We start from the raw sequence: 57,671 nt of genomic DNA on the forward strand, positions 1-57,671 counted from the left end.
CCAGCAAAGACATAGCTCCTTTAAGCCCCTTTAGGTAACTGGACCCGTAGGTTCCTAGGGCATACACTTTCTCCGACACCTCCATCACCTTTGACTGAAGGCGCAGCATGGTCTCCCTGTCGTTTGCCTTGGCTGCATGATAAAGGTCCACATACAACCTCGGGAACATATTTGCCCCGCCACTGACACCCCCATGTGCTCCCATAAGCACGGAGGAGGCCATCATCTCCTCGGGTCCCACGAAAATCGAAAACTCCGGCTGATCCCTGAAAGCATAGATCAGCGCATGCAAGTACCCAGCGTTCGCCGAACTGTCCTTAAAGCCCACCACGTTGGAGTGCTTGGCCAGTTGCACCACGGTATCCAGGCTAATCATGGTCTTGGTGTGCGAAGGCATATTATACAGAAAGAGCGGTAACGAAAGCCTGTCTGCCAGGCGCTCAAAGTAGGTCACCAATTCTGGTTGGGATAGACCAAAATAATACGGCGGCGCAGCGACTACGGCCGCGGCACCCGCCTGCTTGGCAAAATCGGTCAAAGCGACGCTTTCATCCGGAGCCGTATCGGTGATCCCAACCAATACGGGCACCTGCCCAGACACCAAGGTACAGACAGCCGATATAAGCTGACGCCGGAGTTCATAGGAGAGACTGGTGCATTCCCCGGTAGTACCCAACACAAATAGACCGTGAACACCCGCGTCCAACATCCTATTGACGAGTTTCTTCAGCGCAACTAGGTCAAGGGTTTGATCGTCCAGAAGTGGGGTCGCCAAGGGAGGCACAATCCCTTCCAAAGGCATGGTAAATGATTTTTCAGACATGAATATGTAGTAGAATAATGATGGATAGATTCATTTAAATCGCCGTAAATTTCTCCGGACAACTAAAGCTTTGTGGGGTCTATGACCACGTACTTGACTCCCTCCCTATTGTAGGTGTAGGTGATATGGACCAACCCATCCGATGATTGGATGATGGCGGGGTAGGCGTATCCCGCCCGTATAGGCTCGTTTTCCAGGGTCATGACGGGTTGCCATTCTTCCCCGTCAGACGACAAGGCCAGGTTTAGAATATTCCGTGCTTTTGGCTCCTCACCTTCTCTTGTACTGTGGTTATAAATGAGCAAATGACGCCCATCCGCCAAAGTGACGGCATCCGTTCCGGAGCTCGGGTTTGGCAGGGAAGTCGCGGCCATCTCGGACCAAGTACGTCCCTGATCTTTGGAATAACTGGTGGAGATCACCCCCTGCCGCGTGCGGCACAAGATTTGAAGGGTGCCGTCCCGGTGCGTCAGAATACTGGCTTGAATGGCGTCGAATACCTCCCCGTCATTGATCGGTCCAATGACTTCCCAAGTAGCCCCATTGTCTCTGCTGACCTCAAAATGGGTCATCCATTTCACATCCTCTCCATCCACCAGCTCTACGCTGGAAGGGTTGATAATCGTACCGTCTTCCAGTTGAATTGGCTTGTTTTTGATGGGGCCCAGCAGGTGCCCGATTTTGGGATCTTCGCCCAACTTGGTCGGGCTGGACCACGTCTTCCCGTCGTCCTCCGAAGTCATCAGCATTCCCCACCAATCCATGGGACTAGGACCTACTTTGTAAAACAACATCAGTGGACCCTCTTTGGGCAAAAATAGCACGGGATTCCAGCAGGGATACCGAAGCGTATCGTTTTCTATGCCGTTCGCCACTTCTTCCGGCCAAGTCCACGCACCGTCCTCCAGCCTGGAAACACGTATACCTACGTCGGGGTGTTTTTCGTGCGTACCGGCAAAAAAGGCTGTCACCATTCCAGATGGCGTTTCTACGATGGTAGAGGCATGTACCTGCGGTGTAGGCTTATTATCAAGCCTGTAAATCAATTCTCCACTAAGGTAGCCCGATTCACCCGGGGTTACGAGGGGGGGAAGGTAAAAATTGCCCGTAATGTCATTGGCAGCAGGCGATTCCAAACGTTCATCGCCAGCCTGCTGACCTGAACCGCAGGAAAACTGCAGCGAAACCGCTGCCAGCATCCAGCCTATGGTTAAATTCTTCATATACATATAGTCTTCGATTTAGGTCAAGGTCTCTTCTTTAACAAAGCGAAACGGCAATGAACACGTGGTTCCTAATCAATCCAGCGGATGATGGGAAGGCACTTACCCATATACAGTGTACCCGTGGAGCTAGATGCCGCAAAGGGATACCCGGATTCCGAGCTCTTGAAGTGCGGCGGCCTTCACCTGACAAGCTTCCAATGCTTTCTCTTTGGTGTCAGCATAAACCACATGGATGTGATTGGCTTTGTGTTGTGCCATCATTTGATTTTGGGAAACTCCTTCCAAACGGCCATGCATGATAGGCCATTGCGGCGTAGTCATGTTCCAACGGCGCTGTGTTTCTTCTTCCGGTAATGCCACCACCTCGCCAACTCCCAAGTCAGCATGAAGTGCATCGTCCATTACGTACACCCGGCTCCAAACAATATGTCCGGGACGGCTTATGCCCTTGAGGCTTCCACCACCCAGTCTGAAATACATGGCTGGCTGCCGCTCGCTTGAAGCCCCTTGGTAACCACCTACAAAATGGGAAGGCGGCGCAGCGCCGGATATTAAAAACACCCAGATAAAGTCATCTACGCCATCTCCCGAAAAATACTCCCCCCAGCGGAGATCGTGCAGGGTATTGTCTCCCACCATTCCCAATTCATCCCAAAGCTTGTAGGTTATCAGGCTGTCAAGTCCCGCACACTCGTCTACCTCGTTGAAATGGGGCAAGGCTTTGCCCGGGAAAAGCTCTCTTCCTGTAGGATCAAACGCCGGTGGCCGATGCGTATTATTCAACAATCCCTCGGTCAGATCACTGGCCGGCACTAGGTCCTTAAGGCCCTGTTGGTATTGGATGCCAATGGTGTCGCAGCCAAATTCATCGGCTAGCCGGAGGGCAGCGATATACATCTTGCACTGCTCCAGGGTTTGTTCCTTGGTAAATTCGGCATCTCCCTGTCCCCATTGAAACGTCATACCCTCCCGCAGTAACCAAGCCAACACCTGTTCAGCTTCCTCATCCTTCACCTCCCGCATGGCTGCAAACAACGTGGACTGGCTTAACCGCTCTTTAAATATCCCGGTAGGGTGTAACAAATGATCTGGAATGATGGCATTGAACATGCCCATACAGCCCTCGTCGAAAACACCCATGATCGCCTTGTTCTGCCTAAACCGCCGGGCAAACTCTGCCCCTTTCTTCGCTATTTCCGGAGAAATGGAAGCTGCATCAAATGCCCGGACATGGCTCACATCGTGTGTGATCTCACCCGTTTCGAGCCATTGCGACAGCTTTTCCATGAAGAAGGCATCGTCAAAGTCCTTGCTCCAAAGCGTAGAATATTTGACGCCAGCCTTGGTCAGCGAGCCGTTCAAATTGAGCATGCCTACTAAACCCGGCCATTGCCCGCTCCAGTTGGCCAAGGTAAGTATGGGTCCCTGATGGGTCGTCAAGCCCGGCAGGACATGATGTGAATATTGCCATACGCTTTCGGCCACGATCAACGGTTTGGTAGGGTCTAGCTTTTTGAAAACCTCGATGCCCATTCGCTGAGAATCGATGAAACCGTGACCCTTGTCTTCGTCAAAGGCATGACCTCTAACCACGGAAAAGCCCATGGATGTCAGTACCTTTCCCAATCTGCTTTCCATGTCCGCCTGTGCTTGCCAACAGGTACGATTGGCCGCTAGTCTCAAATCCCCGCTCGCTACCAGGTATATCTCTTTTGTTATGCTCATTGGTTGGTTAATTTCCTTTTGTATGCCGATTCGTTTAGGTAGTAATACGCTTCAAACTGTAAAAAGTACCCCCCGGAGGAACAAGGATTTTTTGTCTGATCTGGCCTTAACGAAGTGGGTTTTCGTACCAGATGATACCCAGACCCTGCTTGCTGCCATCGCCTCCAGTTTCCTCACAGGTCAGTACATCCAAGTCTCCATCGCCGTCCATATCCAACAAGACCACAAAATCGTACTTGATGCCTTCCGTTCCACTAATATCCACAAAGGCTGGCTGATCGCTCAGAAATGCGGTAACCGCCAGTACACCGGACCGATCCCGAGCCCCTTCAAAGGAAGCCACAAAATCGCTGACTCCGTCCTCATTGATATCTGCGACCGCCACTGATTTGCCCCTGCTTCCACTGAAGGTGGGATAGGACATAAACTCCCGGTGCCAGGTTCCATCCTCCCGGTAAAAAAACTCCCAACCGTTGGTCAGGTCCGGAACAATGATTCCTGGAATTCCATCTTTAACCCATTCGTCCACAGCCGCAAATCCCAAAAACATGGGCTCACCATCCCGCAAGCCTATGTAGTGGTTTTCCCATTCTGTGGTGTGATCTCCAGGATTCCCTGGATTTTTGAGCCAACGAAGGCCCCTCATTGCCCCGTATCGATCAGTGATCAGTAGATCCCAGGTCCCGTCACCGTCCATATCTAGGGTTTCGATAGACATGATCCAGCCCGCATCACTGATGGGATGGTACTTCCATTGCGCCATGTCTCGTGGATTTTCTGGAGCTTCTAACCAACCAATGCGGCCGTTTGGGTCCTTCGACCCTACGATCAGGTCAAGCCCAAAGTTGCCGTCCACATCGATGGCGCGACCAAACATCCATCGGGTCATCCCCACAGTGACGGGAATATCCTGACTAATCCATTGGTCGCTTTGGTAATAGGCATCCCAGTCTGCTGGAGCCCAGTGTATCGTGATCCGTTGATGGGCTCCTTCCGATAGGGTAACCAGATCCATAAAGCCGTCGCCATCCAAATCAACCGCAAATGCATCTTCCACATCCGGGGAAGGGACTTCTACATAAGTCCAATCGGCTCCTGATCGACCAGGGTTGATGTATAACCTGCTTACACCTCCTTCCTCCCAGCCAGAGACCAGATCGGGGAATCCATCTCCGTTGACATCCGCCAACTTAGCCCCGTCGGCTCCCAGCGAAGTGTCGTCGATAACATGCATTTTCCAAGGTTGGCCGTCTGAAAAAGCCTTCGATTGGGCAAAAATACCACCATAAGGTAGCACTAGCAGCAGGAAAAAAAGGGGGATCATCATGGGTTTATCTCTTTAGACTCGTTTCAAAGTTAAGCCAATAGATTGACAATAGCCACCATCCAACTTCTTACATACACTCACGACCCGTAATCCCCCTAAGCCGGGACTCTGATACACCGGCTTGGAATACAAAAAAAAAGCAGAGAACGACATTTGTTGCCGTGCCTCTGCTGCTGTTTGTACGTAATTTGGACGTGGGGGCTTCGTTATTACTCCGCGTCCTCCTCCCACTCCTCTTCGTCTTCCTCAACAATAATGTCCATGGCTTCTTCAGCCCAATCGATAATCGCTATGCGCTGCTCATCGCTGAGCTTCGCAGAGGGGTGCATCCAAGTATAAATACCCATGGGCATGGTACCTTCTTGCACCTCTATCACCACGTCATCGAGTAAAGCGAGCTTATCAAGCATCTCCAGACTTTCCCAATCGGAAAAATTGAGTGCTTCACGCCCCTCCCGCACATCTTTAGCCACTAGCCAAGAGGACGGAGCAACATAGGAATACCAAGGGTACTCCGTCTCATTGCTATGACAACTGTAACAGGATCTACGGATAAGTTTGCCGACGCTCTCGCTAATCAGGTCACTCTTTAGCAAATCCTGTGGATTCTCAGCCTTCACTGGAGGCAACTCATTTGGGATCAACTGAATGACTACAAATACCAGCAAGATCCCGCTGATGATAATGGTGCCAATCTTCATGGACGCTATTTCTTCTTTCCGGAGCTCCAAGTGGTAAGGGTTGCCACATCCGCATCGCTAAGCTTACCTTCGGGGCGGTTTTCCAAGTATTTCTTGGGCGGCATGTCCCCATTTACCACAACTTCGTTGATTTTCTTCATGACAGCCATTTGCTTGGACTTCTTGGATGCCTCGAAGGCATCCCAATCCAACTTGGCTTTGCCTTTGTCGTTTTTAGATTCGGCGTTATGGCAGCCATAACATTTTTGGTCCACTACTGCCTTTACATTGGCAGGCATATCCGGCATGAGAGCCATGGGTGCCGTTTCGACACCGACGGTGGTCTTGGGAGTGCCCTGAAAGAAAAGAAGGCCCAACATGGCCAAAGCTGGTACTAGGAATACTTTCTTCATTAGGTGTGTTTTTTGGTTATTACTCGGAATTTCCACATTTTTTTCGGTTTGCGCAATGGAAGCGGGTAGAAAAAATTGCTTTTTAAACAGATGATCCATGCAGTATAACCGACCGCGATCTGACCCAACCCTAGATATTGGAAAATACTGCACAAAAATACCCGTAATCATGCCTACTTTTAGCCTAGGACCCTTTGCCCGCCTTCCATTTCATCCTTTAGGAAAAAACCAATCGGTGCCGAAAGGGTGTATGCCCCGTGAGATATACATGGGTTCCCCGGGTCCGCAACGTACCGAAATGCACGCTGTATTGCTCCCCCTCCAGCCGATGTATACGCCCGTGTTCCCTGATACCTGGCCCAAAGGTAATCCGATCCCCTGCACACTGATACTCGGCTTCGCCACTGGGCAAGAAAAAATTCTCTCCCGAACCGTCAGCCGGCTCCAGTCCCACAAAATAGCCACTTTCATCAAAATTCATCTCCAAGGTAACCGGCACTCCCTCTAGGCCGGTTACCTCAAACTCCAAGGTCACCTTCCCATCATCCTCGGTCATCGTCACGGTACTCTCCAGCGTTTTCACATTGCTCACTGGGCGATCCGCAAACGCCATCTTGCTCCAAAATCTTCCGTCCACACTGGGGCTGAGCTCATAGTCGCCCGCTGCATTTTTCAGGTTGTCGGGGAGGGGTTGGTAATAAGGAGCCTCTAGCTTTTGATAGAGCAGGTATTTGTTGCCCTCGTGGCGGAGTCCCTCGCTCCTGAAGTATCCCATACTGAAAAACGCCGGCGACATGCGTAGGTATTTGAGAATAGCTCTCCCCTTACGATAACTGAAAAAATTGGGGCTCACTGACCGGCCCGAAGCAATGATCAAGGGCCAATCTACCCCACCAAATAGGGTTACTGCGGTATTCCCCCTTCTGATCCGGACCAGGGAGCTACTGGCAAACACACGCTCAAAATCAGTGGGCACTGACTCTGCAGGAGGAAGTGGTTTTCGAAGCTGCGGGTTTTCCATAAAATAGAAGAGCGCCTCCCCGATGATGATCCGATCGAAGCCCGGAAACCCCTCAATCTGTCGGGCGATGGTAGCAAAGCGGCCATTTCCCTCCTCAAGAGAGAGAAATCGGTAATGCAGGTATTGCACCACGATGCTCCTATTGGCGTACTGATCTTGGCGCCTAGAGTCAAAGGTCACCAAGTCGCCATTTGGCTCCATATAGTAATAGATCATCTCCAGACTTTTTCGGGGGGAATCGAAAAGTCCCGGTCTGCCAAGCAACCGACCCATTGTTAGAAAGGCATTGTTTTCCACATCGGAATAATTCATGCTTCGCTCCGGATAGTGACCATCCTCGTCGATAAATATTCCCTCGCTCAGCCATTCATCTATCCGTCGCACATAGACCGGATTTGGATACAATTGATTCAGCCGGGCCAAGGCATGACATACCACCCAGCGGTGATTGGGGGTGTGCACTCCACCTGTCACCAAGGCCTCACCCACTTTCAGCACAAAGGCTTTGACCGATGCCAGGATTGAATCAAGCGCATCATCCCCCAAGGCCATTAAGATAAAAATCCCCGCACAAAGTGGCTCCATGATAAAAGCCGTATCCGGTGGCGATTCCAAATTACCGGCATTGATCGTCCCGTCGGGCTGCTGACTGCGCTTTAATTGTACAATGGTGGTCTCCAGCAGGCCCAAAAGCCTTCGATCCTGGTGATACTGGGAATCTTGGCACGCATACGAACTGGCAATCATCGCAAAATTATACCCTCCACTCCTGCCCCCGTGCCGATTGGCCTCCTCCCCTTGGTCCATCAGAGCGGTTACATGTCGGTCATTGGCGGCTACCATCTCCTTCCAATAGGGCACCCCGGCTTCCTGATGGCTGCTTCCCGAGTGCCGGGCATGCAGCCGATAAGGGGTAAATACAAGCGCAGCTCCCACAGCCAGGGAGGTTCGGAGAAATTGGTGTCGGTTCATAGGCTTCAGGCTGGTTCAATGAAAAATTCAGTGTCCCCAAAAATAACGAAATAACCCAAAGCACCTCATAGAAGCTACCCGAATTTACGCGCCTTTTATCCGCCAGCAAGCCTCGTAAAAGGTGCAAAATGCAATCTTATCCCATTTCCAGTAAGGACTGCGTGTATTTTTTCCTATATTGACTACCTGTTTAACCCAATTTCTCCAGACAAAACCAATTCGCAAAATCGATGAGTAACACTCCCATTAACCGAAGAAATTTCATCAAAGGCAGCAGTGCTTTGCTTGCTTTAACAACCCTTGGTGCCCAGGCAATGGACTTTAGCCCCCGAAAAAACCCCTACCGGGTAGCCCTGATCGGGACAGGATGGTATGGTAAAAGTGACCTTTTTCGACTTATTCAAGTAGCCCCCGTAGAGGTCGTGGCCGTTGCTGATCCGGATAAAAATATGCGTGACCAAGCGGCAGACCTGATTGCCACCCGCCAAGCCTCCGGCAAAAAGCCTCAAACCTACAACGATCACCAACAGCTACTTCGCGAACACAAACCGGAAATCGTACTCGTAGGAAGCCCTGATCACTGGCACGCCCTACACGCGATTGATGCCATCAAAGCAGGTGCCCACGTTTACCTGCAAAAACCCATTTCGGTGGATGTGATCGAAGGAGAAGCTATCCTGGCTGCCGCACGCAAATATCGACGGGTAGTCCAGATAGGCACCCAACGCCGAAGTACTCCACACCTGGTAGAGGCCAAGAAAAACATCATTGATACTGGCATGCTTGGAAAAATATCCCATGCCGAAATGTGTTGCTACTACCACATGCGGGCAAACGGTAATCCGGAAATCGAGTCCGTACCAGACTTCTTTGATTACGATCGCTGGGTAGGTCCAGCCCCCAAACTTCCCTATCGGGGTCTGCCCCACCGGCGTTGGTGGCGCACCATGATGGAGTATTCCAACGGTATACCGGGAGATATGTGCGTGCACATGTTTGACGCAGTGCGCTGGATGCTTGACCTGGGCTGGCCAAAACAGGTCTACGCTACCGGCGGCATCTACGTACAAAAAGGGGGAATATCCACCACCCCAGACACACAGACGGCCACCTTCTCCTACGACGAACTGGATTGCGTTTGGAACCACCGCTCGTGGGGCACACCTCAAGATCCCGAATACCCATGGGCCTACAAGATCTACGGCGAAAAGGGTACATTTAAAGCGTCGGTAATGAAGTATGAGTTTATCCCGCAGGGGCAAGGGGAAACTATCACCGGAACGGCCCTCTACGAGCGCGAAGAATACCCTGAAGACCTAACCGAAGACGGCATGGAACTGCATGCGGCACCGGCCACCCGCAGGCAGATGATCAACTTCCTGGAGGCGATCGAAAAAGGAGGCCTGCCAGTAGCAGATGTGGAGCAAGGCCATATTTCCACCGCAAGCTGCATTCTAGCCAACCTGTCCATGGAACTGGGCAGGCCACTGGTCTATGATCCCAAGGCCATGGTAGTAGTGGGCGATGAGGAGGCCACCAAGCGTCTTCGCCGACCTTACAGAGCACCCTACCAGCACCCAGACCCTAAGACCGTGTAAAAATTCCTCTCCGGCCTGTGCCGTACCTAGCAAAGGCCGGAGTATTTTCCATTCATGAACCCAAAACCCATTTCAACCATGATACGATCCCTGCTGGGACTAGTGCTGCTCTATTTCTTCGTCCTATCTCCAACCGAGGCACAGCAAACCCGCCACACCACCGTAGAGATACGGGGCGAAAAATTCTTTATCAACGGCAAGCCCACCTACGAAAAACGAAAATGGAAAAAACACCAAATCGAAGGCTTGCTGATGAACTCCCGCATGGTTCAGGGTATATTTGACGACATGAACACCCGCACGGTCAGCCGCTGGAAATACCCAGATACCGGACACTGGGATGCGAACCGCAACACGGATGAGTTTATCCAGCACATGGAAACCTGGAGAAATCATGGACTGCTCTCCTTCACCATCAACCTGCAGGGAGGAAGCCCGGAGGGATACTCCCGGGAGCAACCTTGGCACAATTCGGCCTTTACCCGCCACGGAGAACTGATCCCCGCCTACATGAAACGACTGGAGCGTATCCTTGACCGGGCAGACGAACTGGGTATGGTTCCCATGGTAGGCTTTTTCTATTTTGGGCAGGACGAGCGCCTCGAAGATGAGATTGCGGTCAAACGGGCCGTCCGCAATGCAACCCAGTGGCTACATGCCAAAGGGTACCGAAATGTACTGATCGAAATCAACAACGAATCCAACGTCCGCTACGATCACGAAATCCTGCAGCCCGGCCGGGTTCACGAACTGATCGAGCTGGCACAGTCCATCGAAAAAGACGGATACCGTTTTTATGTAAGCACCAGCTACGGGGGCGGCTTTATCCCGCTGCCCAATGTGGTCCAATCGGCCGACTACCTCCTGCTGCATGGTAACGGTGTTTCCGACCCCAACCGAATCGTCTCCATGGTGAAGGAAACCCGTGCGGTAGAAGGCTACACCCCAAAACCAATCGTGTTTAACGAGGACGACCATTTTGACTTTGACAAGGAGTGGAACAACTTTATTGCGGCCGTATCCGCCTATGCCTCCTGGGGGTATTTTGATTTTCGGATGAAAGACGAGGGGTTCGAAGAGGGGTATCAGAGTGTCCCCGTAGACTGGAGCATCGGATCTGAGCGAAAAAAAGGCTTCTTCGACCTTTTAAAAACCATCACTGGAAGAGAGTAAGGGCCGGTAACCCCAAGGACCCATGCTCCCAAATAGATAGTTAAGAGGAGAATATATCAGCAGTATTCTCCAAGTTAACCGAGAGGATGCTGTTGATGCCGGCAACATGTCCTATTTCGTTTACCATTCCGTGATTCTGGCCAATGCCGGAAATACGTTGGTAACGTTTGACTATAGCGGATTTGGAAAAAGCCAGGATTTTGAGATTCAACGGAAATAAATAAACTTGATTAACTTAATAAAATCTAATAGTCATGCGGAGGAGGAAAGGCAAGATCTACGAAATTTCAAAAGAAGTAAGTAATGACCGCTTCTTTGATGTTCAGATTGTACAGCAGCGACTAGGCAAAAGTATTCAATCTTACACCAAAGGGAAAACGGTGAAACTGTCCCCTGAGCGACTTAAAGATTTTTTCGGTGTGTAGGGTTTGGGATTAACATATAAATAGTTCCCTATAATTTGAGTGACTAACCAATTGATAGTGACGAATGATCCCCAAAAAGTCAGCCAGTGGCTGACTTTTTGGGGATATGCGAAGAACGGTCGACTCACTTCTAACCTAAAACCCCATCTTTGCAAAATTCCTCCAAACACACTATCTTTCAAAGCAAACTGTAACTAAACCATTCGAACCCATTTGCCATGATTTTTTCCGACATTGCACTCGCCAGATCGCTTGTCTTCCTCTTTGTCTGCTCCCTATGGGCCTGCAATACAACCGAGGAAGGGCTACCCTCCTACGCCGAAAATGCCCGCCTCAAGCAAACTGTCCTGTATAACATCAACGACAACTCCAAGCCAGTTGCCATCACCGCACAATACGAGTACGATTCCCAAGGAAGGGTCAGTAAGGTTAGCTCTCCTTTGTACAACGAGGGCAAGATTACCGGAGTAGGCTCTTACGATCTATATGAGTACGATGGGGAAGGCCAACTGGAAAAAATTGAGCATTTCGTAGCAAACCTGCACTCGGGCTTTATTAACCTGCAAACAAAATCCTATACCTACTCAGACCAAGGCCTGAAAATGATGGAGCAAAGGTACCACCCCCAGATCGGATCCATGGAATACACCAAGTATACCTATAACGGAGAAAAACTATCCAAAGCCGAAGACTTTAACAACCGGGATCAGCTGGAAACCTACACCGAATATACCTATCAGGGCGACCTCCTGGAAAAGGAAGAACTTTACAGCGCCGATGGGTCATTGCTTCGGTCTACCCGCTTTGCCTACGAACGTGGACTAAACACCAAGGAAGAGGTTTTCTTGGGAAGCACCAATGAGCGTTTCAGGGAAATAAACCGAGCCTATGACAGCAACCGGAATCTGGTCCAAATGACCTCTAGGGAGCTTTCAATGCTAAGCTCGGCGATGAGCTTTCGCCTTAATTACGAATACTTCTAAAAAGTTGAGCCGATTCACTAACGGAATCGGCTCATTTATTTCTCTATTCCCGCAATCTGGCCTTAGTAGCTCAAGCCCTCCTGGTAGTCAAACAGGGCGTATCCATCGCCCTCCAAGTATCCTGGCACATCTTCCAGGTTATTTTCCACCGCTTCGTCAGAGACGGGCGTGGAGAATGGCATCTTGCCCTGTGGGTTAAACTTTCCGGTAAGTACATCGAGCAAGGCCTCCGGTGTGGTGCCAAAGGTTGCCAAAACTGCCTGTACACTTCCCTTTGCATCATCGTCATATACCTCGTTGATCACCCATGGATTGGTATAATCTACGACCAATATGGTAGGAACTGCCGAGGTAATCTGGTTGATTTGCCCCACGTTGATGGCTGACTTGGAAAGGGACAGCGATATGGGATCGCCGTTGGAGTTGAACAGGGAACTGGAAGGGACGGCCCACACCACTGCCAAGTCCGCCTCTTCGGGTGAGGAGACAAACTCCAGGTCATAATTGGCATCGTTTTCGACCAGTACCTTTCGCTGTGCACCCCGATCGCCCCGTCCGGGCGCCTTAAAGGTTTCAAAATACACCTTGGTTTTGGGCTTTATAGGAAGTGCCCCATCCTCATTGCGCAAGAGGACGATGGATTTCCGAAGTGCCAGTGCAGCCTTTTCCTTAAACTTTTCACTACCCACTACTTGCTCAGAGGTATCCGGATCGGTATAGGGATTTTCGAAGATCCCCAAGTCAAACTTTTCCTTTAGCAGCAGGTATACCGATTGGTCGATATGCTCCATGGCGAGCATGCCATCGTTCACCACCTCAATAAGCACCGAGGGATCGGATACGCCCGAAATGATATTAGAGCCAGCCTCGATGGCCTTCTTGTAGCGCTCCTCCAAGGTAAGCTCCTCTACGCCCCAAACCATGCGCGTGAGTGGCCCGGTATCGGTATTGATGATGCCGGTAAAGCCCAACTCTCCTCGGAGCAATCCGGTAAGCACTCCCTTGTTAAAGGCATACCCGACCTCTTCAAACTCCGTACCTACCGGCATGGAATAATAGGGCATTATAGCAGATGTACCTGCATCGATCGCTGCCCGAAACGGCAACAGGTTATCGTAAAATCGCCCCCCAGGAAAAACTTGCTCCTTGCCCCACTCAAAGTGTGAGTCCTGCCCGCCTTTGCCGGAACCCCCGCCCGGAAAATGCTTCATGGTCAACGCAATCGAGGTATCGCCCAGCTTTTCACCCTGAAAACCCAGTACCACTTCCTTGATGATCTGTGCTACCCATTCAGGGTCCTCGCCAAAGGTGCCGTTTACCCGCGACCAGCGGGGCTCTGTGGCCAAATCCGCCATGTACATGTACCCTTTTCGAATACCCGCAGCATGCCATTCCTGACGCGAAAACTCAGCGAAATCCCGAATCAAAGACAAATCCCGCGTGGCCGAAAGACCAAGTTCCCCTGGCCAAGCCGTAAAGACCGTCGCATCAAGTGCTGTGCCCACGGATGCGTTGGAAGTAATGTGGTTTCGGGGATTGGAGGTGATAATGGCCGGAATACCAAGAGGCTCGCTTTCACACAATTCCTGTAACTTGTTGTTCCATTCGGAAATCACCCTGGCAGACTCATTTGCCCGCAAAATAAAATGCCGGTTGTGAAATTCCCTTACCATCTGTGTGGAACTGGTGACGGTATTCATGCCGCCTATAAAGTTCGGACGATTCGCCTGGGCTGCGGGATCTTCCGCCACTTGTCCCCCTTCGAGGTCACTGGCAACATATTTGCCATCCGATGCCTCAGCCTTTCTGGTACCCAGCATACTGAGTGAGTTGATCATCATAAAGCCGGCCTTCTGCTCCAGGGACATCTTGGACAGCAGGTCTTTGGCCCTTTCTTCGGAACCCAGCCGCCAGTCTTCGTATACATCCAGTGTACCATTTTTATTCAAATCCTTAAACTGTAAACCATCAATCTCCAAAATGACGGCGGAGCGATAGCCCAAAACAGGTTGCTCATAGGAGGGTTTCTCTTGGCAGCTTTGATGAAAGCCTAGTAACAGGGCAGCTGCAATCAGTGCCAACAAGGTTCGCCTTGGGTACGTCATCCGGCTGGATAAAGGTGAGGGAATAATCCATCTCATAGGTTGTATTCGTTTTGGGTGGAATAAAATAACATGGCTACAAAAACCGCCGTAACGGCAGTCTGTTTATGTTTCTAACGCCAAAAATAGGGTTCCAATAGCCCGCAATCGTCCCAACGGATACGTTGGGACCCCTTTATGGATCAACTGGTACGTTTAAATTCGCTGGGCGTAAGTCCTGTTTCCTCTTTAAAAATCCTGTTGAAGGCTGACTTTGAGTTAAAACCGCATTCGAAAGCAATCCCCAAAACCGAAAAATGGCTGTACGACGGGTCCAGGAGTCTTTCCTTGACTTCACGGATCCGGTACTCGTTGATGAGTCGGTGGAAATTTTTGTTTTGACCGGAATTGATCACCTGTGAGAGTTTGTTACGCGGGATATCCAAATCTGCCGCCATCAACTCCAAATTGAATTCTGGATTGAGGTAAGCCTTTTGAGTACATAAATACCGGATAACCTGCTGATTCAGTTCCATGAGTTCCTCGGCTTGAATGTCTGAACGGGCGGCCGTGGATAATGCCTCCCCATTAATTTCGCCGAGCTGTGCAGGATTCGTCTGCCGCTTGATAGGTTGGTAAACGACCGTTTGATTGATCCCGAAAAAAATCACGATAAATACAAAAGCAGTTAAGTTTAGCGGTAGCAAAAAGAACCCACCAAACTCCACATCCCAGGCTATACGAATAAACTGTCTCACAAAATCGACCATAAAAAACATCAGAAAAAAAGTCAATACAAAGACCGTCCAAGTAAGTGAGTTGTTTCGGGTGTAATTGGAAAAGTGCAAGGGGATGCTTTTTCGGTACCGAAAAATTAAGCCAACGCTCAGTAGCCAATAAAGCAATAGCGAAAGGATTAGTAAAAAATAATACACTTTGTTATAGAGATACAGAGGATCTTCTGCCCTGGTCATGATGGGAACCACCGGAATCGTAGAGCGATGCACAGAAACTGCCCATAAAGGCACCAGGTGAAAAAGGTGCTTGTAGGCGGGAACAAAATTTTCGACGGTAAGAGATCGAACATAGAAATACAGCAAAGGCCCCAACAAGAACAGAATAGGAAATATGCCCGGTTTGAAGTATTCCACTACCTGGAAGGGCAGCAAAAAAGATCCAAGGAAGATTGCGATTACAGCGAACCACCCGGCCAAAAACAGAAAACTCACGTGACGGGGCCTTTTGGTTAGAAACAGAACCATCCCGAAAAGTGCCTGAACGACCCCGATAATGATAATTACTTCATACACGTTTTCTTCGGTTTAACGGATGCGACGAGGCCTTCACCTCTGCTTCACCTGATTGATCATCCGGCTTCGACCTCTTCTACGTCCTCCACGAACACATCCCTGGTGATCTGCTCAAATAGGTAGTAAATGGCAAAATAGGTCACTGGCATGGTAATGGCCAATCCTACCAAAAACAACATGGCACCTGCAATATTTACTACCACAGCGACCACACCGAAAAGGAAAAATTTAAACCACTGCACCTGAATCAGCTTACGGCTATACTCCAGCGCCGGCCAAAACTCAAATCCTCCAAACAGCACCATCAGTGAGGAGAACATATAGGCAACCAACAGGTAAATTCCGGGAACTACCAGCGCAAAAAAGCCCAACGCAGTAAGCACCTGCCCCACCAAATTAACCAATACCAACGGTACATAGTACTGAAATCCTTTGAAGAAGTCCGAATTAATGAGTAGGTGCCCTTGGGTGATCTTATTTGCAGCGAGGAAATAGCCCGCAGTAAGCGGCCCAGCCAGAAACACGCCAAACAACAAGGCATAATCTGGGATGTACAACACAAACAGCAATTGTACGGAGATAATGAAAAATGAAAAGCCGGCACAATAAGCCGGGTATTTCCTAAACATCGCCCAAGCATGCTCGAAGGCCTCCCGAATATCGAAATCGTAGCCTCTTTCAATCAATTGATCTAATTTCTGATGATTCATTTGTTCGAAAACTGATAAGGTGGGCATGGTAAAATCCCTACTTGGAGAGACGATTAACTACCATGCTGCCTGATTGCCTCAGGCTGGGATTCTTTTTGACTAGCTAAGCACAAATCTACTACCTTTTACCCCGTAATCGCAGCCAGCAAGTCGTGTTTGGTAATGATATGAATCTGGTGCTGTTCATCGCGCACCAAAACGGCCTTTTCTTTGTCTACCATACTGGACAGCACATCCAAGGTACTGTCCATAGCCACAAATTTCATCGGTGGCTCCATGACTTCGTAGACGGACGCGTCCTTTAGGTCAGGGTTATCGATGATTTTACTCAATAGCTTGGAATCAGTGATCGACCCCACTACTTGACCCTCGTCCATGACAGGTATTTGAGATACACTGGTTTGGTTCATTTGGGCGATGGCATCTCTGACAGTGGCCGCTTTCCCTACCACTACCAGTTCATATGCCCTCGGTCTACCCTTGATAATGTCTCTGGCGGTTGTAAAGCTTTTATCCTCCAAAAATCCGTGGTTCCGCATCCAGTCATCGTTATAAATTTTCCCTAGGTAACGGGTCCCATGGTCCGGAAGCAGCACCACCATCAAATCACCCTTCTTGAGGTGGTCTTTCGCATATTCCAAGGCACCGTGTACGGCCGAACCGCAAGACCATCCCACAAAAAGTCCCTCTTCCCTAGCCAACCTTCGAGTCATCACGGCCGCGTCTTTGTCAGTCACCTTCACAAAGAGGTCTATAAGGGAAAAATCTACGTTTTTGGGAAGAATATCCTCCCCGATTCCTTCGGTCAGGTACGGATAGATTTCGTCTTCGTCAAAAACGCCGGTTTCCTTGTATTTCTTGAAAACGGAACCATAGGTGTCTATCCCGACAGAAACCACGCTGGAATTCTGCTCTTTGAGGTATTTGGCAGTACCTGACATGGAACCACCCGTGCCGACTCCCGCCGCAAAATGGGTAATCTTACCCTCCGTGTCCTTCCAGATTTCCGGACCGGTGGTTTCGTAATGGGCGTTCCAATTGGATAGATTATCGTATTGATTGGGGTAAAATGAATTCGGAATGTCGGCGTTCAGCTTCCTGGCCACCGAGTAATAAGATCTGGGGTCCTCCGGAGACACGTTGGTAGGACATACCACCACCTCAGCCCCTACGGCCTTTAGAATGTCTATTTTTTCCTTGGACTGCTTGTCCGCCATGGTAAAAATGCATTTGTATCCTTTGGCGATAGCCGCTAAGGCCAATCCCATGCCGGTATTTCCGCTGGTCCCTTCGATGATGGTACCTCCGGGCCGTAGAATCCCCTCCTTTTCGGCATCTTCTACCATCTTGATCGCCATTCGGTCTTTCATGGAATTTCCGGGGTTGAAATACTCCACTTTCACGACAATCTCTCCCTCTATGCCTGCATTGAGCTTATTCAGCCGCACAAGAGGCGTATTTCCAATAGTATCTATAATGGAATCGTATATCATCGGTCTGGGGTTAGTTGGCAATTTACAAAATTTATCAACGGAATGATAGCTATCCCGGTTGAGTAACAAAGGGAAAAAAATGGCCTCCACGTTGGTGTCTGCGCGACGATTACTTTACACCGGCCAAAAGATACAGGACCGCCATCCGTATGGCTACGCCATTTTCCACCTGCTGCAGTATGATGGAATGCTCGGAATCAGCCACATCTGAGTTTAATTCCACACCCCGATTAATGGGTCCCGGATGCATAATGACAATCTCCCGGTCCACTTGGCTCAACAACTTCTTGTTGATACCGTAGTAGAGCGAATACTCACGTAAGGAAGGGAAATACTTAATCTGCTGACGTTCGAGCTGAATCCGAAGCACATTGGCCACATCGCACCATTCCAGTGCCTTCTTCACATCCAGTTCGACCTTCACACCCAGACTTTCGATGTACTTGGGCAGCAGGGTGATCGGTCCACAGACCATGACCTCTGCTCCGAGCTTTTTGAGGCAAAAGATATTGGACAGGGCCACCCTGGAATGCAGTATATCTCCGATAATGGCCACCTTCTTGCCTGCCACATCGCCCAGTTTCTCCCGGATTGAAAAAGCATCGAGCAATGCCTGAGTGGGATGTTCGTGTGTTCCATCCCCGGCATTGATAATATTTGCTTTGATATTTCTCGACAAAAAGTGGGGAGCTCCCGGACTGCTGTGCCGCATCACCACCATGTCCACTTTCATGGCCAAAATGTTATTTACCGTATCGATCAGCGTTTCGCCCTTCTTTACAGAAGAACTACTGGATGCGAAATTGATCACATCGGCCGAAAGCCGCTTTTCCGCTAGCTCAAAGGAAAGCTTGGTTCGGGTGGAATTTTCAAAAAACACATTGGCGATGGTAATATCTCGAAGCGAAGGCACCTTCTTAATAGGCCGGTTCAACACATCCTTGAAATTATCCGCCGTCTCAAAAATCAACTGGATATCGGATTCTGTGATGTTTTTTATACCCAATAAGTGCTTTGTGCTGAGTGTTTGCATGATTATTTCTTCGGTGCTTTTTCGGTGATCCAAATAGCGTCTTCTTCAAAACCCTGACTCTTCCATTCCACGCTCACGTACTGACTCTCCAAGGTGTTCACCTGCCTGCCGAAATAGTCCGGCTTGATGGGGAAATCACGGGTGTATTTGCGGTCTATCAAAACCATTAACTCGACCTTTTGTGGCCTGCCAAATGCAATCATGGCATCCATGGCCGCCCGCACCGAGCGTCCCTTGTATAGCACATCGTCCACCAGAACCACTTTCTTGTTTTCTATCAAAAAATCTATCCGGGTTTCGTTGGCCCTTAGGGGCATCTCCCTGCGCCGGAAATCGTCCCGGTGAAAGGTAGCATCCAAGTAGCCAAACGGGATGGATGCCGGCGAAATCTCCTTCATCCTATCAATGATTCTATCCAATACCAGCGACCCCCGAGGCTGCAGGCCCAATAACACCGTATTGTCAAAATCATCGTGATTCTCTATCAACTGATAACAAAATCTGCTGATGGTGATGTTTATTTGGGTCTGATCAAGGACAAGTCGTTTCTGCATAGCCAAAATTTGCCTACAAATATATTAAAAATAATTTCCCTACTCGGGAGCGGCTCAGATTAAATCCTCCACTTTCACTTTGGTGAAGAAATTCACTTCCTTAAGTTCTTCCTTTCCCTCCCTATTTTGAAAACGTATGCGCTGTTTTCCACTTAGCAGGTAGTAATTTTCATACCACCAGATGAGTTGTAGGCTGCTTTCACGGGTATCCCGGATTCGCTCGTTTTCATTGACCAACTCAATCTCGAAGGGCTCATGCTCCCTGACCAGCTCCCCACTTCTAAACTGGCTAAGCATCAACTGTTGTCCATCCAAATACATATAAAACAGGTTGCTGCCATCAAAGCTGACCTCCCCAAACTTCGCCGGGCTGGACCTGCTCATGTTATTTAGGGGCAACATATTGTCCCAGACGATCTTTCCATCGTTGTCTAAAATGATAAACTGCGAAGCCAAAAACTTGTACTGCTGTACCACCTGATTGGTCCGCCACCTAGGGTCCATCCAAAGGGGATTGGCAAAGGTATTCAGTCCCCCCATCATCGGGTTCATCCGGTAAAAACTACTGGCATACATCCCATCCCGGGGCATATACCTCGTGGATGAAGATACAAACAGGTCATTATATACCAAAAAAGCGCCCCCCAGATCCGTCACCTCCCTGGTGACCAATACATTTCTAATCGGGGTATTCCTGCCGCGCTCTATGTTGCGCTCCAACGCTCTAATCCGGCGTTCACGCATCTTTTCGGGTAAATAACTATAGAAATTCTCGAAATCGGCGATGGTATAGTACTGGTTTTCATACTCTCCAAATTCGTTGATCTTCGTAAAATAGACCCCCTGGTAGGCTTCTTTCCGACGAAGACCATACGGCCCAATCAATGCCTGCTTGTAATCGTAAGAGGAGGTGAGCAGGCCCTCCACGATCTCCATGGAAGGGTCCTTGAGCTCGTCGATCTTTACTTCCCGCAGCTTCTCCCCGTTCGTGTCGTAGGTTAGGATAGTGACGATTTTCTTCTTGTAATAATCCCGGCGGCTCATCAGCACGTCAAAAATATCCAGCTCGGGATCCTTTCGAAGCTGTAGGATATTGGCATCCTTTTCGAACACTCCCGGTACCGTGATGACGTCAGAGGTTGACAAATCAAATAGTTGAATCACCGGACGGTATTCAAAATTACCCATGAAAACCGCCTTTCGGTTAAAAACTAAAAAGTCCTGTAGATCCAAATTCAGGATCGAAGTAAGGGCCACTTCCCTCACCTGCCCAGTCTGTAGGTTCACCTCGTAGATAAATCGCTCGTTGTTATACGCAGGACCTTTTTGAAAGAGCGCATAAAGCAACTCTCCATCTAAGTCAAATCCAATGAGATCCGATAAGTCCTTGATGGGAAACGTATAAGGCTCGGACGAACTAAGTTGATAATCTGAGACGACGTATTGAAACACATTCCTTCTGCCAACCGGCCTATCGGAGATCACCCGAAAAGCCACCATCCCGTTGGCCTTGGGCATCACAATGAAATCATCGTCCTGCCAACCGGTAGGGACCTCCATCCGATGAGTGAACTGAACCTGCCCGGAAACCCGGGTGGCTGCAAGCGAAAGAAAAAAAAGAAACAGTATCCTACAGGTTACATTCATGAGTTTGCCATTTTAAGCAGCACCTCTGCTTCGGACGGTTCCACTGACATCACAGACAGTCTGGATTGCCGGACCAAAAGCAGGTCTTGGAGAGAATCGGAAGATTTGATGTCAGCTAGGTGTACGGGCTTTGGCAGGTATTTTTCAAATCGCAGGTCTACGGCTAGCCACTTTTCGCCTTCTTCTGCCTTTGGGTCGGGGTATGGAGCACAGATTACCTTGGCCATGCCTACCAAGGCTTTATGCTTTCCACTATGGTACACGAAAACCAGGTCCCCGAGATTCATTTTTGCAATGAAATTTCGAGCTTGGTGATTTCTGACACCATCCCAGACGTCTTCTCCCTTTCGCTCTAAATCCTCCAAGGAGTAGCTTTCGGGTTCTGTCTTGACTAACCAATAATTCATAGGTTTGTGTTTAATCGAGGAAATGAATCCCCCTCCTTCGCCGTAAGCGCATCTAGGCTTTGCCTGCTTAAGATAAGGGGAATGATTTTATTTTAAAACAAATATTATGGACATTTGTGTAGAAACGTTAAGAAAAGAAAATACCTTGGATAACAAGCAAATCACCAAAACGCTGAAACTGACGATACAACTCATGGAACTCCATGACGAAAACCCGTTTAAGATCCGAAGTTTTCAGTCGGCCGTCACCACACTGGAAAGGGAGTCTCCCACCCTGCTGGGCAAATCCCCGGCAGAACTTCAGGAAATCAACGGCATTGGAAAAAGCATCGCTGAAGTAATCTTGGAGGTTATTGACAGCGGTTCACACAAGCTGTTGGAGCAACTGCTGGAAAAAACCCCCGAGGGGATCTTGGAAGTTCTGTCCATCAAAGGACTTGGCCCCAAGAAAATCAAAACGCTTTGGCAGGAACTGAACATAACCTCTACCCATGAACTCATGGAAGCCTGCCAGTCCGGCCAGGTAGCCAAGTTGAAGGGTTTTGGCGAAAAAACCCAACAATCCATTGTCGAATCGCTGGAATACCTGGACAGCAACCGCGGGAAATGCCTGTTTGCCGATATCGAAAAAGATGTGGAGAAGCTTACCCAGGAGCTTGGAGACCTTTTTGGAGAGGGGGGATTTGCCGTGGTGGGCGAATATAGTCGCAAACTGGAAATCATCTCTCTGCTCGAAATCCTGATCCCTACCAAAGATCCCAAAGGTACCCTGGCCAAACTGGCAAAGTTGAGTGGACTGGAACAAGAAATCACCCTGAGCAGTCCCTATAGATGGGGTGGGATCTTGGAAAAACACGGACTACGCTGCGACCTGCTATTGGTTCAGCCCGAAAAATTCATGGGTGAAAAATTGATCCGAAAAGCTGCCCGTGCTCACTTGCTTGCGCCCGTGCATGATAGCCAAACCCTAGCGGTGGTCTTCCTCAGTAAGTCCTTCGACTCCGAAGAAGAAGCGTATCGAGAAGCCGGATTGAGCTTTATTCCCGAGGAACTCCGCGAGGGATATTTCGAAATCGACCTAGCCAAGGAAGGTGACTTTCCCCGCCTGTTGGAATACGAGGATATCAAAGGGCCCCTGCACAACCACTCTACCTACAGCGACGGAAAACATAGCCTACGGGAAATGGCTACCTACTGCATGTCTCAGGGTTTCGACTATTTGGGCATGGCAGATCATAGTCAATCGGCCTTCTATGCCAATGGCCTCAACGCCGAACGGGTGGCCAAGCAACAGGAAGAAATCGACCAATTGAATACTGAATTTGCCCCCTTTAAGATATTTAAAGGAATTGAAAGCGATATCCTCATGGATGGCAGCCTCGACTACCCGGAAGAGGTATTGCAATCCTTTGACTATGTAGTGGCCTCAGTGCACTCCAGTCTGAATATGGATCAAGGGAAAGCTACTGCCAGACTGTTAAAAGCCATTCAGAATCCTTACACGACGATCCTGGGACATCCTACCGGGAGGCTATTGCTGCGCCGACAGGGATATCCCATTGATCACAAAGCCATTATCGACGCTTGCGCAGCGCACGGCGTAGTCATTGAAATCAACGCCAACCCGTGGAGGTTGGACCTCGATTGGCGTTGGGTACAATACGCCATCAGTCAGGGGGTCAAACTGTCCATCAACCCCGACGCCCACGAGACCGATGGATTCGAGGATATGCGTTATGGCGTCATTGTGGGCCGAAAGGGTGGCCTCACCAAGGAGATGACACTCAACACGCTGGGAGTATCGGATTTGGATGCCTATTTTCAACAAAAACGCCAAGGAGCCAGCAGATGATGAAATGGACCGCGATATCAGATAAAAAATTACTCGATCGCTCGTTTGCGTTTGGCATATTAGGCATTCTCCTGGCATTGGCCCCCTTGGTGCTGGTTCAGATTCCTGTGTCAGTCGGCAAATACGGCGGCTGGCTTAGTGGCCTAGGCATTGCTTTACAGCTATTGGCGATGAGTTTAGCGGTCTTGGTAATACGGCAGCGAAAGGTAGCCACCGAGTTGCAGCAAAAAGCAAAACAGATGACCTTGGTCTTGGCAGTTGCTTTACTGTTCTTTATCTTAATTTAACTGCCGCTACTGATTTGCAAGAATCAGGATTGACACTAAAGAGATTTTGGTACCCCTAGACGAATAGAGACGCTTCGAAAACCAATTATCTGATATATCTTTAGTAGCTTTATTGTATCGCAAATAAACCCGATGATGAACCGAAGATCCAGCTTAAAGAAACTTACCGCTCTCAGTGCCCTAGGGCTAAGCGGTATAGAAATCCTCGCTCATGCACCTCAGGGTGCAGGTGCACGTCTAGACAACGTAGGGCCTCGCCCTCTTTATTTTTTCACCAAAGCCCTCCAATGGCTTCCACTGGCAGATGTCCCACAAGTGACTAAGGACTTAGGGTTCACCGGTGTGGATCTTCCCGTCCGATCTAATGGATTCTTTGACATAGACGAGATGAAAAGCAAGCTGCCAGCAGTTATGCGGGACTGTGCCAATCTGGGATTGGAAACACCCGTGCTAACTACCGAAATGACCCTTGCCAAGAGATCGGAGTGGGAGGAATTCATTAAAATATTGTCCGGAGAAGGCATTAAAAATTACCGAATGGGATGGATGCCTTTCCCCTCGAAAAATATCGTAAGCGAGCTAAAATCGTTGAACAGCCAAATGAAACAGGTAGCAGAACTTCATGCCCATCACGGCGTATGCGGACACTACCAGAACCATGCGGGTAGCCGAATTGGCGGCTCGGTTTGGGAAATTTATCACCTATTGGATGGCATCAACCCCGACCACATCGGCATTCAGTTTGACCTTCGGCATGCCACGGTGGAAGGATATCAATCCTATGAAAACGTTTTTCATTTGGTGTCCGATCAGATTCGGAGTTTCGACCTAAAAGACTTTGTTTGGGGCAAAAACCCAAAAGGCAAAGGAGATGTGCCTGTGAACGTTCTTTTTGGCGAAGGCAATGTGAATTTTCGCCTGCTTCTGGATCATCCCCGTTTTAGCGATCCGAACATGCCTAAAATCGTCCACGCAGAATACGATCTTGGCGGCGCTGAACACGGACGCAAGGATCCTAGCATGGAGCCAAAACAGATTTTGGCTACCATCGCCAAAGATGTAGTGGCCTACGACGAACTGATGACAACTTAGCCTTTACAGTTGCTTACGCATTTCGTCTGAAACGCAAAAAGGACATGAAGCGCCAGCTTACATGTCCTTTTTCTGTTAGGAGTGAATCAGTCCGAAACTTAACGTACCATGTATAACGGCCAACGGTTCTCCTGACCTCTGTCCCTATTCATCACGACCACGTTATCCACCATTACTTGGTTCCAGTGAATGTTTAGGATTTTCCTCACTACATCGTTTTCCCCCCGTAGTATGTTCAAGGAGTAAATCCCGGGCTTTAACCGGTTAAAGTCCACCAAAACTTGCTGCTGTCCACGGTTAGTCACTTTAAACTCGTGTATCAATCTTTCCGATTCATCTCTCACTCGCACCGTCACTGGCTGATCCATGGGCAGGGAACTAACATCCAGCTTGGCATACTTGCCCTGCTTCTCCACAGGCTGCAAGAGATTTTCCGGATTGATGGCCACCGCAGTTCTCGCAAAGCCGATAAGTCCAATTGCAAAAAACAATACAATGACGAAAGGCATGGGATTCTTCAATAAGGTTTTCATATCTTCTCGATTTAATAGTTATATAATGTTGGTTTATTGGTATTTACGGGAATGAGGGTTACGGGTTTAGCTAATAAGCAAAAATCATATTAAAAATGTATTAATATATTTTATGTAAGTATTACTTACAATTTATACGTTATACATTTTAATGAGTTGTGGTACATGCTGGATAATGGATGAAAAACAGACCCAACCGAGACCGCGTCCGTTTTATCAGATGCATACCAAAAGCCCTTTCAATCGGAGCTCACCTGAAATCGAACAAAACCAAAAAACCTACCGAATTGACTCCCTAGATGAAGTCTACGAGTGTCTCCAAACGCATGCCTCTGCTTCCTTTGATCAGGATCAGGTAATCCTCCAGTTGGGAATCTAATAGCCAGTTGCGTAGGGAAAACGGATCCGGAAAATACAGCGCCTTAGGGGCTTTGGCAAGCGCATGCTGCACCAAGGTTCCGCTCAGGCAAACCTTGTCCACAGACATACCGGCCAGCAATTCTCCCAATCTCCTATGCTCCGCCTCAGTATGCTCTCCCAGTTCCAGCATATCTCCCACGATGACCATCTTGTTCGGTTTTCCATCCATTCGGTCAAAAGCCAATAATGCGGCCTCCATGCTGGAGGGATTGGCATTGTAGGCGTCTAACAAAATCAGGTTGCTCCTTTTCTCGATAAGTTGGGAACGCATATTCGCTGGCCGGTAGGCCGCGGCTGCCTCCGCGCTATCTAGGGGAGATATGCCAAAAAACTTACCTACCGCTATCGCTGCCGCGATATTATCAAAATTGTACTTACCAATAAGCTGTGATTGAAAAACCTGCTCTGAACCCTCCACCCGAAAACACACAAAGGGATCTGCCGAAACGAAACTCACCTCGCAAAATGAATCCTTTTCAGGAAAAAGAACTGGATCAGCAAACCGCCGTATCATGTTGGTGAAGACTTCCTGCCGTGTATTGATAAACACGCGGCCACCGGACTCCCGCAAGTGTTGGAATAGCTCGGTTTTGGTCTTCAACACGCCTTCTAGCCCCCCCATCCCCTCCAGGTGCGCCTTTCCAATATTGGTAATCAGCCCATGTGTCGGATGGGCAATGCCGCAAAGCTCTTGTATATCTCCCTGCTTATTCGCTCCCATTTCGATGATCGCCAACTCCGTATCCGACCCGATTTCCAAGAGTGTTAGAGGAACTCCAATATGGTTGTTGAGGTTTCCACTTGTGGCGTGGGCACGAAACTTCCGACTCAATACCGCAAACAACAATTCTTTGGTAGTCGTCTTACCGTTGCTGCCCGTAAGCCCGAAAATCGGTATGTCGAGCTGATCTCGGTGAAAACGAGCCAACTCCTGCAAGGCACGTAAGGTATCCGGGACGACGATATACCGGTCATCTTCGGGCCTGGCAACGTCCGGATTATCCACCACCACGGCGCAGGCGCCCTGTTCCAGCGCCTGATCGGAAAAGGTATTTGCGTCAAAATTGGGACCCTTAAGGGCGAAGAACAGATTCCCGCGGGCGATCTTACGTGTATCGGTGCATACACCTGTAGAAGCAAGGAATGTTCGGTAAAGTTGCTCTATTTCCATGGCCTAAACCAGACTGGTTTGATCGTGTCAAAAACCCCCAAAAACCGTGAATGACCGTTTAGGGAATAAAAACAAAAGTAATATATCCCCTTTCAAAAAGTATCGTTTAACTTTAAAAATTAAAACGACATGCGTACTGCCTTTTTTTTCCTAGCCTTGATGTGGACGTCGCTGAGCCAAGCGCAGAAAACCTACCGCTTGGCTTCAACAGGAGAGGTAGAATCTGCTGAATCGCAGTATGCCATGCCCTTTGCCGGTGGAATAAACGCGGCTCAGTTCCAAACCCTTGACACCAACGGGGATGGGCAGGAAGAATACGTAGTGTGGGATATCAATGCCCGTATGGTTTCAGTATTCCGCGAGGAAAACGGCACGTTTACGCACCTGCCAGAGCTTTCATATGCATTTCCAACAGACATTAGCGGCTTTTTGGTACTTGCAGATTTTGATGGAGACGGCAAAAAGGATCTTTTCACCAGTTCTCCTTTTGGCATCAAAGCCTATAGAAATACCTCTACGCCCTCCCGCCTTCAATGGGAAGAAGCACAGCCTTTCCTTCGACTGGATAATGGCTCCAACGTCACGGCCAATAGCTTGGATATCCCCCTTATCCTAGACCTGGACGGAGATGGCGACTTAGACATCCTTACATTTAACTTTGCCACAGGTGATTATCTGGAGTTTTACCGAAACACCAGCATCGAACGAAAAGGAGTAGCAGACATCGATGGGTTTGCCAGCGCCCAAGTACGCTGGGGAGCGTTTGAATTTTGCAGTTGCGGAAACTTTTCCTTCGGACAAACCTGTGCAGGGCAACCTATCGCTTCGGCAACCCGGATTCCAGAAGCGGCCAGAACGGAACATGCCGGTGGACACTCCATGCTTTTTCATGATTTTGACGGCGACGGAATCCGCGACCTCCTGCTGGGACAGGATGAGTGCAAAACGCTTTATTTTCTCCCCAATAAAGGTACCGACGCAGCGCCTGTCTTCGATGAATTCAGGACGGAGTTGCCAAATCTTGGCCCACTTCCTGAATTTCCTATCTTCCATGCCGCATATTTGGTAAAAGGAAACTTGCTGATCAGCACACACAGCTCGGAAGCTTCCGCTGGCTTTGGAATTGATTTTGCATCCAGCATTTATCAGTATGCGTTGACAGACGAAACCGATTCACCAGGTACCCGCAGATTTTTACAGGAGCACATGATCGACTTGGGTGAAAATGCACGCCCTGTATTTGAAGGAAATCGACTGAACGGTGTCCTGACCGTAACCGCCAATCAAACAAACGCGGGCCGAGTCAGTGGCAGGGCTTATCGCTACACCCTGCAAAATGGCCGTTGGACCGAAGTAACGGATGACTACCTTAATCTATCCCAGCTACATTTAAGGGAATTGAGCGTACAAAACTATCGGGCAGCCTCGGGTAAGGTCTGGATAATGGTATCCGGGGAGGAAGTGATCAACAATATCCCTGAGAAAAAAATCCTCTGGGCTGAAGCCGAAGAACCGGCAGCCCTCCAAGCAACCACCATCCCCGGGTTTATACTCCGGGGTGTGGATCAACCCTACTTTTTCTCCCACCAGGGAGCCGACTACCTGCTATTGGCAAGGCAGACTGGCGAACTGGTCCTCTTTCGGGTTGCCATCGGGGCCACCCTGACCTTTGAACTGATAGAAAGGGACTTCTTGGGATTTAGCGACAACCCGGTAAACAGGGGACTGACCGTGGCGGTTATACCCGGATCATCTCCAGCGCTCGTGGCTGTAGATCAGCGCGGCATACTGCGGCAAATCGCTGATTTCATGGAAAACCCCAGCGAAATACCACTTCGTATCCAACTGGAAGAAAATCTGCTAAGTGTATCCAGACTAGGCCGAAACACTTGGATTACGCCTCTTCTGGACCCGTTTTCGAATAAAGTAGACCTGATACTGGGTACTCGGGCTGGTGGCTTGATGTACCTCATGGATACATCCGATGATAGCGTCTCCCCTGGAGAAGATATGCAGGTTCGGTTGTACCCCAACCCATCGAGCGGACGTATCGTGTTATTGGCCAACCTAGACGCAAACGTAACGGTCATCGATGCCTCCGGACGCTTGGTCGAGGAAGGTATTCCGCTAAACGCTAATATGGAAACCGCCCATGACCTATCTCACTTGCCCCCTGGGCTGTACGTGGTCCGTGTAACCGGGACGCAGCGCACCGTACACCGAAAGCTTATCATCAAAAAATAACTGTTCTAATCCCTTAGCTCAAAATCATCCGCATCCTTCCAAGCCGGAAACTTCTCCCGGTATGCCAACAACGCTGCTCCATCCAAGGTAATAAGAAGTGTCTGCTCCTGAGAGCCCACATACCCCAATGTATCTCCTTTAAAATCATTGACTGCCGAGTGACCTAGGTATTCGATCCCATTGCCATCAACTCCCACTCTGTTCAATCCCAGGGTATAGCACCAGTTTTCTACTGCCCTGGCCTTCAGTAGCACATCCCAAGCCTGCGCCCGAGACCCCGGCCAGGAGGCTATGTACAGCGAAAAATCATAGGCAAAAGCTCCTTGCTCGCTAACCCTATTTCTAGACCAAACTGGAAACCGTAGATCATAACAAATCTGGGGCAGTATCCGCCATCCATTCACAGTAAATATAGGTTGCTCTGTTCCCATCGAAAAAAATCCGTCCTCTCCCGCCATTCGAAACAGGTGCCTTTTATCATAATACTGCAACCCTCCCTCTGGGGTGGCCCAAAGTAGTCGGTTTAGGTACCGCTCATTTTCCCTTATAATTACACTTCCGGTCACCACTGCCTTGGTCTGTGCGGCCATGGCCTTCAGCCAGCGGCACGCATCTAAATTCATGGGTTCGGCCATACTTGCCACGTCCATGGTAAATCCGGTGGAAAACATCTCTGGAAGCACAATCAGATCCACCTGCTCGCCAATCTGCCAGATTTTCTCTTCAAACATGGCCAGGTTGGCACTTTTGGCGTGCCAATGTATCTCAGACTGTATGGCTGCAACTTTGAGATCCTTCATGAGCGTGTTGTAGGCTGTCAAATTAGGTATTCAAAAAATCGAATTAGTCAGATGGGGTACAGCATGCGGTAGTCCGTAGGTACCTTTCCCTTACTGATATCAATCAGCTTGCTCTTAACCATGCGCTTCTTGAGGCCCTTTAGGTAGTCCACAAATAAAATCCCCTCTAAGTGGTCATATTCGTGCTGTATAACCCGGGCAGTTAGACCTGAAAACTCTTCCTCTTTCAGATTCCAGTTCTCGTCATAGTATTCGAGTGTTAGTTTTTCCGGTCGGATGATTTCTGCCCTCACTTCCGGAATACTCAGGCAGCCCTCCTCAAAGCCATAATCATCCCCGTATTCGTCGAGTATGATGGGGTTGATAAACGCACGGCGAATACCCTTTTCCTCCGAGTCCTCGTCCAGCATGAGGCTGCTGTCTATCACGAACAGGCGGATGCCTTTGTTGATCTGAGGTGCGGCAAGTCCCACACCGCTTGCATGTTCCATGGTAGAGAACATGTCTTTTATCAGAGGCTTCACATCTTCGCCCTCCACAATGTCTACCGCTTCCTTTTTTAAGATTGGGTTTCCGTATGCTACAATCGGATATATCATTTTTTCTCTAAATACGTTTGCAAAATAATGGCTGCGCTGATCTTATCTAAGTTACCTGCTTTCTCCTTTCTATCCTTCTTTTTACTGCCCATGGTGATCATCGATTGCATGGCCATTTTCGACGTAAATCGTTCATCCACCAACACCACCTCTTTGGCAGGAAAGGCTTTATTCAGTCGTTTTTGCGTCTGAAGCACCTGTTGGGTCATCTGCGTATCGGCTCCTGTCATGGATTTAGGATATCCCAATACGATGATGTCCACTTCCTCTGCCCGAAAATAGTTTTCCAAGTACGTAAACAAGGTATGGGTAGGAATCGTCTCAAGGGGATTGGCAACGAGTTGCAATGGATCGGTAACCGCCAAACCCGTTCGTTTGGTTCCCAGATCTATGGCTATCACACGACCCATCAGTTGGATTTGATCTTTTGAGCGAGGCTTCTTTTGACTTCTTTTTCCAACTCCACGGCTTTCGGGAAAAGAAGGTCGTTTTCGACTTTGGCGTGAATGATTAGTTCCCGCTCCAGCTGCTGCAGCTCGTGGTACAGGACTTTGATAGCAATGGGAGCACCTTCATGGAGGGTATAGTTGGAGGTAAGCTTTCGAATTCCCTCCATCTCATCGTCATGGGCTTCGTGTTCTTCAGCCAACTCGATAATGGACGCCACCTCAAACACCTTGACCGCTTCATGGAGAGGCAATCGATTTCGCTCTACCTCTTGTAAAAAATGAATGCGCTCAAAAAGCGTATCCTCTTCTTCGTGTATGTGATGGATAAAATCATCTGCAAAGAGAGGAAACATAAGCCGAAGGTCCGAAAGAAGGGAATCGTAGGAAGGATCGGCTTGAATACCTGACACCATACTGGAAAGAAAAGGCAACTCCTGTCGCATGAAATACCGGTGTTTCTTCTTTAAGTACCCTACCAGCACCTCTATGGGATGCAAATACAATTCTTCCGGGGTGGGATCTGGGGACATGGCCCAGCTTTCCAGTTCCGCCACCACCTGCGAGGGGTTGACCTTGAACTTCAGACAAACCTCCTCCAGGGAATTACGCTCATACTCAAAAAAGCTGATGCCAAAGTAATGGAGCACCGCGGCGAAAACGTGGTTTTCGCTTACGAGGTCACCAATCGACTTTTTATATATGTTCCCCGATAATGCCATTCACACAAAAGTACAAATTTTTTGACGCAAAAAAGGAGTAATCTAGGATCGAAATTTAATTTGTTGCGTTAAACTAAACGAAACACCTTTAATATCGGTTTAATTGTATAAGTGGATATTTTCTACGTAATTTATGAATCGCAGAGATATCCTTTTAGAAATCCTAACTTAGTAATCAACGTGAGCGAAGCAAAAAACACGAAAGCACAAATACGGCTTCCTATCCTACTGTCTATCGGCGTCGCCGCCGGAATATGGTTTGGGGCCACTTTCGCCGAACCCAAAAATGACAGGAATGATCTGAAGTCGGCCATATACAAACTTCAGGAAATCATCACCTACATCAACCGCGACTACGTGGACAGCGTAAACACCAACGAACTGGTGGAATACGGCATTGAAAAAATGCTCAACAAATTAGATCCGCATTCCAGCTACATCACCGCTAAGGACGCTAAGTTGGCCAAATCCCAACTGGAAGGCGAATTTGATGGTATAGGAATCGAATTCGGCATCCTTCGCGACACGATCTATGTGGTGTCACCCCTCACAGGTGGCCCTTCTGAAAAACTGGGGCTTCTACCGGGGGATCAGATAGTCACCGTAGACGGAAAAACCGTAGCCGGCATTGGGGTTACCAACAGGGATGTATTTGACCTCCTGAGGGGACCCAAAGGCAGTGTGGTTGACATCGGGATCAAACGGAAAAACAACCAAGACCTACTGGATTTTTCCATCACCCGGGATAAGATACCCCAGTATTCCGTGAATGCCTCCTACATGATAGACGAGGAAGTCGGGTATATCAAAATCACCCGTTTTGCGGCAAACACTCACGAAGAATTCAGAAAAGCCCTTACAGACCTCAAAGCACAAGGTATGACCAAGCTGATGCTTGATCTACAGGGCAATCCTGGAGGCTATATGGGTGCGGCGATAAATATAGCAGACGAACTACTGAGCAATGAAGCGGTTATCGTATCCCAAGAGGGCAAACTGAAACGATACAATCAAAAAGCGCGGGCGCTTAGGCCAGGTGCGTTTGAGGACGGTTCCATCGTCGTATTGATCAACGAAGGTAGTGCTTCCGCCTCTGAGATCGTCGCCGGTGCCATTCAGGACAACGACCGTGGACTGATAGTGGGCCGCCGATCCTTTGGCAAAGGACTGGTACAAATGCCGATAGACTTATCTGACGGTGCAGAACTCAGGCTAACGATAGCCCGGTACTATACGCCTTCCGGCCGATCCATCCAAAAACCCTACGGAGAAGACGAAGATGATTATGGAATGGATTATTTCCGCCGACTGGAACACGGCGAATTCTTTACCGCAGATTCTATCTCTTTTAATGACAGCCTCAAGTATGAGACCGTAAAAGGCCGCACAGTGTACGGTGGCGGCGGCATCATGCCCGATTATTTCGTACCGATGGATACGACCATGTCCAGCCCCTACGTAAACCGCCTTTTCAACTCAGAAGCTTGGAGGGAGTTTATCCTCGACTACCTGGACAAAAACAAAAAGGTCTACGCCAACATGAGCTTTGACGACTACTACCACAAATACGAAGTGTCAGATGCCATGCTCAACGAATTGATCAAAGTGGGTGAAAAAAATAAGGTAAAGTTTGTAGAGAAAGATTTCAACAAGTCGAAACCCTACTTAAAAACCCTTATCAAAGCTCACATGGGGCGCAATCTGTACGATGAAAACGCTTTCTACCGCGTCATAAATGATATCAACGAGGTGTATCAACAGGGTTTGAACCTCTTTGATGAAGCTACCAAGTTAGCCTTCATAGATTGACGAAGTAGCAACCTCTAAGGCAACCAAAAGGCCGGAACGAAGTAGTTCTGGCCTTTTTTTATGGGCGATTCGGTATAATTTTTCCTATATTAGTCGGATAAAACCAAATCCTGTTATCCCAAAATCAGCCAAAAATGAATTATTCAATCACTTGTATTACCTTTTTATTGCTTGCATCCATCATGACTGCTAACGGACAAACCAGAATCAATCACGTAGCCATTTATGCCAAAGACATCCAGGCCAGTGGGGAGTTTTATGAAAAAATCGTTGGGTTAAAAGAGATTGATGAGCCTTTTAAAGATGGGCTCCATATTTGGTATGACATGGGATTGGGCACTTCCCTGCATGTGATCGCCAGAGAGCATCCGTGGACCAACCCAAGCATTGAAAAAGACAACCACCTATGCTTCAGTGTGGCCGATTTAGACGGCTTTATCAAGCAATTGGTGGAAAATAAAATCCCTTATGAAGACGCACGCGGAAACCCATCCACAATTAATATCCGGCCGGATGGTATTCGTCAGATCTACATTCAAGACCCCAGTGGATACTGGTTGGAGATCAACGATGAATACTAATCGTCCCGAAAGGTATACTTCAGAAATAGAAAAATCCCGGCCACATCGTTGCGGCCGGGATTTTTATTATGCAAGGCTGTTCATTTATTCGTAGATAAGGTTGGGCCAACTGTCGTTGCCAAGATTGATATCGGGCAAAACTTTATCCGGATCCAACACCACTTTGGTAACCTGCTTATCGGTTCGATGTAGGTAGTTCCATTGGTTTCCGCGCTGCCAAATTTCAACCGGCAACTTTACCCGCTCCGTTGAGTCATCCGAATAGGTGATTTCCATCAAAACAGGCATTGGCACGCCGCCTTTATTGGCCAGCATCACCACGAAATTGCCTCCATAGGGCACTACATTTTCAATACCCAGATCAATGTTTTCAGTGCCGTAGAACCAACTTTTCCAAAACCAGCTCAAATTTTCCCCGGATACATTTTCCATCAGGTTGAAAAAATCATTCGGCTGCGGGTGCTTATAGGCCCATGCGTCGATATATGATTTAAACGCATAGTCAAATCTCTCGGGCTCGAGGATGTATTCTCTTAGCATCAACAGGCCAATCGCCGGCTTCATGTAAGCGATCATCCCTAGATTGGAAGTGTTGGCCACGTCCGGATAGGTATCTATTCCCTCTCTTGCTGGATTAGAAAACCAGTTGAGGTACCTACGGGTCTGATTGAGATTTGAGCCATATTCGCCGTCGTTAAACTCTAGGCTGCTGTAATGGTTGATAAAGGTATTAAATCCCTCATCCATCCATGCGTAGCGCCTTTCATTGGTGCCCACGATCATTGGAAACCAGTTGTGACCAAATTCATGATCGGTCACACCCCACAGAGACTCACCTTTACTCTTGTAGCTACAAAAGTTCAGACCGGGATATTCCATGCCGTTGATATCAGAGGCCACATTTACGGCTACCGGATACGGGTATTCGTACCAACGCTTCGAATAATGCTCAATGGAAGCTTTGGAGTATTCGGTAGAACGTCCCCATGCCTCCTGTCCATCGCTTTCAATGGGGTAGGCAGATTGGGCCATCGCCTTTTTGCCGCTAGGAAGGTCTATCTTTGCCGCATCCCAAATAAATGCCTTGGAACTGGCAAATGCCACGTCCCGCGAATTTTGGATTCTGAAGTGCCAGGTAAGCTTCCCCTCCTGCTTTGGACGCGATTTCTGCGTATCTTTCACCTCATCCGGTCTGACTATGTATACAGTCGTGTCGCTACGTGCCGCCAAACTCATCCGTTCCTGCTGCTCCTTAGTCAGTACATCTTTGGGGTTTAACAACTCTCCGGACCCGACCACGATGTGGTCATAGGGTACCGTTACCTTGTATTCAAAATCTCCATATCCTAGGTAAAACTCCCCTGCACCCAAATAGGGCTCAATGTTCCATCCCACCACATCGTCAAACACGGCTACTTTGGGGTACCATTGCGCCAAGGCATAGATGGTGCCATCCTTTACGGAGAGCCTGCCCATACGGTCCATCCCTTTTTGGGGAATCTTAAATTCAAAGTCCATGGAAATGACGGCCTGCCCTCCCTTTGCGGGAATAGGCTCGTCCATGACTACCTGCATGCGGGTATCTGTAATCCGGTACCTATTGGAAACCCGGCTGTTCCGCTTGCTCACCTGCGCTGACACATTGCGGATGGTATATCCTCCGTCTATATCACCGTTGTATCGGTTTCCCTGAATGGGTGTTGTGAGTGTGCCCCGAGAGTCAGGAGTAAACCGGTTCTGCTCTAAGTGCAACCACACAAATGGTAGGTCCTCTGGACTATTGTTGATGTAGGTAATCGTCACTTTTCCTTTCAGGACGTGGGCATCTTCGTCTATCTCCGCCTCTAGCACATAGTTTGCCCCATTTTGCCAATACGCGGGACCTGGCTTGCCCGAAGCGGTTCGGTAAATAGACCCCTGCCGGTAAGTAAATTCATCGAAGAGTTCCTGATTGGTTTCCGTCGGGTTTTGTGCATACAACCCCATATGGACCGACAATATGCAAACCAACAGCCACATCGCTGGCATTAATTTTCTCATAGATTTCTTGATTTAGTTTCCGCTAAAATAAGAAGTCCTTGGTAAAGGAAAAAACGTCGGTGGAACCAGCAATCCCAAACGGGGAAAAATTTAGGTAACATTTTAGGAAATTTGACGCCTTTTCCGAATTTAAACCCTCCCAAACTTCAAAGACATCCCTAAAAAACATTATTTTTTTCGGGCACCCTTGTATTTTTGAAATTATCAAAAGTTATTTGTTTCGAATATAACCTAACCTGAATGAGAAAATTCTGTTTGCTCGCCATTGCCTGTTTGCAGCTAGTACGGCTATATGCACAGGAAGATAGCACCACGGTGGCCCTGGAGGAAGTCGTGATAAAGGAAAACCGATTGGAAATACCCTTTGCTAAAAGCTCCCGAAACATCACCATCATCCACAAGCCCGAACTGGAAACCACCCCTGCACGAAGCCTTCAGGAAGTACTCGCGTTCACACCAGGAGTAGACGTACGCCAGCGAGGCGTCAGCGGCGTACAAGCGGACGTGGGCATACGCGGGGGTTCCTTTGAGCAAACCCTGATGCTGGTGAACGGCATCAAACTTACCGACCCCCAAACGGGTCACCATATGATGAACATCCCGGTTCCGCTGGGCAGCATTGACCGGGTGGATATCTTAAAAGGCCCGGCCTCCCGTATTTACGGACAAAATGCCTACACCGGAGCCATCAATATCATCACTACACTACCAGACGAGAAAGGATTGCAAGCCGGCTTATACGGAGGAGACTTTGGTATGCGTGGTGGCAATGTACAGCTTGCACTACCCGTTGGGAAGTTCCGGCAAAGTCTCGCGGTCTCCCACGATGCCTCCAATGGACACTGGTACAATTCAGATTACAAAGTCAGCAATATCTTCTACGAAGGCGGCTTTACGCTAAACGATTTGCACGAGGTAAAGACCCTTTTAGCCTTTACCTCCCGGGATTTCGGAGCAAATGGGTTCTATTCTAGCGCTTTCCCAGAACAATGGGAAAGCATCCAAACCTACTTGGGTGCGATCAGCCATACCTATGAGAAAAACAATCTCTGGATAAACTCCAGGGCCTATTGGAGACGTAACGAAGATGAATTCAGACTCTTTCGGGAAGATCCAGCATTCTTTCAGAATATCCACACCACCGACATCACCGCTTTGGAAATCAATGGGCGGTACGAGTCGTCAGCAGGAACCTCTGGATTTGGGGCCGAAGGCAGAACCGAAAAAATCGACAGCAACAACCTTGGAGAACGTGAACGCACACTGTTGGGAGTATTTGCCGAACACCGCGTCAATTTCCTGCAAAAAGGAGACCTACGTGCCGGCGTCTACTCGAACTACTATTCGGAGTATGGCTGGCGGCACTTTCCCGGAGCAGAAATAGGCTATCAGGTAACCGAAATCATGCGCCTCTATGGCAACTATGGTGTCAGCTTTCGCATTCCTACTTACACAGATTTGTACTATGTGGGACCAACCAATATCGGAAACGATGCACTGGAACCGGAAAAAGCGGTCAACTACGAGATGGGCATCAAACTGGGTGGCTCAAACTTACGGGCAGAACTCGTTTACTTTAACCGGCACACCAACAACCTGATCGAATGGGCCCGGGCTGACGCCGCCGATCCCTGGCAACCCCAAAACTTCAACGAGGTAACCTTCCAAGGACTGGAGGCCGGCCTGATGTACAAGTTTTCCTCCACGGAGAATGGGCTGCGAATCGAAGAGATTTCAGCCTCCTACAATTATATCGATGCAAACCTCGTAGAACAGGAAGGGCAAGAAACCCGATATGCATTGAATGCATTGAGGCATCAGATCATCGGCGGAGTGCGGGTATCCTATAACCAATCGGTGGAATTAAACCTAAAAGCGAGATATATCGAGCGAATGATGCTGGATCCCTATTTCCTGCTGGACGCACGTGTAGACGTGCATCGAATGAAAAAACTGGGGTATTTTGCCGAATGTTCCAATATCTCAAACGCCGAGTACATCGAGGCAGGAACTGTCCAAATGCCAGGCCGCTGGTTTAGAGCTGGGGTCAACTTCCGCCTGAAGTAAGTCGGCCGCCGAGATTTCACTGATCCTAGTAAGTGCGTTCTTTACTCAAAAAATCCCCAAAATGTTTCATGCATTTGGGGATTTTCTATGTGCTTTATAGGATAGGATATGTTAAAGATGAACGTTCAGAAAAAACCCTATTTCGAGGACTTAACCTGAATATTTTCTAGCTGGATTTCAGAGAGTAGTTCCAACTCCCAGTTTCGGTACAGGGTTTCTAGTTCTTCGAGCGGGGTGTGTTTATCTTTTGGCTTGTAATTTTCATAATCCTGAAGGATCAATCCACCGACTTCGTGCCGCTTGGTTACTTTTCGAAAGCGAACTCCCCCCCCTTCCGTATAATACAGGTAAGCCAAGTAATCCACCGTGTAGGTATCCCGATTGATCCAGTATAAAAATTCATCTTCAAAATCCTCACCTCCGTCATCTTCGGAAAAGGTAACCTTTACCACGTGGTAAGCCTTACCATCCAGTTCCGTCTCCCCCAGATAGGCTTTGTATACTGCCTGATCGTTCAGCCCATAGGGCAAAAAAGCAAAATAAGCCACAGAATTGACCGAGTTGGAGAAAGCCCGGACGCGCTCATCCGGTAGGTCCACCACTTCCCCATTCACCGTCCGGACAAAACCGGCGTTGTCCAAGACATCACGTACAAAGCCCGTGGAATCCGAAAATTCCCTTACATAGCGAAATGCGTTGGGCGATTTAAAGATCTCGTAGGCTCGGTCCCTAAAGTCAAAATAAATAATGCTTGTCTCAAATGCTTTCCCCCCATGTGCCTCAATCGCCGCATCCACAATCTTCTCTGCCTCCGTCCGAGGTTGGCAGGCCAGCGCAAATAAGAGGATCCATACCGAAAAGCAACCCGACAAACCGGAATACGCTTTTCCCCTAATATCGTTGGTAGTTGTTTGCATCTGATTACAATTATTTTTGTTAAACGGATAGCTTTTCTGCTTACTTTTTAATCCTACTTTCGGCTATTTCAGTTTCTTTTTTAGAAACATTTGCCTCAGCTAGCCGGCAAATCCTTTTTCTCCATCAAACTGGGCGATCGGCGGCTTGGAATAGATGCCAGGCTTACCACCCAGAATCCGACTGCTAACATACTGTGAAAAAGCAACATTTCATAGGTTTGAACGAAGAGAGAAACCAGCACGACTCCTGTAAACAGGCAGGCCATGCCTAGCTCCATGTAGGTTCCTACGGAAACGGTGGGTTGATGATACTTATTTTTTCTCCAAGCATTCCGGTTTTTCTTTAGATTGTATTTAGGGGTGCGTACAAAGGCGGTTTTCCGGCCCCAAAATCCCAGCCACACGGCATGCGCATTATGAATAGACAGGCCCATGGAAACCGAAAGAAAGAGGGGCAATTCCCAGAGGAATTTCCCGATGGATTTCCACGAGTACTTTTTTAAAGAAAGATTTCCAACCAAATACACTGCTGCGATAATGACAAACCCAAACAGAAAGACGGTCGCTCCACGAAAATAATAGGCGGGCAACCATCCTTTGTAGAACGCCCACCAAATAGGGATACTAGAAAGGCTTACGGCCAAAATCGCAATAAAGACCGTGGAATTCAATAGATGTGCCGTGGCATGTAACCGTACCCGCATCGGGACGTCAGCATTCCAGACCTGCCGAAGGTGCTTGACCGCGCATTCGGCGCCACCTTTGGTCCAGCGGAACTGCTGGGACTTGATCGCAGACATCAGGGGCGGCAATTCAGCCGGTGAGGCCACATCAGCCCGATACACAAACTTCCAGTTTCGCCGCTGCGCCCGATAACTGAGGTCCAAATCCTCTGTGAGCGTGTCCGATTCCCAATTTCCAGCATCCAGTATACAGGCCTTTCGCCAAATCCCACCGGTCCCATTGAAGTTGATAAATGCACCCAACGCATTCCTGCCGGTCTGTTCCACCATAAAATGGGTATCCAGCGCAAATGCTTGAAGCCGGGTAAGCATGGAAAAGCCTTCGTTGATGTGTGTCCACCTGCTCTGTACCATCCCAACTTGGGGATCTTGGAAATGAGAGATCGTTTTACGGATAAAATTAGGCTCGGGGACGAAATCGGCATCAAATACCGCGATAAATTCCCCACTAGCCCTTTCCAGTCCAGCTTTCAAGGCACCGGCTTTGAAGCCTTCCCGATTGGACCGGTGAAGGTAGGTAAACGGCACTTGCGGATACTTGGCAAGTTGTCGCCGAATAATCTCGGAGGTCACATCCGTGCTGTCGTCCAAGATTTGTATTTCCAGCCTTTCGTGCGGGTAATTCAACTGGGCTACCGCCCTAAGCAGTCGCTTGATCACATATTGTTCGTTGTAAATGGGCAACTGAACCGTCACCTGGGGCAGCTCCTCCTCGGGCAATGCCTCTGGCACAGGTGTAGGATGCGCGCGGTATCGAAGAAAGGAAACCAAGAGGTGTGCCTGGGTAAGGCTGTAAAACAGCACAAAGCACATGGCAATCAAGTAAACTCCTAAAACTATGTAAATGAGCAGCATCAAGACTTGATGGTGACAGATTGGTTGCCGATAAGTATGGGGTTTTCCTGGATCCTGCCTTTCTCAGATTTGTTTTCCAATTTTAGCACACCACGGGGGCAGACGGATGCACACACGCCGCAGCCGACGCAGGATGCCCGAACAATATTTTGTCCACGCTGTGCATACCAGCGTACATCGATACCCATCTCACAATAGGTGGAGCAATTTCCGCAGGAAATGCACTGTCCTCCATTTGTGGTAATCCTGAACCTGGATTTAAAACGCTGCACAATACCCAGATAGGCAGCCAAAGGGCAGCCAAAACGGCACCATACCCGGTTTCCCATCAAAGGATAAAATCCTGTACCAATCACCCCCGCAAAAGCCGAACCGATCAGAAATCCGTAGGTAGCATGCACCTGATTGGTGGCATCCCGCAGCAATTGAAACTCCATGGCGTAGTTGGCCAAGGTTAGTGCAGTCATCGCCACGGCAAAGACCAACACGCCGTGTACCAGGTATCTTTCGACTTTCCAAGCCTTCAAGGATTTATCTGAGAGTTGCCGATAGGGATCGCCCAAGGTCTCGGCAAGTCCTCCACAGCCACAAACCCAAGAACAGTACCAACGTTTTCCATAGAAATAGGTAATAACCGGCACCCCAACGATGATCAGAATGATACCCCAAAAAAGCATAAACAGTCCCAAAGTGCCTGATGCCATCATGCCATCCAAGCGGTAGTCAAAAAAGAAGGTGTAATCCAAGGGCCAGATGTTTTTAAAGTCATGCCAAGGCTTGTTAAACCAAACCAAAATTTCCGGAATAAGAAAGGCAAAAGAAAGTTGGAAGAACATCACCGAGGCCGTCCGTATCAGCTGGTACCGATTTCCCTTGTACTTCCTAAACATCCGGATACCCATCACCAAAATCGCCAGCGTATAGACTACTCCATACAAAAACCATTGACTAGCAGGGTTGCCGGAAAGAGCCAAGCTAAGGGGATCGACCATGATGACAAGATTCGTCATGTATTCGGGAAACCAATACAACACCACGTAAAAGGCGATCAACCAAGACCCGGTGATTATCCCAAGCAGGCCTCGGGACTTCATGGAAGAAAAATAGATACCGTCGTGTTTAATACCTGCAGGCTGACGTCGATACATGGGGAGAATATACATCAGGGCACCTACAGCCCCTAACACAAGTGTCAGGAAAAAATACAAAAAAGGACGCTGAGAGACTGGACCCAACGCCGCAGCCTTGGTCAGGGTAAAAGCATAATCATCCCAGATCACCTCATCCCAACGCTCGGCAGCCTTGAGTTCATCGTTATACGCATCAAAATATTCATTAAAAGCTCCAATAAAAGCTACATTAGAGGTGTACTCCTGCCCGTAAAGCGGTTCTAACACCTCCCTCATCACTTCCCTATGCTCCTCTTTTACCTGCTGATCCACCATATCCGTGTCCAGCCGATAAGAGCCTACAAAAGGCAACAAGGAAAATATCCCCAGTGCAATGATAAACACGGCCAAACCGATACGCTGTATTACTTTCATGCTTTTTCTCCAAAAATCCATTGAACCCATGATTTTTTGTTTCTTGTAACCGAAATACCGGTCTGTTTTGTAAATGCCTGACGTACTGCCTCGCAGCTATGGCGGTAAAATTCCGAATTAAAACTAGCCTCTTCCAAACTCTCGAGAACCTGCTCCGCGGTCCACCCTTTGCTGATCGTATCGTCAAAGAACACATGATCCAGACGCCAACCAATGGCATGGATACCAACCAGCACACGGGTACCCGCCTGATATACCAAACGCATGGCTACCGGACGCTGCTCGTGTTGCCAAAAAAAGGTTTCCAGTCCCTCTTCCGGTACATTGGGTACTGATCCATACACCTGATATTCCAAATCAAAAAACTTGGCGGAGTTAAACCAATGACCGGGTTGATAAGACCGTCGCTGTGACTTGCCCAAATTAGCCCCTAACGTCTCACCGTGCATCCTGCCGGTATACCAGACCTGTTCAATTTTCTTTCGTTCGGGGCTCGGCGCTTCACGGAATTCCGCGCAGTCACCTACCGCATACACGTCAGGAATATTTGTTTCAAAATATGCGTTTACCAAAACTCCCCGCCCTATCTCCAAGACGGTTGTCTCATCGGAATCCGTACGTAAAAAGTCGACATTAGGTACCACCCCGACTGTAAGCCCGACAAAATCACATGCAATGGTTTCTCCCGCACTTGTCTTAACAGCCGAAACCCTACCGTCTTCCCCGGGGATTACCTGTTCCAGCTCCACATGCAAGCGCAGATCCACCCCATGCTGGCCGATATGGTCACCTATTAGGACACCCTCTTCCTTGGGAAGCACATTGCCCCAAAAATGCCCCTCCCGTACCAGCATGGTGACGGAAATTTTTCGGGAACGCAACATTTCCGCCAGTTCCACGCCGATCAATCCTCCTCCAACGATCACCGCATGCTTGATAGAGCGCGTATTTTTCTCCAACAAAGCGAGGTCTTGAAGCGAATATAGACCTTGCACACCAGGAAGATCCTGCCCCTGCCAGCCATAGGCCGCCGGTTTGGAGCCCGTCGCTAGGACCAATATATCGTAGCGCAATCGGCTTCCATCTTCAAAAACCAACTCTTTATCTTCAAAAGCCACTCGGGACACCCAAGCTTTGCACAGGTTGATCCGGTTCTTTTCCCAGAACCAATCCTCGTACGGCTTGGTATGCTCCCACTTCATGTGCCCCATGTAGACATACATCAAGGCGGTCCGGGAATAGAAATAGACCGACTCACCCGACACAACGGTGATGGAAAGGTCCCCGTTATGTTTGCGGATATATCGGGCGCAGGTAACTCCCGATATGCCGTTTCCCAAGATGACGATATGCTTGTTTCTTTCACTCATTTAAGTTCCAGTCATAAGGTAAGTATCCCATTCGGGCCTCGGGATGGATTTTTACGTCGGAGTAGCGATTCAAAAAGTCAATCAGGCTGCCGGACTTGGTGAAATCTCCCTTGAACCAAGAGAAAATCTCCGAAATCTCCACCTTTCCCGGCTGGATTCGGTTCTTTGTGGAATCGTTCACAAACCTCCGCGCGGCATACTCCAACTGCTCATCCAGCCGCTCAGCGGTATAGGCTTCCCTGGCCAAAGCTGGACAGGAGATCGAAGCGCAGTTGATCGCAAAATGGATACGTGGCTCCTCAAATTCCTTGCGCAGAATCGCATGTTCTATTTCATCCAGCGAGGCCTTCTGACCACCAATCTCAAAAAATTCCAAATGCCAGACCGTGCGGATAAGGGGAATATTTAGCTTGGGACCAATGTCACGAATGCTCTTGACGGGATAATGGTAAATAATCAGTTTGATGGTGAAGGCATTGTACGCATTGATCCAATACGCCAATTGCTCTGCTTCTGACCAAGTCTGCCGGTCTGGCGCCTGTTCGCTAAGCGATGCCAAGTATTCCTCCAACTGGCTCTTATCTTTCATAAATCCGGGATAATCCACGCTACCGTCGGCGCTCACGTGTTTTTGAAGGAGCCTATCGAAGGTTTCGTGACTGGGAGGATGTGTCCCTTGTCGCCCAAGTGACGAACTGCCACAGGCGGGAGGAAGCCACAAAAGCCAGATCGCAAGGAAAAATTTCACCATAATCAAAATTACCAATCTAATGGGAAATAAAGGCTATTTAATAAACCTTTTGCGCATTCTTTACCCAAATTCCCCATGAACGGCTATAGGCGTGCACTTTTCGGGTAGGTCCTTTCTCGTTGTAAATCGGTAGCCCCTCATTTACCCAGTGAAAAATCCCGCCATACAGATTGTATACCTCTTTAAAGCCCACCTGTTTTAAACGATTGCCAATATCCTGACTTCTCGCTCCAATAGAGCAATAGACTACTAAAGGTGTATCTTTCGATAGGGTGTCCAACGCATTTATGTCAAAGGTCTCATACCCCACCCATTTGGCATGCTGTAGGTGGCTGACTTCGTATTCCTCCTGCTCGCGGGTATCCAACAGCACCGCCTTCTGCAACAACTCCCCATTCTCCGGGTAAATCAGCGGAAAATCGGAATCGTAATACGCTTTCAACAGGGTCCGGTAGGCCAGGCTTTGTCCGCTCGCCTGCCCAGACAGCACCAACGTCGCAGAAAAGAAAAGTAATAAATAAAAGGCCTTCATCATAAAATCAGAGGTGATAAACGTTCATTTAACGGGAAGCCCATAGCCGTAAAGTAGCTTATGGTAATTGATAGTAAGAACATCTGACACGGACAGATGGTTTAAGAGCGAACATTTAGTTAAGAGATAACCTCCGACATTTGGAAAAAAAGGCCCTTTTTTTTGAGATAGGATATCTATCCAATATAAAAGTGAAAAGAAGTATACCAAAAGAAAACTCAAGACAAAACGAAGTGCTACTGCTGCTAACAGAAAAATCGTCGAGAAGGAATTTACAAAAACACTACTAAGGATTTTTCACCCTAAGGGGTCTGTATCAATGCAGAAGTTGAGAGATTCACCCCCCGATCCTCCTGACTGAAATATTGGGATGCACCGAACCGGACGAGCAAAACCGTGAAGAACGGATACCTAAAACAAAAAACCCCTACTTATCTGTGACGGTAAGTAGGGGTTTCACTTGTGTGGGAGTTGAGGGATTCGAACCCCCGACCCTCTGCTTGTAAGGCAGATGCTCTGAACCAGCTGAGCTAAACTCCCATTTCATAACATGTCCCTTACGGTCATATTTCCCTGAATTGGTTTGCAAATGTAGCCCCAATATTGATTAAGTCAAACATTCCCCTCATTTTTTTTTACCCCTCAGCATCCAAACCACTGACTATCATCCAAAAATAATCCAGCGCTACAAAGCAACAGAGCCGTCACAGTGGGTGACGGCTCTGCATGCAATAATTCAATCTCAACGATTACAATTGAATATCGTAGTAAGAACGCTGACCATTGGGGTAAACACCCAAAATACTCACTTCTTCTCCTTTGTATCGCTTCAAGGCCTCTACGACATCCTTAGCGCTATTGATTCTGGTACGCCCAATTTTAGTGATGATAAAGCCTTCCCGCAGTCCTGCTTCTTTCCACGCTTCGTTTTCTACGATGGATATAGAAGCACCGCCCTCTATCTCCAAGCGAGTCCTGACATTCGACGGTACATCTTCAAACACCACTCCTTCAAACTCCTCACGTTTTGGCACCTCTTTTACCACCACTTTGGTATCTCCCGATATATTTCTGAGTGTCGCGGTAGTTATCATCTCCTTCCCATCCCTCAAGTACTTTATTTCCACTTTATCGCCTGGACGCTTCCTCGCCACCCGCTCCTGTAAAGCGGAGGTGGTAAAGGTATTTGCACCGTCAATGCCGATGATGACATCACCCTTTTTCAATCCAGCTTCCTCTCCGCCGCTACCTTCGTTCACGCCAGCTACGTAGACTCCACGGGTGGCTTTGATTTTAATCCCTTCGCGCTCTTCCAGTTCAGGACTTACGTCTTGAATAGAAACACCTATCAAACCCCGCTGCACTGTACCATACTCCATCAAGTCTTCGGTAACCTTTTTTACAATGGCACTGGGCACTGCAAAGGAGTAGCCGCTGAATCCTCCTGTTCGGGAGGCAATGGCCGTGTTGATGCCGATAATTTCTCCAGATAGGTTTACCAACGGACCGCCGGAATTACCGGGATTGACCGCTGCATCGGTTTGAATAAATGACTCAATTTGCATGTTATTCTCGGCCTGGAGTATTCGTATATTTCTGGCCTTGGCACTTATAATACCTGCTGTCACGGTGGAATTCAGCTCGTAGGGATTGCCTACTGCTAATACCCATTCTCCGATCATTGCATCGTCAGAATCTCCAAATGGGATATGGGGTAGTCCTTTTTCCTCTATTTTCAGCAGGGCCAGATCTGTTGTAGGGTCGGTTCCTACTACCTTGGCCACGTATCGCCTGTTGTCCTCTAAGGTAATATCTACCTTGGTGGCATTTTCGATTACGTGGTTGTTGGTCACGATGTACCCATCGGATGAAACGATCACACCGGAACCGGAGCTACGCCCCTCTCTAGGAGCCTGCTCTCCTCTTGGGGAAGGCGATCTGAATCCAAAGAACTCCTCCAGCGGATCTACTCCTCCGGAACGTCCACTCACGGTCACGCTGCTTCTCACGTGAACCACCGCAGGGGTCACCACTTGCGCAGCGGCCACAAAGTTGATTCCATCGGGAATGACGAATCTCTCATCATTCAACCAATTGACAAAACTGGCACTTTGCTGTTCTGTGTAGGTAGACGAATTTCCATTCTTGTCCTGTAGCACACTCACCCCAAACAGGGCGACTAATCCACCGATAAGAGACGCCAAAACGATTCCTAAGAAAAACTGTTTTTTGCTCATTTTATTCCTTTCTTTCTGTTAATTGATATTCTTTCCACGATTATGTACGCACGAAGTTGCCCCAAAAGGATGCCAAACGCCTACCGGCAGAATATTTTAACACGTTTTAACGCAACATGCTAAAATTGCACCATTTGACTTTTCGGTTAGATCCTATGCTGTATTTAGATAAACAACAATCAGAATGCCATGTTTAGAGATTTCCAAAATTTAAATCTGCAGGAGTCCTTTTGCTACCGGGGCATTTTCCTAAATTTACTAATTAATACGCATAAATTGGCAGCCCAGAAATAAAAATTGCAAACTATGCCGTTCCATTTTAACCAAGTCTTTTGGCCTATTATTTCCCTAGGCATTGATCGTCTGCGTAGGGTGAGCCCTAGTTGCCTTGTGTTGCTTCTATTTATTACGCAATTTTCCCTGGCGCAACAAAACGGCGAGTCCGGGCCGGTAAAGGGAGTTGGCCCTGCCAGTTTGACAGATTCCGTAGCACCCAAACCACTTACACTGAACCAACTTATCCGCAAAAACGAAGACTATTTCCATTCGCTGCAAACCGCAATCATTCGCCTACAGCGCAATCCAAATCTGGAAATCATCAACGAGGACATTCCCATCATTGAGGGGGTTGTGGAGCGAATCATGCAGAGTTTTTATTCCGGAGAAATCGAATTCAACCTCCAATATCTCAGCGAACTGGACAACTTACTTTCTGGCTACAACCTATTGGTGACACGATGGCGTAGCGAGGTGGATAGCCGAGCAGAGACATTTACACAGATCGGTGACAATATCGAAGTCATTAAAAACACCTACCAATCCGCTACCTCCATGGTGGACTCCAGTGCGCTGCCAGCGTTGAATGAACAATGGGCAGCACTCTTACGACGACTAACCAGAGCGGACAGTCTCTTTTCCGTTCAGAATATCAATAACCTGGACGTACAAACCAAACTATCCGCACTAAGTGTTGGGATCAGTGATGCCAAGGACGAAATCAGGGAGCAGCAAAGAACCATACGCAGTGCCTTTTTCCAAAAAGACTCCCCATTCATTTGGCAGCTGCGTTCTCTTAGAGAACTTCCGACCCTATATCCGGTGATTGAGGAATCGATTCTTCTAAACCAGATCATACTCAGAACCTACTGGAAAAGAAACCTTAACACCTTTATCTGGGTAGTCATCCTGGGAATCGGTATCTACGGTTGGTTTTTCTATTTGGTGAACCGGATCAAAAAGGAGAAGGAATTTTCTAAACTGATTCTTGATAGAAACAAATACTTGACGAAGTCGCCCTTGACCTGCGCCATACTCAGCATGTTCACACTTGCCCCGTACGTATTGCCCTACCCGCCTAATGGTCTTATTCTAGGGGTTTTGATTGCCACGACCATCTGCACATCCCTGCTGATTAAGCAAGTGTTGATACGCGAAGTATTCCGAATGTGGATTTTCCTGGCAATCAGCTTGATTGTATTTGGCACCAGTAACCTTATTATAGAACAGGCTAATCAAGAACGCTGGTACCTAATCGTGTTTTCAGTATTCGGGCTGTATGTGGGAGCGCGTAGTTTGTCTTTGATTCAAAAAAAGCCGGATCAATATCCGGCCTACCTGAAATACCTGATTTACCTGTACCTCACCATGCAGGTCACCTCCGTCGTCCTACATATCGTTGGTAGGTTTAGCCTCGCCAAGATGTTGGGAGTGGGAGCAACATTAAGTGTAACCCAAGGCATCAGCCTTTACCTCTTTGTTACGGTTATCATGGAAGCATTGTACCTACAGGTAGAATTGCTTCAGGGCAACACCAAAGAATACACTAATTACCTTGACTATAAGGCAATTTACAAACGTCTCAGCAATTTCTTTATATTTTTAGCCCTGATCATGTGGTCCTTTTTTTTGGCACTAAACCTCTCTATTGATGATTTTATCATCGAATCAATCAGCCATTTTTTAACAGAAACACGGGAAATAGGAAGTACCTCATTCACGTTCCGTAGCATTTTTATCTTCATTTTTGTGATTTGGGCCTCATCGATGTTGGCAAAAAATATTGCCTATTTCGTCTCTATCCGCGACAGCGAAAAAGCCGATGGACGAAACAAAAGACTCGGCTCTTCGGTCCTGCTAATCCGACTGGCGGTGTTAATCGTGGGTTTTTTTTTCGCGTTGGCCTTCTCCGGGATCTCCTTGGATAATCTCACCATCATCTTGGGTGGCCTCAGTGTCGGTATTGCCTTTGGTCTGCAAACCATCGTCAATAACCTCGCCTCCGGCATCATTCTGGCCTTTGAGCGGCCCATACAGATTGGAGACGCTATTGAAGTGGGTGGAAGATCCGGCGTCGTAAAGGAAGTAGGCATCCGATCCAGTACCATTCAGGCCTACGATGGCTCCGAGGTCATCATTCCCAACGGTGACTTGCTGTCACAACACCTGATTAATTGGACGCTTTCTGACCGGAGGCGGCGTATCGAGCTGATTATCGGCGTAGCGTATGGGTCAGACCTAAAACAAGTACAAACCGTACTAGAGGAAGTTCTTCAAAAAAACGACCTGATGAAAATCCCGGCCCCGAAAGTGCTTATACACCACTTTGCGGACAGTGCGGTAGAGTTTCGCTTACTATTCTGGGTAAGCAATTTTGACACATGGATTGATGTGAGAAATCAAGTGTTATCCGACACCTTTGAAGCTTTCAAACAGGCGGGTATCGAAATCCCATTCCCACAGCGAGACCTACACCTAAAGTCTGGACACCTGATACTCCCTCAAACACCAAATACCAATACCCCCAAAGGGACAACCGAAGGAGATGCTGAATAATTCAGGATTGATTGCGTTTAACCAAGTCCTTATAGGTGTTTCCGGGCGCTTTCGATATCCGATCAGGCAACACTAAACTCGCCACATAGCCCGTCGCTACACAGGAAAGCACCCCAACGGCTCCGAAAAGATACCCATTGGTTTCGGTAAACCTACTAACTAGGAACGTAATCAGGGTACCGGCAAGTATTCCAACCAAAGCTCCGCGTGAACTGGCCCGCTGGGTAAAAATACCCAAGATAAACACTCCTGCCAATGCCCCTCCGATCATTCCTAAGAGCTTCTGAAACAAGTCAAACACAAAACCCACGTTGGAAAGAGCAATCCAAACAGCACTCATGGTACCAAAAAAACCAATCCAAACGGTGAGCCACTTAGCCAGTCTTAAATTTCTGCTATCTCCCCAGCCCGGCCGAAAGAGTCGATGAATATCGGAAATATAGGCAGTTGATATGCTGTTCATGGAACTGTCCAAAGATGACATACTGGCCGCGAATATCCCAGCTATGACCAGTCCAGCAACGCCCGCAGGCAGCTCCGAAACAATGTAGTAGGGTAATAACTCCTCCGGAAGCGCACTTCCCACCTTTTGGGGATTGGTCAGGTAAAACACATACAACACGGTTCCTAGCCCCAAAAACATCAGAATGCCCGGAAGCGTAATCAGCCCATTGGTCCAAAGGCTTTTGGCTGCCTCCTTCTCTGTGGATACGGTCAGGTACCGCTGAATAACCACCTGATCGGAGGTATATGAGATGATGTTTAAAAAAAAGAAGCCGATAATCGCTACCCAAAACACCAGCTCTCGGTAGTCCCACCCCCACTCCAGCATGCGGAATTTCTCCTGTGCCATCCCTATTTCCCACACCTGCCCAAAGCCTCCGTCAATCTGCGCAACGGCGATCAGCAGCCCGGTCAGCGCCCCACCCAAAAGCACCACTACCTGTATTACATCGGTCCAAATTACCGCTTCCATCCCACCCAATACGGTGTAGAGCGTGCTGAATACCCCCATGATGCCTATGCATAGCAATATATCCATTCCCGTTACGGAGGAAATGGCGATGGCCGGCAGATACAACACCACCCCCATTCGCGCCAACTGCATCAAGATAAAGGTGACACTCCCCAAACTCCGCACATGCTTATCAAATCGCCGCTCCAAGTATTGGTATGCCGTCAAAATATTCACCCGCCGAAAAAACGGCAGGTAAAAATGAATAACGAGCGGCACAATGGATACGATCATTACGGCACCCATTATCAGCCGCCAGTCTGTGGCAAACACCACCACCGGAATGGCCATAAACGTGATGGCACTGAGTTGGGTACCATAGATACTCAATCCGGCAGCCCACCAGGGAATTTTTCTACCTGCTAGGAAATACGTTTCCGTAGTCCTTTCTTGGGTGGAAAAATACACGCCTATCCCAAGCATCAAGGCCAGGTACACCCCCAAGCTCGTCCAGTTTAACCAACCAAATACCGGCTGCTGAACCAACGCAAACACCTCTGGAGAGCGCACACCAGGTAACTTCTCCCCGCTGGGTACCACCCACTGCTTCTTCCAAAAAGCAGTGGGCACAGTGACTCTCGCACTACCGGCGGGAATCTCGCCCATCTCTACCCAATTACCACTTGTCACGTGATAGGCCAGCAGCTTGTCCCTGAAACCGGGATGGGTGGTAGGATCTGAATGGTTGGCCAATTCCGCATCTATTCCCCCGGGAATCAGCAGATGGGAGGCACCTACGGCAAATGCAGGTGAAGGGGCCGCGGCAATTCCTCTGGGCAAGTCCAAAAGTCGTTCCCAAGTACCGCTTCCAATCTGTTCTCCAAAGGAAAACCGATAGGCATCTAGAAGCAAGTGCCTATCCCAGCCTCCACCCTCCTTTTCTGTAAGGTGAAAACCGCTGAAAAGGTAGAAGGCTCCCCCCATGACTCCAGCAACCGCCTGCGTCCGGGACTTGCCCGGTAAAGCCGGGCCTTCCACCCATTGCTGCTTTTCACGGGGAAGGGTTAGGTCGAGCATCCATACCTGAGACTCTGCCAGCCCTTGCGGATTCTTTTGCCCTCCAGCCACAACGACCACTCCGTCAACCACGTCTCCGGCCATATTTGCCAGCGGATGAGGCAAATCCGGGTAAGTGGTATCGACCACCACCTGACCTCCCTCAACGCGCAACCCGTAGACCGCGGCGCTATGACCGGACTGATGGCTACCTCCAACGATTAAAACGGTGTTCTCGTAGGTTACCGATACCCCGTATCCCAAAGGACTTGGAAGTACGGCATCCGCAAACGCCCATTCGGCCTCTGGGGATTCCAAGTACAAAATTCGATTGTACCAGGTTTTTTCGCCTCCTTCCCATGGCCTCTTCTCGGGGAAATTCGCCCCTCCCGCTACCAAGAGAACGTCGTTGCTCACACCTGCATACATCCCCGCAAACCCCTCTGTATCCGGAATAGCCGGCAGGGTATGCCATTGCAAGTCCTGAGCATAGCCTTTCGCCACATGCAGGCAAAGCATGAAAAGCAGTACCAAAAGCAGTCGGCATCTGGTTCTTCGAAACAAACACACCTTTCGTTCAATCATGGCTCGTGAATTCGGTAGAGAGGCATAACGGCAATGAGATGGATGAAAAAAGCTCGAATCAACACATACCGAGCGGGGTAGCCTGGTGTTGGAAAACAAACTTCCCGGTGACTAGCCCACACAAACGGCAAGTCACCGGGAAGTTTATATTGCAGGGAATGAACTCACCCTTTATATGCAATCACACGTTGCTTGGAAACGCCAAGTCCTTCTACACCAAGCTCCACTACGTCTCCTGCCTTGAGGTACACGGGAGGATTAAAACCCATCCCTACACCGGATGGCGTGCCGGTACTGATGACATCCCCCGGAAGGAGTGTCATGTATTGACTGATATAGCTTACCAGGGTAGGCACATCAAACACCAAGTCAGAAGTACTGCTGTCCTGCACGGTCTTCCCATTGAGCTTTAGCCAAAGGCGCAGGTTGTTTGGATCCGCTACTTCTTCCTTTGTCACCAACCAAGGTCCCAAGGGAGCAAAGGTATCGGCGCTTTTTCCTTTGACCCATTGCCCTCCATGGCGCAATTGAAAATCCCGCTCGCTGACATCGTTGTGCACGGCGTAGCCCGCAATATGGTCGTAAGCATCTTCCTTGTTCACGTAGGAAGCTTTTTTACCGATTACAACGGCGAGCTCTACTTCCCAGTCCGTTGCTTCCGAATGCTTTGGTATCACAATTTCATCAAAGGGGCCAGAAAGGGAGGAGGTAGCCTTCATAAACAACACCGGTTGCTTGGGAACTTCCATGCCGCTTTCTTTGGCATGAAGCGAATAGTTCAGACCCACACAAATGATCTTGGAGGGGCGGGTGATCGGGGACCCAAGCCGTACGCCGGATGGCACCTCGGGACAATCCTGCTGGTGCGCTTCCAACCATTCGGCTAGCTTTTGAAACCCTGACTCATCACCCAAAAACTCCTCGTTCCAGTCAATGCCAAATGCACTAACATCCAGCTGCCGTCCGTCTTCTAAAACAACTCCCGGTCTTTCTTCACCGGCATTTCCAAATCGTATTAATTTCATGTGTCTATAATTGATTTTTAGCGGTCACATGGGATCTCGCATGTTAGATAGTCATCCCAGTGTGACGGCTACGTCATGCTCGATTTCATGTGTCTATAATTGTTTTTACATTTTCAAATGGGAAAAACCTCCATCCACCAAGTAATCTGCACCGGTTAGAAAAGAAGCCTCATCGGAAGCCAGGTAAAAGGCCATGTTAGCCACTTCAGCGGGACTTCCCATCCTGCCAATGGGCTGTGTGGCTGCCAACTGGTCAAAAACTTCCTGTTCTCTACCCGGGTAATTCTTGGCCAAGTACCCGTCCACAAAGGGGGTATGTACCCTAGCAGGGGATATGGCATTTACTCGAATGTTGAACTGCACATAGTCTCTGGCCATGGATAGGGTCATGGTGCGCACAGCTCCTTTGGTCATGGAGTAGGCAAAGCGATCTGCAATACCAACCGTAGCCGCCACAGAAGCCATATTGATGATCGCACCGCCACCTTGCTCCTTCATATGGCCAATGACCGCAAGTGAGCAATTATAGACCCCCTTTATGTTCACGCTATACAGCCGGTCCAACTCGCTTTCCACCGTCTGTTCCAAGTTTCCGACATGCGATACACCCGCATTGTTTACAAGCACATGTATCTCCCCCTCGATAGCGGCTATCACTTGTTTCACCTGTTCCTGGGAGGATACATCTGTCTCCAAAAATTTCACCGAATACCCTTCTTCTTGAAGAGACGCGGCTACTTTTTCCCCATTTTCTTTGTTGAAATCTAGTACATAGACCTGGTCCCCTGCTTGCGCAAATCGACGGGATATGGCGAGACCTATTCCGCTGGCGCCACCTGTAACCAGCACGTTTCGTTTACTCATGAATATTGAAGATTGCTTATATGGATAAATTGTTGATACACTCGTCCAGGGAATTGTCGGATTCACGAAAGTGTGGTCGACACTCCGTTACTTTCCAAGCATGGGAAACAGCCGCTTGATATCCTCCTCAGAGGGTCTACTTCCGTACTCACACACTTCAAACGCCTCCACATAGGTGGCTTGGGATGCTTTGGCCTTACCATACCATTTCTCCAACGCAGGGATCAATGCCGTGCTAACGCTCCCCCATCGTTTCTCTCGCAGCCAAGCCTTACGCTCGGCGCTGCCACTGGGTACCTCGTCGGCATAGCCGCCAATCCAAGGAAGCCACTCGTAAAACTGGGAGACATGTGCATCCATGGCATCGATCTTCTTATCAATGACCGAGGAAATGTCCACCGCGATATCCGGTGTAAAAGGGTTTGGCTTTTGAAAATTGTCTTGAAAATACAGAAATACGGGATTCTTCCTCAACGGCTCCACATCGGGTGCTACATTGGGTACTCCTACCATGTACGCAGCATCTTGCACCAAAATGGCTGTGTACCGGTGGTCCGGATGATAATCGTTGGGTCGGTGCGAAATCACCACATCCGCCTCCCACTCGCGGATCAACCGGATGATGTCCAATCGAACCGGCAAAGTAGCTAACAGTTCTCCGTCGTGGTTGTCCAACACATCGTAGGCCACGCCCAATCTACGGGCCACCTCTTCGGTTTCGGCCTTTCTCCGCTTGGCTAACATGCCACCACCCATCTCCATGTGTCCTGCATCACCATTGGTCACAGACACGAATTTAACCTGATGTCCCATTTCTATGAACAGCGCGGCCGTTCCTCCACCCTTGATTTCACAATCATCGGGATGGGCACCGATCATGATGATTTTCAAAGGACCCTGCTGGGCATCAATACCTTGGTTGAATAAGCAGGTTAAAACAAGTGAAAGCAGAAGCGTAATTCTCATCGTTATCATTTGGGTCATTCAAAAGTAGAAAGTGAATATAGTAATTTAGGGTAATGATACCAATGTGATCTCCTTTATTGGCCGAAAAGTCGGGCAATTCGATAAAAAAAGATCCGTTTAACGATCTTTTGGAAGATTTCCATAAATTTAAGCTATCACTCATTCGTCCGACATGAACCCTGAATCAGGACTCTCCCAAAAACTCGCGCATGGATTGATTATTCTTACCCTGGGTACGGTGGTCCTGTGGTACGGCGACTTTATCTTTGTCCCTCTCACATGGGGAATTTTCTTTGCTTTTGCCCTGTATCCTGTGTCCGATTGGCTGGAAAACAGGCGGATTCCAAGAGGGTTGGCGATCATCCTTACCTTGACACTATTCACGCTCTGCTTTCTAGGGGTCCTAGGCCTGGTAGTCAATCAGATGGTATCCCTGTTAGGAGATATCCCTCAGATCGGCGCCATTTTCTATTCCAAGTTGGCAGAATACCTAGAGGATATTTCTGAATTAACCGGCCTAGACGTAAGTAATTGGAGCGAAACGGACCTTGTTAGCCTACTTGTCAACCCCGATAATTTGAACCAAACGATCTTCAATACCGGCAAATCCCTGACCCTGATTGGAATCATCCCCCTCTACATCTTTCTATTAATCTATTACAAGGACTTTTTCACGGCCTTTCTAATGCAGGCCTCCTCTAGGAGCAATGAAAAAATCATCGCTTGGGCCGAGGACTCTGGCAAAGTCATCCATCAGTACTTGGTGGGCATGGTGAAGGTCACCCTGATCGTTTCGGTATTGGCCGGGATATACTTTTACCTCATCGGCATCAAGTTCTTTCTGCTGTTTGCGCTGTTCATTGCCGTGATGAACCTAATCCCCTACATCGGTGTGATCATCAGTTCCGCTCTGGTCATTCTCTATGTTTTCCTGACCACCGACACGCTTTTTTACCCCCTCCTGACCCTGCTGGTTCTATGGGGCATCCAATTACTGGAAAACAATCTCATTACACCCGTGGTAGTGGGAGGCAAAGTAAAGGTAAACGTCCTTGCCGTCGTATTTGCCATTTTACTGGGTGGCGCAATTTGGGGGGTATCAGGAATGATTCTTTCCATTCCGTTGGTAGGCATTCTTAAGATCACCTTAGATAGAGTTCCGGGACTACAACCCTACGGCTATTTGCTAGGAGATGAATTCCCAGTTCACGAGAAGAAAGAAAACTTCTTAAAATTATGGAGACGCCGCTGGGCAAAAAAATAAAAAGTGCGCACGAAAGGATTCGAACCTTCACACCCGAAGGCGCTGCCGCCTGAAGACAGTGCGTCTACCAATTTCGCCACGTGCGCATTTTGATCACAAAAGTGGGTAATAAAACGATGATGCGCAAATAAATCTCCTTAAAAACACTGGCTATTTTTATCGCTTTGATATATTCTACTCACACTGAGTTTAATCCACCCACACACCATTAAGCATCACTTTTTCGACGTTCTCGAGGTTTTTTACGTGTTCCAATGGGTTGCTAGAAAGTAGAACCAAATCGGCCTTCTTCCCTGGCTCAATGCTGCCGATTTCCTCCTGCGCTCCCAAAAACCGGGCGTTGCCCCAAGTGGCTGCTCGGATCAAATCAGCCAGCGACATGCCGCACGCATGCATCAGCTCCATTTCCCGCTGATAGGCAGATCCATAGGACGCATAAGGTACGTACGAATGAGAACCAACGGTTAGATCCACGCCCTTCCCATACGCCAACGCGGTAAACTCCATCATCTTTTGAAACCCTAATCCCCGAACTTCATCTTCGGACTCCTCGCCTACCTCGAATACTGCCAGCGTTGGACAAAAGAACACCTCCTTCTCTTTCATCAAATCAAAAATCTCCTTTACGGTGTTTCGCTTGTCGCCAAAATCCAACCCACTCCACATTTCGTACCTACCCTCCCTGCGGGCGTGGTTGTCTGCCAGCACCTTTTGCCGGTACACCTCTGCCTCGATGGGAGAAATCAATGCCAGTCCGAAGGATGTGACATGTTCTATTCCTGTTACTCCTGCACGAATCACTTCTCTAACGTCACTGATCTCCAAGTGGGCAGTAGAAGGAACGCCGAGCTTTTTGCACTCATCCGCAGCCGCCTGTATCAAACCCAGCGACATGCGGTAATATATCTTAA

The 57,671-nt window shown here is 48.6% G+C and carries 47 protein-coding genes and 2 tRNA genes (2 of these 49 cut by a window edge); 13 read left to right on the forward strand and 36 right to left on the reverse strand.

The features are described from left to right. The 7 genes from JJU34_RS03485 to JJU34_RS03515 all read right to left on the reverse strand — a co-directional run. A protein-coding gene (locus JJU34_RS03485) for a dihydrodipicolinate synthase family protein (protein WP_228690938.1) crosses the window boundary here: on the reverse strand, positions 1–823 show its 5' portion. Its footprint begins 98 nt before the window's first position; only the first 823 of its 921 coding nucleotides appear in the window; its start codon is at positions 821–823; its stop codon lies beyond the left edge, outside the window. A gap of 62 nt (positions 824–885) precedes the next feature. Continuing rightward, on the reverse strand, positions 886–2,046 hold the full coding sequence (locus JJU34_RS03490; RefSeq protein WP_228690939.1) for a sialidase family protein: 1,161 nt from the start codon (positions 2,044–2,046) through the stop codon (positions 886–888). A 129-nt stretch (positions 2,047–2,175) separates the two neighbouring features. Further along, a complete protein-coding gene (locus JJU34_RS03495) occupies positions 2,176–3,774 on the reverse strand; it encodes an L-fucose/L-arabinose isomerase family protein (RefSeq protein ID WP_228690940.1) in 1,599 nt (532 codons plus the stop codon). Positions 3,775–3,880: 106 nt separating this feature from the next. Next, positions 3,881–5,101, reverse strand: coding sequence for a VCBS repeat-containing protein (locus tag JJU34_RS03500; protein ID WP_228690941.1), 1,221 nt, complete (start codon positions 5,099–5,101; stop codon positions 3,881–3,883). Between the two features lie 209 nt (positions 5,102–5,310). Continuing rightward, positions 5,311–5,832, reverse strand: a complete 522-nt coding sequence (locus JJU34_RS03505; protein WP_228690942.1) for a heme-binding domain-containing protein — start codon at positions 5,830–5,832, stop codon at positions 5,311–5,313. Continuing rightward, positions 5,808–6,194, reverse strand: a complete 387-nt coding sequence (locus JJU34_RS03510; protein ID WP_228690943.1) for a heme-binding domain-containing protein — start codon at positions 6,192–6,194, stop codon at positions 5,808–5,810. The genes JJU34_RS03505 and JJU34_RS03510 overlap by 25 nt, the downstream gene beginning before the upstream one ends. 217 nt (positions 6,195–6,411) lie before the next feature. After that, positions 6,412–8,187 carry a hypothetical protein gene (locus tag JJU34_RS03515; protein ID WP_228690944.1) on the reverse strand — a complete coding sequence of 592 codons (1,776 nt, stop codon included), beginning with the start codon at positions 8,185–8,187 and terminating at the stop codon, positions 6,412–6,414. Positions 8,188–8,417: 230 nt separating this feature from the next. Between JJU34_RS03515 and JJU34_RS03520 the strand changes: the two genes are divergently transcribed. The 4 genes from JJU34_RS03520 to JJU34_RS03535 all read left to right on the forward strand — a co-directional run bounded on the left by JJU34_RS03520 (position 8,418) and on the right by JJU34_RS03535 (position 12,366). Beyond that, positions 8,418–9,785 (forward strand): Gfo/Idh/MocA family oxidoreductase, encoded by a 1,368-nt coding sequence (locus tag JJU34_RS03520; RefSeq protein ID WP_228690945.1) that lies wholly within the window; start codon positions 8,418–8,420, stop codon positions 9,783–9,785. Positions 9,786–9,863: 78 nt separating this feature from the next. Further along, positions 9,864–10,958 carry a hypothetical protein gene (locus JJU34_RS03525; RefSeq protein WP_228690946.1) on the forward strand — a complete coding sequence of 365 codons (1,095 nt, stop codon included), beginning with the start codon at positions 9,864–9,866 and terminating at the stop codon, positions 10,956–10,958. A 254-nt stretch (positions 10,959–11,212) separates the two neighbouring features. Beyond that, positions 11,213–11,383, forward strand: coding sequence for a hypothetical protein (locus JJU34_RS03530; protein ID WP_228690947.1), 171 nt, complete (start codon positions 11,213–11,215; stop codon positions 11,381–11,383). 218 nt (positions 11,384–11,601) lie between these two features. After that, the gene (locus JJU34_RS03535) at positions 11,602–12,366 is read left to right on the forward strand and encodes a hypothetical protein (RefSeq protein ID WP_228690948.1); all 765 of its coding nucleotides are present in this window, start codon (positions 11,602–11,604) and stop codon (positions 12,364–12,366) included. A 62-nt stretch (positions 12,367–12,428) separates the two neighbouring features. Here the strand turns inward: JJU34_RS03535 and JJU34_RS03540 are convergent, their stop codons facing one another. The 8 genes from JJU34_RS03540 to JJU34_RS03575 form a co-directional block, all read right to left on the reverse strand. Further along, positions 12,429–14,507 (reverse strand): glycoside hydrolase family 3 N-terminal domain-containing protein, encoded by a 2,079-nt coding sequence (locus JJU34_RS03540; protein WP_228690949.1) that lies wholly within the window; start codon positions 14,505–14,507, stop codon positions 12,429–12,431. A 143-nt stretch (positions 14,508–14,650) separates the two neighbouring features. Then, positions 14,651–15,757 carry a helix-turn-helix domain-containing protein gene (locus tag JJU34_RS03545; protein ID WP_228690950.1) on the reverse strand — a complete coding sequence of 369 codons (1,107 nt, stop codon included), beginning with the start codon at positions 15,755–15,757 and terminating at the stop codon, positions 14,651–14,653. A gap of 56 nt (positions 15,758–15,813) precedes the next feature. Beyond that, on the reverse strand, positions 15,814–16,467 hold the full coding sequence (locus JJU34_RS03550) for a hypothetical protein (protein WP_228690951.1): 654 nt from the start codon (positions 16,465–16,467) through the stop codon (positions 15,814–15,816). Between the two features lie 125 nt (positions 16,468–16,592). Beyond that, positions 16,593–17,960 carry a cystathionine beta-synthase gene (locus tag JJU34_RS03555; RefSeq protein WP_228690952.1) on the reverse strand — a complete coding sequence of 456 codons (1,368 nt, stop codon included), beginning with the start codon at positions 17,958–17,960 and terminating at the stop codon, positions 16,593–16,595. 109 nt (positions 17,961–18,069) lie between these two features. Continuing rightward, the gene (locus tag JJU34_RS03560; RefSeq protein WP_228690953.1) at positions 18,070–18,993 is read right to left on the reverse strand and encodes an aspartate carbamoyltransferase catalytic subunit; all 924 of its coding nucleotides are present in this window, start codon (positions 18,991–18,993) and stop codon (positions 18,070–18,072) included. Between the two features lie 2 nt (positions 18,994–18,995). Further along, positions 18,996–19,547, reverse strand: a complete 552-nt coding sequence (gene pyrR, locus JJU34_RS03565; RefSeq protein ID WP_228690954.1) for a bifunctional pyr operon transcriptional regulator/uracil phosphoribosyltransferase PyrR — start codon at positions 19,545–19,547, stop codon at positions 18,996–18,998. Between the two features lie 54 nt (positions 19,548–19,601). After that, positions 19,602–21,194, reverse strand: a complete 1,593-nt coding sequence (locus JJU34_RS03570) for a transcriptional regulator (protein ID WP_228690955.1) — start codon at positions 21,192–21,194, stop codon at positions 19,602–19,604. Next, positions 21,191–21,601, reverse strand: coding sequence for an EVE domain-containing protein (locus JJU34_RS03575; RefSeq protein WP_228690956.1), 411 nt, complete (start codon positions 21,599–21,601; stop codon positions 21,191–21,193). Before JJU34_RS03575 ends, JJU34_RS03570 begins: the two co-directional genes overlap by 4 nt. A gap of 106 nt (positions 21,602–21,707) precedes the next feature. Here JJU34_RS03575 and JJU34_RS03580 point away from each other — a divergent pair, with 106 nt between their 5' ends. The 3 genes from JJU34_RS03580 to JJU34_RS03590 all read left to right on the forward strand — a co-directional run bounded on the left by JJU34_RS03580 (position 21,708) and on the right by JJU34_RS03590 (position 24,832). Then, positions 21,708–23,453 (forward strand): helix-hairpin-helix domain-containing protein, encoded by a 1,746-nt coding sequence (locus tag JJU34_RS03580; RefSeq protein WP_228690957.1) that lies wholly within the window; start codon positions 21,708–21,710, stop codon positions 23,451–23,453. Next, on the forward strand, positions 23,450–23,740 hold the full coding sequence (locus JJU34_RS03585; RefSeq protein ID WP_366512672.1) for a hypothetical protein: 291 nt from the start codon (positions 23,450–23,452) through the stop codon (positions 23,738–23,740). The genes JJU34_RS03580 and JJU34_RS03585 overlap by 4 nt, the downstream gene beginning before the upstream one ends. Before the next feature lie 132 nt (positions 23,741–23,872). Continuing rightward, positions 23,873–24,832: a TIM barrel protein gene (locus JJU34_RS03590; protein ID WP_228690958.1), complete on the forward strand. Its 960-nt coding sequence runs from the start codon at positions 23,873–23,875 to the stop codon at positions 24,830–24,832. Positions 24,833–24,930: 98 nt separating this feature from the next. On the opposite strand, the gene JJU34_RS03595 is transcribed toward JJU34_RS03590, so the two are convergent. Then, positions 24,931–25,365 (reverse strand): hypothetical protein, encoded by a 435-nt coding sequence (locus tag JJU34_RS03595; protein WP_228690959.1) that lies wholly within the window; start codon positions 25,363–25,365, stop codon positions 24,931–24,933. 295 nt (positions 25,366–25,660) lie between these two features. Beyond that, the gene (gene murF, locus JJU34_RS03600; protein WP_228690960.1) at positions 25,661–26,956 is read right to left on the reverse strand and encodes a UDP-N-acetylmuramoyl-tripeptide--D-alanyl-D-alanine ligase; all 1,296 of its coding nucleotides are present in this window, start codon (positions 26,954–26,956) and stop codon (positions 25,661–25,663) included. A gap of 129 nt (positions 26,957–27,085) precedes the next feature. On the opposite strand from murF, the gene JJU34_RS03605 reads away from it, so the two are divergent. Beyond that, on the forward strand, positions 27,086–29,200 hold the full coding sequence (locus JJU34_RS03605; protein ID WP_228690961.1) for a T9SS type A sorting domain-containing protein: 2,115 nt from the start codon (positions 27,086–27,088) through the stop codon (positions 29,198–29,200). A 5-nt stretch (positions 29,201–29,205) separates the two neighbouring features. On the opposite strand, the gene JJU34_RS03610 is transcribed toward JJU34_RS03605, so the two are convergent. From JJU34_RS03610 to JJU34_RS03625, 4 genes are read right to left on the reverse strand one after another with little or no spacing between them, the layout of a single operon-like run. Beyond that, entirely contained in the window at positions 29,206–30,000 is a 795-nt protein-coding gene (locus JJU34_RS03610) for an amidohydrolase (protein ID WP_228690962.1), read from the reverse strand. A gap of 47 nt (positions 30,001–30,047) precedes the next feature. Continuing rightward, a complete protein-coding gene (def, locus tag JJU34_RS03615) occupies positions 30,048–30,599 on the reverse strand; it encodes a peptide deformylase (RefSeq protein ID WP_228690963.1) in 552 nt (183 codons plus the stop codon). Continuing rightward, positions 30,596–31,009, reverse strand: a complete 414-nt coding sequence (gene ruvX, locus JJU34_RS03620; protein WP_228690964.1) for a Holliday junction resolvase RuvX — start codon at positions 31,007–31,009, stop codon at positions 30,596–30,598. Before ruvX ends, def begins: the two co-directional genes overlap by 4 nt. Continuing rightward, positions 31,009–31,767 carry a hemerythrin domain-containing protein gene (locus tag JJU34_RS03625; protein WP_228690965.1) on the reverse strand — a complete coding sequence of 253 codons (759 nt, stop codon included), beginning with the start codon at positions 31,765–31,767 and terminating at the stop codon, positions 31,009–31,011. Before JJU34_RS03625 ends, ruvX begins: the two co-directional genes overlap by 1 nt. A 180-nt stretch (positions 31,768–31,947) precedes the next feature. On the opposite strand from JJU34_RS03625, the gene JJU34_RS03630 reads away from it, so the two are divergent. Beyond that, a complete protein-coding gene (locus tag JJU34_RS03630) occupies positions 31,948–33,576 on the forward strand; it encodes a S41 family peptidase (protein WP_228690966.1) in 1,629 nt (542 codons plus the stop codon). Between the two features lie 134 nt (positions 33,577–33,710). Further along, on the forward strand, positions 33,711–34,157 hold the full coding sequence (locus JJU34_RS03635) for a VOC family protein (protein WP_228690967.1): 447 nt from the start codon (positions 33,711–33,713) through the stop codon (positions 34,155–34,157). 84 nt (positions 34,158–34,241) lie between these two features. Here the strand turns inward: JJU34_RS03635 and JJU34_RS03640 are convergent, their stop codons facing one another. After that, the gene (locus JJU34_RS03640; RefSeq protein ID WP_228690968.1) at positions 34,242–36,197 is read right to left on the reverse strand and encodes a M1 family metallopeptidase; all 1,956 of its coding nucleotides are present in this window, start codon (positions 36,195–36,197) and stop codon (positions 34,242–34,244) included. Between the two features lie 240 nt (positions 36,198–36,437). Between JJU34_RS03640 and JJU34_RS03645 the strand changes: the two genes are divergently transcribed. Then, complete coding sequence (locus tag JJU34_RS03645; protein WP_228690969.1) at positions 36,438–38,264, forward strand: TonB-dependent receptor; 1,827 nt, start codon at positions 36,438–36,440, stop codon at positions 38,262–38,264. A gap of 137 nt (positions 38,265–38,401) precedes the next feature. On the opposite strand, the gene JJU34_RS03650 is transcribed toward JJU34_RS03645, so the two are convergent. The 8 genes from JJU34_RS03650 to JJU34_RS03685 form a co-directional block, all read right to left on the reverse strand. Beyond that, complete coding sequence (locus tag JJU34_RS03650; RefSeq protein WP_228690970.1) at positions 38,402–39,181, reverse strand: DUF6503 family protein; 780 nt, start codon at positions 39,179–39,181, stop codon at positions 38,402–38,404. A gap of 95 nt (positions 39,182–39,276) precedes the next feature. Continuing rightward, positions 39,277–40,779 carry a glycosyltransferase gene (locus JJU34_RS03655; RefSeq protein ID WP_228690971.1) on the reverse strand — a complete coding sequence of 501 codons (1,503 nt, stop codon included), beginning with the start codon at positions 40,777–40,779 and terminating at the stop codon, positions 39,277–39,279. Further along, positions 40,779–42,323, reverse strand: a complete 1,545-nt coding sequence (locus tag JJU34_RS03660; RefSeq protein ID WP_228690972.1) for a 4Fe-4S dicluster domain-containing protein — start codon at positions 42,321–42,323, stop codon at positions 40,779–40,781. Before JJU34_RS03660 ends, JJU34_RS03655 begins: the two co-directional genes overlap by 1 nt. Beyond that, positions 42,320–43,693 carry an FAD/NAD(P)-binding oxidoreductase gene (locus JJU34_RS03665; RefSeq protein ID WP_228690973.1) on the reverse strand — a complete coding sequence of 458 codons (1,374 nt, stop codon included), beginning with the start codon at positions 43,691–43,693 and terminating at the stop codon, positions 42,320–42,322. The genes JJU34_RS03660 and JJU34_RS03665 overlap by 4 nt, the downstream gene beginning before the upstream one ends. After that, positions 43,686–44,282: a DUF547 domain-containing protein gene (locus JJU34_RS03670; RefSeq protein WP_366512673.1), complete on the reverse strand. Its 597-nt coding sequence runs from the start codon at positions 44,280–44,282 to the stop codon at positions 43,686–43,688. Before JJU34_RS03670 ends, JJU34_RS03665 begins: the two co-directional genes overlap by 8 nt. A gap of 199 nt (positions 44,283–44,481) precedes the next feature. Continuing rightward, positions 44,482–44,979 (reverse strand): rhodanese-like domain-containing protein, encoded by a 498-nt coding sequence (locus JJU34_RS03675; RefSeq protein WP_228690975.1) that lies wholly within the window; start codon positions 44,977–44,979, stop codon positions 44,482–44,484. 462 nt (positions 44,980–45,441) lie between these two features. Next, positions 45,442–45,516: transfer RNA gene (locus JJU34_RS03680), tRNA-Val, on the reverse strand. 209 nt (positions 45,517–45,725) lie between these two features. Further along, a complete protein-coding gene (locus JJU34_RS03685; protein ID WP_228690976.1) occupies positions 45,726–47,213 on the reverse strand; it encodes a Do family serine endopeptidase in 1,488 nt (495 codons plus the stop codon). A gap of 306 nt (positions 47,214–47,519) precedes the next feature. Here JJU34_RS03685 and JJU34_RS03690 point away from each other — a divergent pair, with 306 nt between their 5' ends. After that, positions 47,520–50,045 (forward strand): mechanosensitive ion channel domain-containing protein, encoded by a 2,526-nt coding sequence (locus tag JJU34_RS03690; RefSeq protein WP_228690977.1) that lies wholly within the window; start codon positions 47,520–47,522, stop codon positions 50,043–50,045. Between the two features lies 1 nt (position 50,046). Here the strand turns inward: JJU34_RS03690 and JJU34_RS03695 are convergent, their stop codons facing one another. From JJU34_RS03695 to JJU34_RS03710, 4 genes are all read right to left on the reverse strand, one after another. Continuing rightward, entirely contained in the window at positions 50,047–52,641 is a 2,595-nt protein-coding gene (locus tag JJU34_RS03695) for a sodium/solute symporter (RefSeq protein ID WP_228690978.1), read from the reverse strand. A gap of 164 nt (positions 52,642–52,805) precedes the next feature. Next, complete coding sequence (locus tag JJU34_RS03700) at positions 52,806–53,666, reverse strand: fumarylacetoacetate hydrolase family protein (RefSeq protein WP_228690979.1); 861 nt, start codon at positions 53,664–53,666, stop codon at positions 52,806–52,808. A gap of 105 nt (positions 53,667–53,771) precedes the next feature. Next, positions 53,772–54,530, reverse strand: a complete 759-nt coding sequence (locus tag JJU34_RS03705; RefSeq protein WP_228690980.1) for an SDR family oxidoreductase — start codon at positions 54,528–54,530, stop codon at positions 53,772–53,774. A gap of 87 nt (positions 54,531–54,617) precedes the next feature. Beyond that, on the reverse strand, positions 54,618–55,496 hold the full coding sequence (locus JJU34_RS03710) for a PIG-L family deacetylase (RefSeq protein WP_228690981.1): 879 nt from the start codon (positions 55,494–55,496) through the stop codon (positions 54,618–54,620). A gap of 172 nt (positions 55,497–55,668) precedes the next feature. Here JJU34_RS03710 and JJU34_RS03715 point away from each other — a divergent pair, with 172 nt between their 5' ends. Next, positions 55,669–56,760: an AI-2E family transporter gene (locus JJU34_RS03715; protein ID WP_228690982.1), complete on the forward strand. Its 1,092-nt coding sequence runs from the start codon at positions 55,669–55,671 to the stop codon at positions 56,758–56,760. A 4-nt stretch (positions 56,761–56,764) separates the two neighbouring features. On the opposite strand, the gene JJU34_RS03720 is transcribed toward JJU34_RS03715, so the two are convergent. Both JJU34_RS03720 and JJU34_RS03725 read right to left on the reverse strand, forming a co-directional pair. Then, positions 56,765–56,846, reverse strand: a tRNA-Leu gene (locus JJU34_RS03720). Positions 56,847–56,949: 103 nt separating this feature from the next. Continuing rightward, a protein-coding gene (locus JJU34_RS03725; protein WP_228690983.1) for an amidohydrolase family protein crosses the window boundary here: on the reverse strand, positions 56,950–57,671 show its 3' portion. Its footprint extends 601 nt past the window's final position; 722 of the gene's 1,323 nt are visible here — the last part of the coding sequence; its start codon lies beyond the right edge, outside the window — the gene reads right to left on this strand; it ends in the stop codon at positions 56,950–56,952.

The sequence above is a fragment of the Lunatimonas sp. genome (genome assembly GCF_020832325.1).
Taxonomy (GTDB): Bacteria; Bacteroidota; Bacteroidia; order Cytophagales; family Cyclobacteriaceae; genus Lunatimonas.

Bases quoted from the DNA above. Each gene is read 5' to 3' on its own strand.
- JJU34_RS03550 (WP_228690951.1), bottom strand. From the start codon at position 16,467: ATGAATCATCAGAAATTAGATCAATTGATTGAAAGAGGCTACGATTTC.
- JJU34_RS03635 (WP_228690967.1), top strand. From the start codon at position 33,711: ATGAATTATTCAATCACTTGTATTACCTTTTTATTGCTTGCATCCATC.
- JJU34_RS03590 (WP_228690958.1), top strand. From the start codon at position 23,873: ATGATGAACCGAAGATCCAGCTTAAAGAAACTTACCGCTCTCAGTGCC.
- JJU34_RS03695 (WP_228690978.1), bottom strand. From the start codon at position 52,641: ATGATTGAACGAAAGGTGTGTTTGTTTCGAAGAACCAGATGCCGACTG.
- JJU34_RS03705 (WP_228690980.1), bottom strand. From the start codon at position 54,530: ATGAGTAAACGAAACGTGCTGGTTACAGGTGGCGCCAGCGGAATAGGT.
- ruvX (WP_228690964.1), bottom strand. From the start codon at position 31,009: ATGGGTCGTGTGATAGCCATAGATCTGGGAACCAAACGAACGGGTTTG.
- JJU34_RS03520 (WP_228690945.1), top strand. From the start codon at position 8,418: ATGAGTAACACTCCCATTAACCGAAGAAATTTCATCAAAGGCAGCAGT.
- JJU34_RS03555 (WP_228690952.1), bottom strand. From the start codon at position 17,960: ATGATATACGATTCCATTATAGATACTATTGGAAATACGCCTCTTGTG.
- murF (WP_228690960.1), bottom strand. From the start codon at position 26,956: ATGGAAATAGAGCAACTTTACCGAACATTCCTTGCTTCTACAGGTGTA.
- JJU34_RS03625 (WP_228690965.1), bottom strand. From the start codon at position 31,767: ATGGCATTATCGGGGAACATATATAAAAAGTCGATTGGTGACCTCGTA.
- JJU34_RS03510 (WP_228690943.1), bottom strand. From the start codon at position 6,194: ATGAAGAAAGTATTCCTAGTACCAGCTTTGGCCATGTTGGGCCTTCTT.
- JJU34_RS03525 (WP_228690946.1), top strand. From the start codon at position 9,864: ATGATACGATCCCTGCTGGGACTAGTGCTGCTCTATTTCTTCGTCCTA.
- def (WP_228690963.1), bottom strand. From the start codon at position 30,599: ATGATATATCCGATTGTAGCATACGGAAACCCAATCTTAAAAAAGGAA.
- JJU34_RS03690 (WP_228690977.1), top strand. From the start codon at position 47,520: ATGCCGTTCCATTTTAACCAAGTCTTTTGGCCTATTATTTCCCTAGGC.
- JJU34_RS03655 (WP_228690971.1), bottom strand. From the start codon at position 40,779: ATGCTGCTCATTTACATAGTTTTAGGAGTTTACTTGATTGCCATGTGC.
- JJU34_RS03585 (WP_366512672.1), top strand. From the start codon at position 23,450: ATGATGAAATGGACCGCGATATCAGATAAAAAATTACTCGATCGCTCG.
- JJU34_RS03645 (WP_228690969.1), top strand. From the start codon at position 36,438: ATGAGAAAATTCTGTTTGCTCGCCATTGCCTGTTTGCAGCTAGTACGG.
- JJU34_RS03515 (WP_228690944.1), bottom strand. From the start codon at position 8,187: ATGAACCGACACCAATTTCTCCGAACCTCCCTGGCTGTGGGAGCTGCG.
- JJU34_RS03560 (WP_228690953.1), bottom strand. From the start codon at position 18,993: ATGCAAACACTCAGCACAAAGCACTTATTGGGTATAAAAAACATCACA.
- JJU34_RS03715 (WP_228690982.1), top strand. From the start codon at position 55,669: ATGAACCCTGAATCAGGACTCTCCCAAAAACTCGCGCATGGATTGATT.
- JJU34_RS03685 (WP_228690976.1), bottom strand. From the start codon at position 47,213: ATGAGCAAAAAACAGTTTTTCTTAGGAATCGTTTTGGCGTCTCTTATC.
- JJU34_RS03495 (WP_228690940.1), bottom strand. From the start codon at position 3,774: ATGAGCATAACAAAAGAGATATACCTGGTAGCGAGCGGGGATTTGAGA.
- JJU34_RS03535 (WP_228690948.1), top strand. From the start codon at position 11,602: ATGATTTTTTCCGACATTGCACTCGCCAGATCGCTTGTCTTCCTCTTT.
- JJU34_RS03710 (WP_228690981.1), bottom strand. From the start codon at position 55,496: ATGAGAATTACGCTTCTGCTTTCACTTGTTTTAACCTGCTTATTCAAC.
- JJU34_RS03490 (WP_228690939.1), bottom strand. From the start codon at position 2,046: ATGAAGAATTTAACCATAGGCTGGATGCTGGCAGCGGTTTCGCTGCAG.
- JJU34_RS03665 (WP_228690973.1), bottom strand. From the start codon at position 43,693: ATGAGTGAAAGAAACAAGCATATCGTCATCTTGGGAAACGGCATATCG.
- JJU34_RS03595 (WP_228690959.1), bottom strand. From the start codon at position 25,365: ATGAAAACCTTATTGAAGAATCCCATGCCTTTCGTCATTGTATTGTTT.
- JJU34_RS03660 (WP_228690972.1), bottom strand. From the start codon at position 42,323: ATGAAAGTAATACAGCGTATCGGTTTGGCCGTGTTTATCATTGCACTG.
- JJU34_RS03675 (WP_228690975.1), bottom strand. From the start codon at position 44,979: ATGATGAAGGCCTTTTATTTATTACTTTTCTTTTCTGCGACGTTGGTG.
- JJU34_RS03610 (WP_228690962.1), bottom strand. From the start codon at position 30,000: ATGAAGGATCTCAAAGTTGCAGCCATACAGTCTGAGATACATTGGCAC.
- JJU34_RS03700 (WP_228690979.1), bottom strand. From the start codon at position 53,666: ATGAAATTAATACGATTTGGAAATGCCGGTGAAGAAAGACCGGGAGTT.
- JJU34_RS03540 (WP_228690949.1), bottom strand. From the start codon at position 14,507: ATGAGATGGATTATTCCCTCACCTTTATCCAGCCGGATGACGTACCCA.
- JJU34_RS03605 (WP_228690961.1), top strand. From the start codon at position 27,086: ATGCGTACTGCCTTTTTTTTCCTAGCCTTGATGTGGACGTCGCTGAGC.
- pyrR (WP_228690954.1), bottom strand. From the start codon at position 19,547: ATGCAGAAACGACTTGTCCTTGATCAGACCCAAATAAACATCACCATC.
- JJU34_RS03570 (WP_228690955.1), bottom strand. From the start codon at position 21,194: ATGAATGTAACCTGTAGGATACTGTTTCTTTTTTTTCTTTCGCTTGCA.
- JJU34_RS03670 (WP_366512673.1), bottom strand. From the start codon at position 44,282: ATGAAAGATAAGAGCCAGTTGGAGGAATACTTGGCATCGCTTAGCGAA.
- JJU34_RS03580 (WP_228690957.1), top strand. From the start codon at position 21,708: ATGGACATTTGTGTAGAAACGTTAAGAAAAGAAAATACCTTGGATAAC.
- JJU34_RS03650 (WP_228690970.1), bottom strand. From the start codon at position 39,181: ATGCAAACAACTACCAACGATATTAGGGGAAAAGCGTATTCCGGTTTG.
- JJU34_RS03575 (WP_228690956.1), bottom strand. From the start codon at position 21,601: ATGAATTATTGGTTAGTCAAGACAGAACCCGAAAGCTACTCCTTGGAG.
- JJU34_RS03530 (WP_228690947.1), top strand. From the start codon at position 11,213: ATGCGGAGGAGGAAAGGCAAGATCTACGAAATTTCAAAAGAAGTAAGT.
- JJU34_RS03500 (WP_228690941.1), bottom strand. From the start codon at position 5,101: ATGATGATCCCCCTTTTTTTCCTGCTGCTAGTGCTACCTTATGGTGGT.
- JJU34_RS03640 (WP_228690968.1), bottom strand. From the start codon at position 36,197: ATGAGAAAATTAATGCCAGCGATGTGGCTGTTGGTTTGCATATTGTCG.